General features: G+C 40.7%; 53 protein-coding genes and 1 pseudogene (1 of these 54 cut by a window edge). 26 read left to right on the top strand and 28 right to left on the bottom strand.

Features of this window, described 5'->3' with window-relative positions:
- Positions 1-28 precede the first annotated feature (28 nt).
- Together ENH88_RS19380 and ENH88_RS19375 are read right to left on the bottom strand one after the other, a co-directional pair.
- The gene (locus ENH88_RS19380) at positions 29-1,261 is read right to left on the bottom strand and encodes a hypothetical protein (protein ID WP_304184806.1); all 1,233 of its coding nucleotides are present in this window, start codon (positions 1,259-1,261) and stop codon (positions 29-31) included.
- A gap of 625 nt (positions 1,262-1,886) precedes the next feature.
- The gene (locus tag ENH88_RS19375) at positions 1,887-2,345 is read right to left on the bottom strand and encodes a phage integrase N-terminal SAM-like domain-containing protein (RefSeq protein ID WP_304184803.1); all 459 of its coding nucleotides are present in this window, start codon (positions 2,343-2,345) and stop codon (positions 1,887-1,889) included.
- 242 nt (positions 2,346-2,587) lie between these two features.
- On the opposite strand from ENH88_RS19375, the gene ENH88_RS19370 reads away from it, so the two are divergent.
- Positions 2,588-3,037, top strand: a complete 450-nt coding sequence (locus ENH88_RS19370; RefSeq protein WP_304184802.1) for a hypothetical protein — start codon at positions 2,588-2,590, stop codon at positions 3,035-3,037.
- Positions 3,038-3,105: 68 nt separating this feature from the next.
- Here ENH88_RS19370 and ltrA read toward each other — a convergent pair whose 3' ends face one another.
- Positions 3,106-4,461 carry a group II intron reverse transcriptase/maturase gene (gene ltrA / locus ENH88_RS19365; protein ID WP_304184801.1) on the bottom strand — a complete coding sequence of 452 codons (1,356 nt, stop codon included), beginning with the start codon at positions 4,459-4,461 and terminating at the stop codon, positions 3,106-3,108.
- Between the two features lie 802 nt (positions 4,462-5,263).
- Between ltrA and ENH88_RS19360 the strand changes: the two genes are divergently transcribed.
- From ENH88_RS19360 to ENH88_RS19325, 8 genes are all read left to right on the top strand, one after another.
- A complete protein-coding gene (locus ENH88_RS19360; protein ID WP_304184799.1) occupies positions 5,264-5,710 on the top strand; it encodes a hypothetical protein in 447 nt (148 codons plus the stop codon).
- A 98-nt stretch (positions 5,711-5,808) separates the two neighbouring features.
- Positions 5,809-6,414 carry a DUF998 domain-containing protein gene (locus ENH88_RS19355; RefSeq protein WP_304184797.1) on the top strand — a complete coding sequence of 202 codons (606 nt, stop codon included), beginning with the start codon at positions 5,809-5,811 and terminating at the stop codon, positions 6,412-6,414.
- Positions 6,415-6,460: 46 nt separating this feature from the next.
- Complete coding sequence (locus ENH88_RS19350; RefSeq protein WP_304184796.1) at positions 6,461-7,255, top strand: trypsin-like serine protease; 795 nt, start codon at positions 6,461-6,463, stop codon at positions 7,253-7,255.
- A 117-nt stretch (positions 7,256-7,372) separates the two neighbouring features.
- Entirely contained in the window at positions 7,373-7,900 is a 528-nt protein-coding gene (locus tag ENH88_RS19345) for a hypothetical protein (RefSeq protein ID WP_304184795.1), read from the top strand.
- Between the two features lie 107 nt (positions 7,901-8,007).
- Complete coding sequence (locus tag ENH88_RS19340; protein ID WP_304184794.1) at positions 8,008-8,466, top strand: nuclear transport factor 2 family protein; 459 nt, start codon at positions 8,008-8,010, stop codon at positions 8,464-8,466.
- A gap of 567 nt (positions 8,467-9,033) precedes the next feature.
- Entirely contained in the window at positions 9,034-9,804 is a 771-nt protein-coding gene (locus ENH88_RS19335; protein WP_304184793.1) for an alpha/beta fold hydrolase, read from the top strand.
- A 144-nt stretch (positions 9,805-9,948) separates the two neighbouring features.
- On the top strand, positions 9,949-10,347 hold the full coding sequence (locus ENH88_RS19330) for a PaaI family thioesterase (protein WP_304184792.1): 399 nt from the start codon (positions 9,949-9,951) through the stop codon (positions 10,345-10,347).
- Between the two features lie 257 nt (positions 10,348-10,604).
- On the top strand, positions 10,605-10,739 hold the full coding sequence (locus ENH88_RS19325) for a hypothetical protein (protein ID WP_257326201.1): 135 nt from the start codon (positions 10,605-10,607) through the stop codon (positions 10,737-10,739).
- 188 nt (positions 10,740-10,927) lie between these two features.
- Here ENH88_RS19325 and ENH88_RS19320 read toward each other — a convergent pair whose 3' ends face one another.
- Together ENH88_RS19320 and ENH88_RS23230 are read right to left on the bottom strand one after the other, a co-directional pair.
- Positions 10,928-11,119 carry a transposase gene (locus ENH88_RS19320; protein ID WP_304184789.1) on the bottom strand — a complete coding sequence of 64 codons (192 nt, stop codon included), beginning with the start codon at positions 11,117-11,119 and terminating at the stop codon, positions 10,928-10,930.
- A gap of 3 nt (positions 11,120-11,122) precedes the next feature.
- Positions 11,123-11,338: pseudogene (locus ENH88_RS23230) on the bottom strand (IS5/IS1182 family transposase); the annotation flags it as partial.
- 453 nt (positions 11,339-11,791) lie between these two features.
- Here ENH88_RS23230 and ampC point away from each other — a divergent pair.
- Positions 11,792-12,955 carry a class C beta-lactamase gene (ampC, locus tag ENH88_RS19315; RefSeq protein WP_304184787.1) on the top strand — a complete coding sequence of 388 codons (1,164 nt, stop codon included), beginning with the start codon at positions 11,792-11,794 and terminating at the stop codon, positions 12,953-12,955.
- Between the two features lie 110 nt (positions 12,956-13,065).
- On the opposite strand, the gene ENH88_RS19310 is transcribed toward ampC, so the two are convergent.
- Positions 13,066-13,869 carry a PRC-barrel domain-containing protein gene (locus ENH88_RS19310; protein WP_304184785.1) on the bottom strand — a complete coding sequence of 268 codons (804 nt, stop codon included), beginning with the start codon at positions 13,867-13,869 and terminating at the stop codon, positions 13,066-13,068.
- Positions 13,870-14,389: 520 nt separating this feature from the next.
- On the bottom strand, positions 14,390-15,277 hold the full coding sequence (locus ENH88_RS19305; protein ID WP_304184784.1) for a LysR substrate-binding domain-containing protein: 888 nt from the start codon (positions 15,275-15,277) through the stop codon (positions 14,390-14,392).
- A 116-nt stretch (positions 15,278-15,393) separates the two neighbouring features.
- On the opposite strand from ENH88_RS19305, the gene ENH88_RS19300 reads away from it, so the two are divergent.
- From ENH88_RS19300 to ENH88_RS19290, 3 genes are all read left to right on the top strand, one after another.
- Complete coding sequence (locus ENH88_RS19300) at positions 15,394-16,566, top strand: MFS transporter (protein WP_304184812.1); 1,173 nt, start codon at positions 15,394-15,396, stop codon at positions 16,564-16,566.
- Between the two features lie 146 nt (positions 16,567-16,712).
- Positions 16,713-17,531: a 2,5-didehydrogluconate reductase DkgB gene (gene dkgB, locus ENH88_RS19295; protein ID WP_304184782.1), complete on the top strand. Its 819-nt coding sequence runs from the start codon at positions 16,713-16,715 to the stop codon at positions 17,529-17,531.
- A gap of 585 nt (positions 17,532-18,116) precedes the next feature.
- The gene (locus ENH88_RS19290) at positions 18,117-18,824 is read left to right on the top strand and encodes a hypothetical protein (protein WP_304184781.1); all 708 of its coding nucleotides are present in this window, start codon (positions 18,117-18,119) and stop codon (positions 18,822-18,824) included.
- A 106-nt stretch (positions 18,825-18,930) separates the two neighbouring features.
- Here ENH88_RS19290 and lipA read toward each other — a convergent pair whose 3' ends face one another.
- The 13 genes from lipA to leuS all read right to left on the bottom strand — a co-directional run bounded on the left by lipA (position 18,931) and on the right by leuS (position 32,122).
- Complete coding sequence (lipA, locus tag ENH88_RS19285) at positions 18,931-19,896, bottom strand: lipoyl synthase (protein ID WP_304184780.1); 966 nt, start codon at positions 19,894-19,896, stop codon at positions 18,931-18,933.
- Complete coding sequence (lipB, locus tag ENH88_RS19280) at positions 19,893-20,546, bottom strand: lipoyl(octanoyl) transferase LipB (RefSeq protein WP_304184779.1); 654 nt, start codon at positions 20,544-20,546, stop codon at positions 19,893-19,895. The genes lipA and lipB overlap by 4 nt, the downstream gene beginning before the upstream one ends.
- Before the next feature lie 19 nt (positions 20,547-20,565).
- Positions 20,566-20,844, bottom strand: coding sequence for a DUF493 family protein YbeD (gene ybeD / locus ENH88_RS19275; protein ID WP_304184778.1), 279 nt, complete (start codon positions 20,842-20,844; stop codon positions 20,566-20,568).
- Between the two features lie 601 nt (positions 20,845-21,445).
- Complete coding sequence (locus tag ENH88_RS19270) at positions 21,446-22,606, bottom strand: serine hydrolase (protein ID WP_304184810.1); 1,161 nt, start codon at positions 22,604-22,606, stop codon at positions 21,446-21,448.
- 91 nt (positions 22,607-22,697) lie between these two features.
- Positions 22,698-23,477, bottom strand: coding sequence for a septal ring lytic transglycosylase RlpA family protein (locus ENH88_RS19265; protein WP_304184777.1), 780 nt, complete (start codon positions 23,475-23,477; stop codon positions 22,698-22,700).
- Entirely contained in the window at positions 23,477-24,580 is a 1,104-nt protein-coding gene (gene rodA, locus ENH88_RS19260) for a rod shape-determining protein RodA (protein ID WP_304184776.1), read from the bottom strand. The genes ENH88_RS19265 and rodA overlap by 1 nt, the downstream gene beginning before the upstream one ends.
- A complete protein-coding gene (mrdA, locus tag ENH88_RS19255) occupies positions 24,580-26,460 on the bottom strand; it encodes a penicillin-binding protein 2 (protein ID WP_304184775.1) in 1,881 nt (626 codons plus the stop codon). The genes rodA and mrdA overlap by 1 nt, the downstream gene beginning before the upstream one ends.
- A gap of 9 nt (positions 26,461-26,469) precedes the next feature.
- Positions 26,470-26,940: a 23S rRNA (pseudouridine(1915)-N(3))-methyltransferase RlmH gene (gene rlmH / locus ENH88_RS19250; protein ID WP_304184774.1), complete on the bottom strand. Its 471-nt coding sequence runs from the start codon at positions 26,938-26,940 to the stop codon at positions 26,470-26,472.
- A gap of 36 nt (positions 26,941-26,976) precedes the next feature.
- Positions 26,977-27,294, bottom strand: coding sequence for a ribosome silencing factor (rsfS, locus tag ENH88_RS19245; RefSeq protein WP_064667527.1), 318 nt, complete (start codon positions 27,292-27,294; stop codon positions 26,977-26,979).
- Positions 27,295-27,347: 53 nt separating this feature from the next.
- A complete protein-coding gene (gene nadD, locus ENH88_RS19240) occupies positions 27,348-27,983 on the bottom strand; it encodes a nicotinate-nucleotide adenylyltransferase (RefSeq protein WP_304184808.1) in 636 nt (211 codons plus the stop codon).
- A gap of 16 nt (positions 27,984-27,999) precedes the next feature.
- On the bottom strand, positions 28,000-29,037 hold the full coding sequence (gene holA, locus ENH88_RS19235; protein ID WP_304184772.1) for a DNA polymerase III subunit delta: 1,038 nt from the start codon (positions 29,035-29,037) through the stop codon (positions 28,000-28,002).
- Positions 29,037-29,531, bottom strand: a complete 495-nt coding sequence (lptE, locus tag ENH88_RS19230; protein ID WP_304184771.1) for an LPS assembly lipoprotein LptE — start codon at positions 29,529-29,531, stop codon at positions 29,037-29,039. The genes holA and lptE overlap by 1 nt, the downstream gene beginning before the upstream one ends.
- 2 nt (positions 29,532-29,533) lie before the next feature.
- Positions 29,534-32,122 (bottom strand): leucine--tRNA ligase, encoded by a 2,589-nt coding sequence (leuS, locus tag ENH88_RS19225; RefSeq protein WP_304184770.1) that lies wholly within the window; start codon positions 32,120-32,122, stop codon positions 29,534-29,536.
- Between the two features lie 175 nt (positions 32,123-32,297).
- Between leuS and ENH88_RS19220 the strand changes: the two genes are divergently transcribed.
- The 3 genes from ENH88_RS19220 to ENH88_RS19210 all read left to right on the top strand — a co-directional run bounded on the left by ENH88_RS19220 (position 32,298) and on the right by ENH88_RS19210 (position 35,725).
- Positions 32,298-32,756, top strand: a complete 459-nt coding sequence (locus ENH88_RS19220) for a zinc ribbon-containing protein (protein ID WP_304184769.1) — start codon at positions 32,298-32,300, stop codon at positions 32,754-32,756.
- 81 nt (positions 32,757-32,837) lie between these two features.
- Positions 32,838-35,246 (top strand): Lon protease family protein, encoded by a 2,409-nt coding sequence (locus ENH88_RS19215; RefSeq protein ID WP_304184768.1) that lies wholly within the window; start codon positions 32,838-32,840, stop codon positions 35,244-35,246.
- A gap of 2 nt (positions 35,247-35,248) precedes the next feature.
- The gene (locus tag ENH88_RS19210) at positions 35,249-35,725 is read left to right on the top strand and encodes an FKBP-type peptidyl-prolyl cis-trans isomerase (RefSeq protein ID WP_304184767.1); all 477 of its coding nucleotides are present in this window, start codon (positions 35,249-35,251) and stop codon (positions 35,723-35,725) included.
- Between the two features lie 46 nt (positions 35,726-35,771).
- Here the strand turns inward: ENH88_RS19210 and ENH88_RS19205 are convergent, their stop codons facing one another.
- Genes ENH88_RS19205 through ENH88_RS19195 form a run of 3 tightly spaced genes read right to left on the bottom strand, consistent with a single transcriptional unit; the run spans position 35,772 to position 38,916 of the window.
- Positions 35,772-37,211: a sugar porter family MFS transporter gene (locus ENH88_RS19205; RefSeq protein ID WP_304184766.1), complete on the bottom strand. Its 1,440-nt coding sequence runs from the start codon at positions 37,209-37,211 to the stop codon at positions 35,772-35,774.
- Positions 37,212-37,241: 30 nt separating this feature from the next.
- Entirely contained in the window at positions 37,242-38,351 is a 1,110-nt protein-coding gene (locus ENH88_RS19200) for a FecR family protein (protein ID WP_304184765.1), read from the bottom strand.
- Positions 38,344-38,916, bottom strand: coding sequence for an RNA polymerase sigma factor (locus tag ENH88_RS19195; RefSeq protein ID WP_304184764.1), 573 nt, complete (start codon positions 38,914-38,916; stop codon positions 38,344-38,346). The genes ENH88_RS19200 and ENH88_RS19195 overlap by 8 nt, the downstream gene beginning before the upstream one ends.
- A 485-nt stretch (positions 38,917-39,401) precedes the next feature.
- On the opposite strand from ENH88_RS19195, the gene ENH88_RS19190 reads away from it, so the two are divergent.
- The 5 genes from ENH88_RS19190 (at position 39,402) to ENH88_RS19170 (ending at position 46,440) form a co-directional block, all read left to right on the top strand.
- A complete protein-coding gene (locus ENH88_RS19190; protein ID WP_304184763.1) occupies positions 39,402-42,692 on the top strand; it encodes a TonB-dependent receptor in 3,291 nt (1,096 codons plus the stop codon).
- Between the two features lie 78 nt (positions 42,693-42,770).
- On the top strand, positions 42,771-44,327 hold the full coding sequence (locus tag ENH88_RS19185) for a tryptophan halogenase family protein (RefSeq protein WP_304184762.1): 1,557 nt from the start codon (positions 42,771-42,773) through the stop codon (positions 44,325-44,327).
- 35 nt (positions 44,328-44,362) lie between these two features.
- On the top strand, positions 44,363-45,109 hold the full coding sequence (locus ENH88_RS19180) for a SapC family protein (RefSeq protein WP_304184761.1): 747 nt from the start codon (positions 44,363-44,365) through the stop codon (positions 45,107-45,109).
- Positions 45,102-45,824, top strand: a complete 723-nt coding sequence (locus tag ENH88_RS19175; protein ID WP_304184759.1) for a DUF6445 family protein — start codon at positions 45,102-45,104, stop codon at positions 45,822-45,824. The genes ENH88_RS19180 and ENH88_RS19175 overlap by 8 nt, the downstream gene beginning before the upstream one ends.
- An 88-nt stretch (positions 45,825-45,912) precedes the next feature.
- Positions 45,913-46,440 carry a hypothetical protein gene (locus ENH88_RS19170; RefSeq protein WP_304184757.1) on the top strand — a complete coding sequence of 176 codons (528 nt, stop codon included), beginning with the start codon at positions 45,913-45,915 and terminating at the stop codon, positions 46,438-46,440.
- Between the two features lie 34 nt (positions 46,441-46,474).
- Here ENH88_RS19170 and ENH88_RS19165 read toward each other — a convergent pair whose 3' ends face one another.
- Entirely contained in the window at positions 46,475-46,987 is a 513-nt protein-coding gene (locus ENH88_RS19165) for a CIA30 family protein (protein WP_304184755.1), read from the bottom strand.
- 88 nt (positions 46,988-47,075) lie between these two features.
- Between ENH88_RS19165 and ENH88_RS19160 the strand changes: the two genes are divergently transcribed.
- Together ENH88_RS19160 and ENH88_RS19155 are read left to right on the top strand one after the other, a co-directional pair.
- Positions 47,076-47,792 carry a hypothetical protein gene (locus ENH88_RS19160; protein WP_304184754.1) on the top strand — a complete coding sequence of 239 codons (717 nt, stop codon included), beginning with the start codon at positions 47,076-47,078 and terminating at the stop codon, positions 47,790-47,792.
- 119 nt (positions 47,793-47,911) lie between these two features.
- Positions 47,912-51,154: a S41 family peptidase gene (locus ENH88_RS19155; RefSeq protein WP_304184753.1), complete on the top strand. Its 3,243-nt coding sequence runs from the start codon at positions 47,912-47,914 to the stop codon at positions 51,152-51,154.
- Positions 51,155-51,267: 113 nt separating this feature from the next.
- On the opposite strand, the gene ENH88_RS19150 is transcribed toward ENH88_RS19155, so the two are convergent.
- The 3 genes from ENH88_RS19150 to ENH88_RS19140 all read right to left on the bottom strand — a co-directional run bounded on the left by ENH88_RS19150 (position 51,268) and on the right by ENH88_RS19140 (position 53,263).
- Positions 51,268-51,816: a hypothetical protein gene (locus ENH88_RS19150; protein ID WP_304184752.1), complete on the bottom strand. Its 549-nt coding sequence runs from the start codon at positions 51,814-51,816 to the stop codon at positions 51,268-51,270.
- Between the two features lie 10 nt (positions 51,817-51,826).
- Positions 51,827-52,402 carry a hypothetical protein gene (locus ENH88_RS19145; protein WP_304184750.1) on the bottom strand — a complete coding sequence of 192 codons (576 nt, stop codon included), beginning with the start codon at positions 52,400-52,402 and terminating at the stop codon, positions 51,827-51,829.
- A 210-nt stretch (positions 52,403-52,612) separates the two neighbouring features.
- A complete protein-coding gene (locus tag ENH88_RS19140) occupies positions 52,613-53,263 on the bottom strand; it encodes an NAD(P)H-binding protein (RefSeq protein ID WP_304184748.1) in 651 nt (216 codons plus the stop codon).
- A 211-nt stretch (positions 53,264-53,474) separates the two neighbouring features.
- On the opposite strand from ENH88_RS19140, the gene ENH88_RS19135 reads away from it, so the two are divergent.
- The 3 genes from ENH88_RS19135 (at position 53,475) to ENH88_RS19125 (ending at position 56,007) form a co-directional block, all read left to right on the top strand.
- A complete protein-coding gene (locus ENH88_RS19135) occupies positions 53,475-54,191 on the top strand; it encodes an enoyl-CoA hydratase/isomerase family protein (protein WP_304184747.1) in 717 nt (238 codons plus the stop codon).
- Between the two features lie 64 nt (positions 54,192-54,255).
- Positions 54,256-55,245, top strand: a complete 990-nt coding sequence (locus ENH88_RS19130) for an RDD family protein (protein WP_304184746.1) — start codon at positions 54,256-54,258, stop codon at positions 55,243-55,245.
- A 186-nt stretch (positions 55,246-55,431) separates the two neighbouring features.
- A complete protein-coding gene (locus ENH88_RS19125) occupies positions 55,432-56,007 on the top strand; it encodes a hypothetical protein (RefSeq protein WP_304184745.1) in 576 nt (191 codons plus the stop codon).
- A 70-nt stretch (positions 56,008-56,077) separates the two neighbouring features.
- Here the strand turns inward: ENH88_RS19125 and ENH88_RS19120 are convergent, their stop codons facing one another.
- Positions 56,078-56,784 carry the 3' portion of a glutathione S-transferase family protein gene (locus ENH88_RS19120; protein ID WP_304184744.1) on the bottom strand. Its footprint extends 265 nt past the window's final position, so only the last 707 of its 972 coding nucleotides appear in the window; the start codon falls outside the window, past its right edge; it ends in the stop codon at positions 56,078-56,080.

Here is a 56,784-nt window from a genome sequence, read left to right as displayed (position 1 = left end):
GGATTACGTACTGGACACTAATAGCTTCTTACACTATAATCTCTACTATATCAACAATATTCATGTGCTCGTCAGAAGTAAAAGAGATTTCTGACGTGTAGTTAATTTGAAAATTAAACCTATTGGCTATTGTTTTACAACGATATACATAGTGTAAGAAGCTATTAGTGTCCAGTACGTAATCCCATGTAGAAACCTTCATTCCTTTGCTATTTAAAATATTGAGTCCGTCAATTTCTAAAGAAGTTGATAATGTCCATCCTTCTGCCATCTTATCGAAAAAGGAAAATATTTTATTGAAATAAGGCAGGTGTTGAATATCTAAACCTTCCCATGAGTCAGTTGACAAAGACATTGTGATCGTAACTTGTTTACCATCATTGACTTCTTTATTGTAGCTGAGGGAAAAAATCCCATCACATGCAGAACCATTAAATGTAAATGACTTTGTTCCCCAAGATATTTCTCCTCGGATATCGTCAAAGCTTTCAATTAAATTTGTATCATCCTGAACCAACCATAGCTTTTGAATGGCTTTCTTTTTAGGAGAAGAAATACTAAAAGTGCCGGCTTCTTTTATGATTTCTTCAAATAACTTTGATCCTTCTATAGTCAATCCGTTGGTACTTATTTCTACATCACTACCATGCTCTATTAGCATTTGATGTTGTTTCGCATATTCTTGAGTGTACTCAGCATCTACTTTTAGTGCTAAAGGCACATTTTCTTTAGCAAATATACCAATAGAGGTGCTTCCATCTATATATTGAGTTTTTATATGAAAGCGAGAGTCTAGCCGGCTTAAGCTAATTTCAGTGGCCTGATGAACATTAGATATTGCGTGGGTTATGATATTTTTTGGCATACCTGTTAAAGCCGCTGCGACTGTATCAATAGCGTCAGTATTACTAGGAAGTTTTTGACCTAACTCTGTTCTAGCTTGTGCTTCTGCATCAGCTTTCCATTTTTTCAAAAGTTCTGGAGGATACCTTTTTTCATCTCTATCGATATCAACAGAACAGTTGGAGCATAGCCAAATACCGTTATTAATTGATTTTCGTTCTTCACTAGAAATGGCATTGTTAGGGCGTGGTCCACCTTCAGAGGCTGCAAAAATATGTGCTGCGCTCCCTATGTTATTAACCTTATTATCTTCGGCTGGAGCGGAGGTAGGAACTCTGCAATTTGGGTTTGAGCATCTGTGCGCAACTCTAGCTTTTAAAGTTTCTATTGTTTTTTTAGTAAAGTTATCTCGGCTCAAAGTAGTTGCCCGTTGTATTTAGGATATTTTTAATAGTTATCTTTGGGGGTAAATATTAAGATTTCAAGTCGTAAAATGATAAGTCATTTTTTGATCACATTAATTCTAATGTACGTTCCTACACCGTCAGTTTAAAATCTAAGGGCATCGTCAAGCAGTATTGGCAGTGTACTTAAGACCATAACTATTTTTTCTTGTCGTTCTTAACTTTATGAGGAACATCCTATGACAGCTTTGAGTGCACAAAGTGGGGTCAAGTACAATCTAAAATTCGACTAACGATAATCGTTAGCTGATGCCTTTGGCAATGCGATTGGTATATACATCGAAAGTCCGCTACTGGCACATAGCAGCCAATTAAACTTGGCAGTATTTTTATGTGGTTGGCTTCATAAAGCCTGTATTTGGTAACTTTATGCCATTATAAGCTTCAATATTATGCCAACTTACATTTCACTTGCTACGCTGTAGCCCAGTAAAAAGGTATGTTCTTATGCCAGTTTATGCTTCAAACAACATTGGGTGTTGTAAATTTCCCTTTTTAATTATCTAAAAATTACCAATACTATGTTCTCACAATGCGCTTTTTGGTGAATCCTCATCAAAATTGTAATGGCATCATTTTTTAATCAAAATCAATATCTTTCACTCTTAATTGCACCGCTTCCATTACTCTTAAACCACTACTATATATAAGGCCTGCAATAAGATAATAGCGCTTATTTAAATGAGTCATAAGCAGCTTAACTTCTTCTGGCGTCATAACTACAGGTAGTTTTGCTTGTTTCTTACTGCGGGCAAAATTTAAGTTTAACGACAGTTCATTTTTTATTATGTGCTTGTATAAAAATGACAATGAATTGAGTGCTGTGGCTTGCGTTCGTGGTGCAACATTTTGCTCTAACACTAAGTGTTCTAGATAGCGTTCGACTTCATTGTCTCCCATTGAGGCGGGGTGGCGCTTATCATGAAAATGGATATAAGATGCAATCCATCTCAGGTAGGTGTCCACGGTACGTAATGAATACTGACGTACCAACATATAATCAGCGATATAATTTAAAAATGGGGAGCGCGTTTTCATGTCATTACCAATAGCCATACTGTATATGTATACAGTGTGGTTGTTTGGCTCCCATATTCAAGAAAATGAGCGACGAGCGCATTTTCTCTTTTCTGAATATCTTTAATACCAATAAAAAATTATAGTTGGTAATGAGTTAAGTTATTTGTTAATAATAGATTAATTGTATACATGAGCGTGACATCGGCAGAAAGATCCGCCCTTTGCGCACTATAAAATTGTTATGTATCTAAGGTGAAATATTGAAGTTCGGTATTTGGGTTCTGCTTGCAATACTTTTTTTGGGATTAGGTGTATTCAAGCTGACTCAGGATGAAGTCTCTAGAACAGATTTAATTCATAAAAATGGTGTCATTGAATCCGTAAGCTGTAATTCAGGAAGTAAGGATGGCTCACCAACAGTTGTGTTACAGAGTAATGGTAGTTCATCTTCTTATAAAGTCTTAGAAGAGTTTTCTACTAGAACTAATTGTGAAGATCAAAAGCAAAGTTTAATTGGTCGCTCCGTCACTATCTCTGTTTTACCAAACGATGATAGTTTTGCCATGGCGTATGACTTTTCTCTAGATGACACTCTAATTTACTCATTGGACGACGTTTTATCGTCCGACAAAGAAACAGCATATACGTTATTTATGGTTTCTATTGTAATGTTACTTTCATTGTTGTGGAATCGGAAAAAAGATACATAATCGGGTAGCCGGAGGTCTCTAACCTCCAGCCCCCACACCACCCATCATGCGGGTCCGCAATGGGCGGTTCATCTCCCGTAATGAATGTTGATCCAAATATCTCTCAATGACACTAAACCTTGTGAAACTAAGTAGTTATTGCCTAGCGCAATGTTAATTCCTTTTGTTTTTGAGCTTCTACAAGGGCCTTTACTGGTGATACCGCATGCTATGGCCAGTCGCTCACTGACCCCCAATTTCATTAAACTGCGTACTTTAGTGCGTGGTTTACGCCATTGCCGCCAGTAGCACATTCTTATCCTACGGCGGATCCAGTGATCTAAATCCACCGTTAGCTGATAAGCGTTAGCTATTAGGTAATAGTGTCCCCAGCCGCGCAAATACTGTGTGAGTTTATGAATTTGCAGGGTCATTGAGATCCCCCAGTTGCGGTTAGTGAGCTCCCTGACATTTGCTTTAAATTTCTTTAGCGCCTGTTCGTGGATCTGCACTTGACCGTAACGGAAGGTAAACCCGAGAAATTTCGAGCCTGATACAGGACCGACCCGACTTTTCGATTCATTCACTTTGAGTTTTAGTCGCTTAGTGATGAACGCAGTAATTTCCTGTTGGATTATTAGTCCTTCGCTTTTGGTTTTTACTAAAATGATTATGTCATCAGCGTAACGTGCAAACTTAAGTTGTTTGTAGGTTAGCTTCTTATCTAATTCATCGAGTAAAATATTGGAAAGTAAAGGGGATAATGGCCCGCCTTGAGGGACTCCTTTGGTTGACTCAAACCACAGACCTGTTTCGCGCTCTGCGATCCCCGCTCGTAAGTATTTACCGAGTAGGCGCATGAGTGCTTTGTCTTTGATTTTACGACCAACACGATTCATCAGCATGTCATGGTTTACTTCATCAAAGAACTTGGACAAGTCGATATCAACCGCTGTTTTATAACCTTGTTTAACACAAGATTGAACATAGTTCACTGCTTGACTGGCTCTTTTATGAGGGCGATAACCATAACTATGTGGTGAAAATTGAGGCTCAAAATAAGGGCTAATCACTTGAGCAATGGCTTGTTGGATCACTCTGTCGATAACAGCGGGGATCCCAAGCATTCGCTCACCGCCATCAGGTTTGGGTATCATCACACGTTTGACTGGCAAGGGTTGATAAGTGCCGTTAAGTAATTGTTGTTTAATACCCAGCCAATGTAACTTAGCGAAGTGATTAAATTCCTCAATACTCATATTATCAATACCCGCAGCCCCTTTATTGCGCTTAACATGTTGCCATGCTGCACCAATATTGTGGTTGCTTAGTACCATTGCCATCAGGTCATGATCTGTTTGGTTATATTCATTTGAGGTATTATTCACAGTAGAACGCTGTTCATCACTATCACAACACGGTGATCTATGTGAATTCAAGTTCATTTGTAGTATCTCCTCTGGTTAAGATGTTCAGGCCTTCACCGTGTCCCCTCCATTACGATGGGCGTTTGGCTACTATGCCGTCTGCTGACTTCTGATAAATCACTTTAGCGATTACTCGATAAAGCGCGTCTAAACTAACGCTTGTTTACTGCTATTTCGCTCGCTATAGGTCGCAGCAACCGAAGCGCCAAGGGTTGATCAACCAGGCCCTAACTGGTAATCTCCAAGCGTTAGCGCGGATGCGTGTTTATCAGATCTCCCCGAATAAGGTGCATCAACTTTCTCTGCACAACTGCATCATTTACGGTGGCCGTTAGATCACATGACTTCGCTATCTTGTGCTAGCTCGTCTCCAGCCTACGCCTCATATGATGTTTTTGTTCATCAGCTCGCAGATTTGCTAGCGGCTTCCTCCAGACTATCTCTCGCGATTTAGCCCTTGCCATTCGCTAGTAGTTATCGTTTAATAACAGTATGTTATTTAAACGGTGATCTCCCTACAGAGGACTTTCACCTCATAAGTCAATGCCCATGTCGGGCGTACACAAGCTGTTAAACAAGGACAAAAAACAGTTGGTTTTGCTCCTTCGTCGCTAATTTTAACCAACTATTTTTTGCCTGTTAACAGGGCGTTGAGGCTGTAGAATTTCTCTTTTTTAAGAAAAATAGCCCGTTTTATGGGTTCCAAATGCATTACCTAATGCTTTAAAAGTGCTTAGAGTTAATTACAGGAGCTCGTTTTTTAATTGAATTTGACTGTTAGAGTTATTCTACAGTCTCGTTAGGCATTCAAGGAGGAAAGATGCACACTTCAAGTAACAAGTATCTTCTGGCTGCGGCAATATGTTGTTTTGCTGCCGCACTTGCTCATCTGGGCTGTATTGTATTCGGGGGCGATTGGTATCGTTTCTTTGGTGCAGGCGAACAGATGGCTCGGATGGCAGAGCAAGGGTTTTGGTATCCGACAATTGTAACCTCTGTTATTGTCATGGTGCTTTTGGTTTGGGCGCTTTATGGCCTGTCGGGCGCGGGCGCAATTAAACGTTTACCTCTGACAAAATTAGCGCTAATCCTTATTACTGGTATATTTTTACTTCGTGGCGTTTCCTTCGTCGGGTTAATGCCAATGTTCCCAGAAAACAGTTTAACGTTTTGGTTAATTAGTTCTGGTATCTGTTTGTTTATTGGCGGCTTGTTTGCTTTAGGTTCTTGGCAGCAGTGGTCAGTTTTAGGTGGCAAAAATGCCTAACAATACGCATCACTCGCTCCCGTTGGTCGCTGGGACGCCAAACCCGCTGACGCGTTTTTGTCGCCCGTGTGCTTCGCGTTAGCCGAAAAGGATACCCAGTGAATTTTTTTACAAAAGCTTCAGTAAAGCAGGCGCACCTGATTTGGATCGCTTCGATTATCAACATTGGCCTTGGCTTTGTTATCCCTGGGTTTGATGTTTTTGCCAAGAGCATCAGTCATGTCGCACTTGAAGAGCCTGTATTTGCATATACTCACAGAATTGCTGATATCATGATCGGAATCTCCATGTGCTTTTTTGCCATTGGAATACAGCTGACCTCACCCAGTCGAATTTCTTTTTCCATGGCATCTGTTTTATTGCTTGGTCTTAGCATGATCAGTGCGGGAATTTGGACGTTAGAGACACCCCTGCACTTGCTCTACAACCTGTCAATCTTCATGATTATCGCACCTCTTTCGTTTTCACTTGAGTTCAAAAACATCATCAAGTCGCCTTCGTTTGAACTTTTTTCAGCAGCAGTGTCGTTTCTGCATGTGTTCATGTTTTGGCTGATTTATGCTGGCTTCATCCCGTCAGAAATTAATGGGTTGGTACAGCGTATGTGGGCCATCCCAACAATGGGTTGGTTCGGTATTGCTGCTTACATGCTAGGTTCGCGTCAGTTTTCGGCTAACAATTCAATGCACGCGACAAGCGCGTGATTGAGGCGTTAGTTACTCAATCAAATCTCGGAGTTTACGGATATATATGAAAAGAATAATTTTGTTTACGATTTTAGCTAGTCTAGCATTACCATGTTTTTCCATTGTTACTAAACATGATGTCAATAAAGATAAGTATTTGGCAAAAAATGTTCCAGAATTTTTAATAGATATGCCGGGTGAGGGACATGGCGTATTGATAAAGCCAAATTGGATTGTGACTGTTGCCCATTTGATTTTCTCTGATTACACGGGAAAGGAAATCGTAATTCATGGAAAAAAATTCACGATAGAGAAAGTTATCATTCACCACAATGCTAAAAAACCTAATAGTTCTTTATTCGAAGGGGATGCTAAACCACTTATGGACTTTATGAAAACAACAAGTGACGTAGCTCTTATTAAGTTGACTGAAGATGTATCGCATGTTCAGCCTATAGCATTGTATTCGGATAGTGATGAGTTAGGGAAGGAAATAACGGCGTTTGGCAGGGGCTCAACTGGCGACGGAAAGCAGGGGTCGATATTCGAAACTAAAAGACAAAAAGTACTTCGAACAATGACGAACAGAGTTGACCTAGCCGAGGGGAACTGGATATCAATAACATTAGATGACAATAAAAATGCACTTGAACTAGAGGGTATCGATGGTTCTGGTGATAGCGGTGGACCACTGATAATTGAAAAAAACGGAAAACAATACTTAACAGGTTTGTTTAGTTGGGATTATGTTGAAGGAGACTTGAAATCCTTTAAACATGGCTTATACGGCGGAAAATCATACCAAGTAAGAATATCTAACTATATCAATTGGTTAAATGAAACTATTAAGAGTAACTAACAAGTTGCTTAATTTCGTTCCGGCCACAAAAAGCATGGCCTCCACTGGACTGCCTACGCTGCGCTGCGGCAGCCAATTAGCAAAGCGTTATGCTCCCAAGCATTAAAGGAATATAAATTGGCTGAAATTACAACTATCGTATCAACTGCAGCATCAGTAATAAGTGCAATAGGAGGCGCTGCTGCTTGTATAGCTGCTTTCAGGTCTGCTGGCCATGCCCAGAAAGCCTTTGATCAAAATCAGAAAATGGAAAAGAGATTTGCTCTAAGGCAGCTATCAGTTACTGCACATCAAGTAGCAGTTGAGGTGGACCGAATTAAATGGTCAGCTCAGGGGCTAAAAGTTGCGTATAAAACACTAGCCGTATTTGCTGGCGCAGTAGACGGATCCCGTCAAAAACTTATGCTTCAAGAGGTTGAAGACAAAGTTAAGGCAGCTGATAGCATCAAAGAAAAAGCTTCTCCCTTCGTTGATCTTAATACATTGCTTCTAAATGGCCCGCTCGATGAGATAAACGATCGAGAAGTTCTAATGTCTCAGTTGTTGGTTGAAGCCACAGCACTACGAGAGAAGACAGAAATAGAGCTTTCTGAAATTCAGGCTCAAAATGCTATGTATCGTGAAAATGTGGTTCAGAAAGCATAACAAATCAATCAACTACGCGCCTACGGCGCCGGACAGCTTACACTCCGCTTCGCTTCGTTACAGCTGCCGGTTATTGAGGCGTTGGAATATTTTAATAAGGAGTTTTCGTGAAAAAATTATTTATCTGTTTGGCAGGCTTCGCGTTCTTCAGTGCAAGTACTTTGGCTGATGAATTTGATTACGATGCATTTGTGAAAGCTTACTTCAATGCTCAGGTCATGACTCAGCAGCCAAATGCAACTGAGGAAGACCTTGAACACTATTTATCCTTTCTTACCGATGACGTTGGTAATCAACATTTCCCAAATGCACCAGATGACTCTCGTGAACCCGATGGCAAAGACATGATGCGTAAAGGTATGGGGCGTTATCTCGGTGTTCATACAGAATATAAAGCGGAACTTATCGACTATCAGTATGGTTTTAATGCTGTCTCTATCAAGCACAAGTTCTCCGCCAAGGGTAAGCGAGCGGATGGTTCAGAGTTTAGCTACAGCAAAATTGCTCTGGATGTGCTTGAACTTGAAAATGGTAAAGTATCTGTTATCCGTCGTTACAGTGAATAATTCACCTAACACATATGAGCCTTAACTCTGTCAATAGGCACTAGTATTCTTTTTGACCGTTTTTGTTCAGTGACGGTCAATTCTAAATCAATAAACAAATTCGTTTACTTCGTCTGTCGATGTGACTGTTAAGCAAGTAGCTTACGGCAAATACAAAGGGCAGGGCTATGCAATAATCCTTACGTTTTTAGTACTGCATCTGCTTATATTCCTCTAAAGCGCAACGTCTCTAAACCATAATTCAATTGAAGATTTTTTCCACAAGGAGCAGTAAATGAGGATTAGCTTGAAGGCTAATATTAGCATGCGTAAACACATTACATTAATATAGGTAACCCTTCTCACCTTAAATAAGCCACTCAAGTACCTGTAATACCTTGCAAAACGCCTATTAAAACAACAGCAAATCTTCTTTTTATATTTTATGTGAAAGTCAGTTGTCGATTGAATCAAAATAGGAACTCGGCTATGGTTAATGCATCAATAAAAATAAAATAAAAACGAGTAATTCTACAGGCTCGTTAGTTTTTTTAGGTCAAATCAATAAAAACGCAGTTGGTCGACAAAATGAGAAATAAAAATGGTTATATAAGTGTTAGTGGCTCCGAGATTTATTACGAGCTTTCAGGTAATCATGATGGCAAGCCATTATTGATGCTTCATGGCGGCCTTGGTTCGCTGAATGAGTTAAGTCCCATTCACAAATATGTAGCTGCAGACTATCAGTTGATAAGCATAGATTTTCGTGGTCACGGCAAATCACTCTTAGGTGAACTCCCACTTAATTACATGCAGTATCAACAAGATGTCCAGCATGTCCTTAGTTATTTGGGTATTGAGAAATACTCAATTTTTGGTTTTAGTGACGGTGGCATTGTGGGTTATCGGTTAGCAGCACAAGAGCCAGAAAGAGTGTCTTGTTTGGTAACACTGGGCTCGCAGTGGCGATTGGAGGCAGATGACCCATCAATTGAATTGCTAAGTGGTTTGACGGCTGAGTTTTGGGTATCAAGGTTTGCAGATGATGTTGCATTTTATGAGGCATCAAATCCTAAACCAGATTTTCCTAAGCTTGTAGGCATGGTAAAAGCAGTTTGGCTGGATACAACAGAATCTGGCTATCCACATGAGTTAGTTGAAAAAATTCGTTGCCCAACGTTAGTAATGCGAGGTGATAATGACTTCTTATTTTCATTGGATGAGGCCGTGGCTTTAAAGTCGAAAATTGCAGGTTGTAGTTTTGCCAATATTCCATTGACGGCGCACTCATCGCATCAAGAATCACCGGAATTGGTGGGTGAAATGTTAGAGCGGTTCTTGTCGCAGCATAAAAACTAACAAGGCGTTCAAGAGGGGGTCGCAACGCGTAGCATTTTCATTATGCTTTGATTTTATTGATTTTTAGTGTAATGAAGAAGGTTAGTAGTCGCGTTGCTCACTCCTTAACGCGGCGTTGATATTTTCAAATAGGTTTGGAGTTTTATGCTTGATTACGGGAAGAAAATATTAAGAGAGCAGCCATTCAGTATGTTGCTGGGTGCTGAACTTACAGAATTCGATGAAGGTAAAGCTGAATTATCTCTAGTTATTCGTGACGAATTAACTCAAAACTTTGGTTTCGTGCACGGCGGTGTTTTAAGTTATTTAGCGGATAACTGTATTACCTTTTCAGCGGCTTCAGTTTTAGGTAAATGTGTAACCTCAGAATACAAAATTAATTATGTGCGCCCTGCGATAGGTAAATCATTAATTGCACGCTCTACTGTTTTATCATCAGGCAAAAGGCAAGCTACTTGTGAGTGTAAAGTTTATGCCTTGGGTGAAAAAGGTGAGAAATTGGTTGCCGTTGCACTAGGTACTATCAGTAAGGTTGACGTATAAAAACATAATCGGGTAGCCGGAGGTTTCTAACTTCCAACTCTCACACCATCGTTCATGCAGGTCGCGAGCACACTTGATTTATAAGGCGTGCTCACGACCTGTTACAGACATAGTAGTGATAAACCAGCGTCTATTGAGCATCCAGCGATAATAAAACATTTAAGTGTTGTAGCGCACAGAGCTGGGGAGCTTTATAAACTAGGCTTTAAATCTCGGCCTTTTACATTAACGTGAGGGGCGATAACTCCGAGGCAACTATGCAAAATCCAACTCATGATAAAAAAGTAGATGATAAAAAGTCTGCTGAAACACTAAAAAAAGAAGCGGCAAGCAAGCGCGCAGCTTTAGAACCTGACACGAAAAAATCATACAGAAAACCCCAGCAAAAATAATAGAGTCGTTAATTATCTAACCAGTTTTCGCAAAGCATTATTTGAGCTTAATTAAGGACAGAGTGGCATTATCGACAGATAGATTCGATAAATATTCAAGGAGCTAGATAATAGATGTTCTCTACTATTTGTGGTTCTTCGCTCGTTGGTGAGGGATCATATTTTGTTGTTTAAGGCTACTGAGAGCGCTATGTCATTAGGGACTGTTGATCTTTGTGGTACATATATTGATCAGCCCGCATTGGTAGCCACATCATCGTAAATGCTAAAGCGAGCATTGAATGATAATTTCGTTCAAGCTTTTCATACTGTGTGGCTATCTTTCTATATTGCTTAATACGGCCAAATGCATTTTCAACCAAGTGCCGATATTTGTACATGCATCAGTCAATATCTTCATTACCTATTAAACTGTTATCCTTGCGTAGAATAACGGGTGTCGTGTTGTTATCACGAACCAACTCTCTCAGTTTTTTACAATCGTAGCCTTTGTTAGCAACAACGACTTTATTTGTTGAGCAATTTGCTACGAGTGACTCTGTGTGAACTATATCATGTGTATTTCCGCAGGATAATTCATAGAAAACAGGCGACTCTCTGCTATAACCTAAGTGTTAGTTTGTTAATTTATGCTGCATACAACATTGGCTGTATTAATTTCACATTTGTATAAATCATTCAGCAAAACATAGCCATATTCTTCGTCTTTAATTATTTGAGCTTTGGGAGTAGTGAGCTCAAATCAAGACGATTTGTGCATTTCATTTTTTTATGAGCATAGAATTTAATACCAACACCGTATTTTAATTCAGTAAAAATTAATAGCCGTACTCACAAAATAGCGGCGGCTTTGCTGACTTTTGCATTTAGAACGAGTAGCTCTTGAATATGCTCATCTCTACCATTTGCAAAACGAGGCTAAGCTAAATATTAATATACTCCATTTACAATATTTGAATGAACTCAGGCGCCAGAATTCAATCCGAGTGTTGAGTTTTTATTGCAATATGCTTGCACTGACGTGGCTATTTTATTCATTAACGAGAGATACAATGAAAATAATTTTAAACAAGCTTGTTATTACTACTTTAGCTGCAACTATAGTGATGTTTAATGATGCTCGGGCTGAAAATAATAATCAAATGTTGAGAAAAGCAGTCGATAAGCAAGCCGAGCGCTTAATGCAGCAGTACCAAATTCCTGGTTTAGCGGTGGGTATAATTGTTGATGGTAAGTCACAGTTTTATAATTATGGTGTTGCGAATAAACAAAAGAACCAAGCAGTAACACAGAATACACTGTTTGAGTTAGGATCGGTCAGTAAAACCTTTGCTGCAACCTTCGCGAGTTATGCTCAAGGCAATGGTACTTTATCATTTGATGATACTGTTGATAAATATCTACCTGAGTTGAAAAATAGCGTTATTGGCAGCACAAAACTTACACAGTTAGCTACCTATACAGCAGGTGGTCTGCCTTTACAGTTCCCTGATAATGTTAAGACTGACGAGGATATGATGCAATATTATAAATCTTGGCAGCCAACTTTTGCTGAAAATTCACAACGACTCTATTCAAATCCAAGTATAGGTTTATTTGGTTATGTTTCGGCATTAAGTATGAAAGTTGATTATGCACAGTTTCTGGAAATTAAAATATTACCGTCGTTAGGTATGTCAAATACGTTTGTTAATGTTCCAGCGAATAAAATGGATGATTATGCATTTGGATATAATTCTTCAGGCGATGCTGTGAGAGTAAATCCCGGTATGCTGGATGCACAAGCATATGGCATTAAGTCTACTAGTGCAGATATGGTGCAATTTATTAAAGCGAATTTAGGGTTAGTCTCTCTCGATGATAAAATCAATACGGCCTTGAAAAGTACTAGGAAGGGCTATTATCAAGCGAGCACTTTCACGCAAGGACTAGCATGGGAAATGTATCCTTTACCAACTAACTTGACTGCTCTGTTAGCTGGAAATTCAGTTGAAACCATTACACAACCCCAACCAATCGATATTAATAATCCTCCTCAAGTAGCTTTGCATAATGGCTGGATCAATAAAACAGGTTCAACGAACGGGTTTGGCGCATATATTGTATTTATTCCGGCAAAAAATGCTGGAATTGTTATGTTAGCAAACAAATATTACCCCAACGTAGAACGGGTCAAAGCCGCCTATGCGATTTTAGATTCAGTTATCAGCAAATAACGAAGAATAAAAAGCCACTCATTAGTTTAGTGAGTGGTGTTTTTTTTATTTATTGAATATGCTCTTTGGCCAAATGTTTTTCGCTAGGCGTTACTTGAAAGCCGATCATTTCAGCAATCCTTTTTCGCTTTTGCTAGTTTGTCCCAGTAACCCGCTAGTTCGTAATGTTGATATATGGCTGTTTCAAACTCGGGGGTTATTTGCTGGTTATCATCATACTGTGGTGCATCTTTTATTACTTTGCGGTTGAGATCAACACTGATGGTATTGTCGAGCCAGCATACTTCGCTGATCCACTCTGGTGGCACGAGCACTTTATGTCCACCCCACCAATTACTGGTATCGATGATCAGGTAACGAACCGCCCACGTTGTTTCTTCTACTAATAACCCAGAGACATGACCAATATCACCATCATTAGCGTTAATATGATAGCCAATAATCTCTTTGCAACTTCGCAAATTTGGGTCAGCTTTTTTATTATCTTCACTTTTAACATTATGGTGAGTCAGTTGTGCGCTGCGTGCACCTGCTTCTGTATGTGGGAGGTGTTGGTGATCACGGTACAATAAGTATGGGTAAATACCGCCGCCCCAAAATCCTTCGCCCACCCAATAATAAGGGTAACCATAATAATCGAGTAAGCTGGCCTCATTTTGCCGTGATACGGGTTTATCGTTATCGATAGTTGGGCTGTTCTTAACTTGTTCTTTACTGATCAACACGGGTAGAATTTTTTCTATCCAATTTGGTTTTTGCACCGCAATTGGTGAGATCAAAACTTGACGGCTGGATAGCCAAGAACCTGTTTCAACAACGAAGTAGCGGATCACCCATGCTAAATCATCGAATAGAAAATCTTTTTCTTTACCGATCACACCATCGGTAGCAGCGATAGCGCAATTTTCTAGCATTTTCATGCTACATAACATAATAGTTATCCTTTTTAATGGGGTCGACAATATTAAATGTTGGCGTGTTTTAGAGCTGATATTGAGGTTGCCAACTAGGCGATGATTTGAATGAACCGCTTTAGTTTTAGCTTATTTGCCACAGTTGTCTGTGCGCTGCAGTACATAGTCAAGTTTAGCGAGTTTTAATTACTAAATTTGTGGGGAAGTGCGGTATTGACCCGATGGAATGCTGCTTTTTATTATGGGCACGCAGTTGTTTTGAGTTCGATAACGAACAGCACGTCAGCCTCTTAGATAATAAAATGATGGAACACAGTAGAAATAAAAGTCTTACCAAAACATAGAGATAAGTAACCAACGCGCAGGATAGTAAATCAATTTAAGCCACTATTTTAAGCGCTAACAGTATTGAAATAGCGGCTTGAGAAGTGCACTTGCAATTTGTATAAAAGTAGTCACTTATAAATCTAATTATGAGGTTTTAGTAGCAAAAAGTGTTTTGTCAGCCCAATTTAAACTATTACAGACTCAGCCGTGGTTGTATAAAGTCTAAAAAAGCGGTGATGCGTGAAGACACTGCGCCGCTTTTATAATACACGCCATGGATTGGCTCGCGATTATTTGGTGTGCTGAGCGACTCGGGCAGTAGCTCGATTAAGTGATTTTCTTTTATATCCTCGGCTATCATAAAGTTTGAAAGTAGGGCAATGCCTTGGTTTGCAATGCACAGTTGCCTGATTGTTTCGCCGCTGCTGGCACTGAGATCAAAGGTCAATTTTACAGGCTCTTTTAATGGCCATTGATTAAGCTTTGTGGCATCGGTAAAGCCGAGGAGTGTGTGGTTTTTTAAATCGTTGACAGTGCGAATAGGCGGCGTGTTTTTTAAATAATTAGTGCCAGCAACTATTCGCAGCTTACTATTTCCTAGTTTACGGGCATGCAGGTTTGAGTCTTTTAACTCGCCAATACGAATGGCTAAGTCGGTTTTACGCTCTAATAAATCAATAATATTATCGTGCGAAGTGATATCAAGAGTTATCTGCGGGTATTGTTTTCTAAACTCTGCAATTAATGGCATGAGTTGATGCAGTACAAATGGGCTTGCGGCATCTATTCGCAGGCGGCCACTTGGTGCATGTTTTAAAAGCTTAATTGCTTCTTCGCCACAATAAAGTGTGTTTAGTCCTTCGCGAGCGTATTTTATGAAGGTGTGACCTTCTTCAGTAAGTTCTAAGCGGCGTGTTGTTCTATTTAATAACGTGCATTGTAAGGTGCCTTCTAGTCGAGAGACGGCTCGTGATACTTTCGCAACTTGCTGATCCAGTAAATTAGCGGCGGCCGAAAAACTCCCACAATCAACCACGGTTATAAACGTTTCTAGATCTTCTGTTTTCGCATGAACAGCCATCAGAATTACCACACTATATTTTCATAATTAACAAAAGTATTTTGTCATTTACGCTGTTTTTTGCAAATGTTTTTTTAGCCACACTAGACATCTACTTTAACTATGAGGATGTAATGATGCCATTGGCTTTATGGGCGCTTACTTTAAGCGCATTTGCGATAGGAACCACAGAGTTTGTAATCGTCGGTTTAGTGCCTACTATTGCGGGAGATTTGGGCGTTAGTTTGCCCTCAGCAGGGCTATTAGTGAGCTTATACGCTGTAGGTGTTGCTATCGGTGCGCCGGTATTAACGGCGCTAACTGGGCGTTGGAATCGTAAAATTGTATTAATAAGTTTAATGGCGCTGTTTGTGATCGGTAATTTACTTGCCTGGCAAGCGCCGAGCTACGAAACCCTGATAATAGCGCGCATATTAACTGGGCTTGCCCATGGGGTGTTTTTCTCTATTGGCGCTATGATTGCAACCAGTTTGGTTAGTAAAGATAAAGAGGCAAGCGCCATTGCAATTATGTTTACTGGCCTTACCGTTGCACTGGTAACAGGTGTGCCATTGGGTACGTGGATTGGTCAACATTTTGGTTGGCGGGCAACATTTTTAGTGGTGTCGGTGCTTGGCTTAATTGCATTAATTGGCAGCGTAATGTTAGTGCCTAAAAACCTAAAGCAGTCAGCGCCTGCAACGTTTAAAGAGCAATTACAAGTGATGGTTAAACCACGTTTATTGCTGGTATATTTAATGACGATACTCGGTTATGGCGGCACGTTCACAGCGTTTACTTATTTAGCACCTATTCTAGAGCAACAAACGGGTTTTGCTCCCTCGGTTATTGGTTTAATTATGTTGGTATACGGGGCCTCTGTGGCAGTGGGTAATATTTGGGGTGGAAAATTAGCAGATAAGCGTGGGCCTATAAGTGCGCTTACTATTATTTTTAGCGCGCTGAGTATTATTTTACTGTTATTTACTTTCACGATGGGTTCAAAAGTAGCCGCGGTGCTGACCATTTTAGTTTGGGGCGCATTTGCATTTGGTAACGTACCTGGGCTGCAACTGTATGTTGTTAAACAGGCACAAAAACACACACCTAACGCGGTTGATGTGGCATCAGGGTTAAACATCGCTGCGTTTAATATTGGTATCGCATTGGGTTCAATTATTGGCGGCAGTGTTGTTGAGAATATGAGCCTGCAAGACACCGCGTGGATTGGCGCTGTTATTTCAGTGTTGGCACTTATGGCTACGCGTTACAGTGGGTTGTTGGATAAGCGTGACATTCAGCCCAGATAATGGGCATATATATCAGCCCTTGAAACTAACGTTTATGGCCTCATACCTTACATGAGGTCAAAATTTTAAATGAACAAAGTAACAGGTGTATTTCGAAGCTTAACAAAGTTTGTATTTTAAACCGATCATCTTATAAGGATAAATTCATGACACAACGCGTAATAGAAATGCCAAACTTAGGCATGGGGACATTTCGTCTCGAAGGGAAAACCGCTTATGACTCTGTAAAAATGGCATTAGAGGTTGGCTTTCGCCATATTGATACCGCACAAATTTATGGCAATGAACAGCAAGTTGGCCAAGCGATAAAAGACAGTAATATTCCCAGAGACGAGCTATTTATTACCACCAAAGTGTGGAATAACAAACTCAATAAAAGCGATTTTATCGCCAGTGTGAAAGAGTCTCTTAACAAGCTGCAACTCGATTCTGTCGATTTATTGTTGATCCATTGGCCTGCGCCATCAAACGATGAACCAATGAGCGAGTATTTAACTGAGTTATTAACGGCAAAGCAGCTTGGATTAACTAAGCATATTGGGGTATCGAACTTCACTATTGCTAATTTAAAAGCAGCCATGCAAACACTTGACGCACGAGAAATATTTACCAATCAAATAGAAGTGCACCCTTATTTAACTAATACTAAGCTGCGTGCGTTTTGTCAGCAACACGACATTCATGTTACTGCTTATATGCCATTTGTAGTCGGTAAAGTATTAAGCGATGAAACCATTATCGATATTGCTAATAAACACGGGGCAAGCCCTGCGCAAGTGGTGATTGCATGGGAAAATGCTAATGGTATGACAACCATTCCGTCATCAACTAAGCGTAAAAACTTAGAAGATAACTTTAATGATAAAGCGGTAAAACTGGATGAGGAAGACATTGCCCGTATTGATGCTCTCGATTGCGGAGACCGCCAAGCAACCCCTGATTTTGCCCCGCAGTGGGATCAATAAGCCACTTTAAGTACGTTTAATTAAAAGTGCAGCACGTCTGCACTTTTAATTCAGCTTGAGTTGCTAATTACCATTTTTAACGGGTATTTTCTGCTGCTAACGAATTTTACCTATCTGACAAACTCACTTTTTTAGCAGCAGAGCTTCGCCAGTAATATTATTGAAGGCTGTAAACAGCAAGCTCTCTCGATGCTTGAGCCACAGCAACTTTTTCGGCAAATGTAAGCGCTTCTTCTTTTAATTCGTCAGAATAATGTTTACGTTGTTTGTTCTATATCACCTCCGTGAGTTTAGTTTACTCACTTAACGAGGTGTCCAAAACTATTGGGCCAGATCGCTTGGTTTGAGCGGTATTATATTTTAGAACTCACATGGTGATTAATTGAAAAATACCCGAGGAAGATAAATAAAGCTATAAGATACAAAAACTATACCTCATTACCGCTATAAAGATTTGCCGAACCTAACATTTAAGTAGTGTTTATTATTTATACACAACAAGGTAAGTTTTCTTATTAGAAACAGCTAAAGGAAAAGAGTAATTTGTCGATAACAAGTTGATAAGTAACGAACAAGGAAAGTGATATGCAAGTTAACCCACACAATAGCAGTTCAGCATCGCAGCTTATATCGAATAGTTCAGCAGCAAAAATAAATGAACCAGTAACTGGTAAAGCGCAATTAAAGAGTGAAATGGAGCGCTTAGCTAAGGATATCTATCACAAAGATATGCCTAAAGAGCCTGAAGCGACTTATTATAAGCCTATAAATAAAGATGCCAATATATTAAGACCTATTGAAGAGGTTATGTATGATATTGGAGTCGCAATGGCTCATTTGTATATGCCAGGCGGCGATGTACCTAAAACGGTTGAGAGAATGCTTTCACCCTATGATAGTGTCATGGCTGAATTAAGAAGTGAGCAGCCCGCTTTAGCAAATAAAAGTTGGGGGATTTCTATCAATGAGTCGGGTGAGCTTACAGTAACTGGCTCTGTTAATGATGATGAAAAGGCACTCATTGCAGAAAAGCTAAATAGTAATGAAGAGCTAGTCACTGCTGTTAATGACTTTAAGTCTAATTATTTAAAGTTTATTAAGATGGAGCCTAGGGGCTGGGGTAATTACCGCGTAAATGAAAGTAATTTTGCTGAAGTTTTTGATTTTAGAGAAATGTTAGAAACCTCAAGAAGTAATGAAGATTTTAAGGGAACATGGGATTATGAAACCAATTGGCTTAAGCTAAACGATAATATTTCAGCACAATTGAGAAGTAATGCTTCGAAACGTTAGTTGTATTAGTCTCGGGTAGCAAAGGTGAAAATGTGATTTGTTTGTTAACCGTTAGCTATGCTGTGAAAAGTACATAGCTAACGATTTTTCAATGCTATAAAAGTGATTATTTCACTTCTTTACCGGCGGCTTGTTGATCAGCATGATAGCTTGAACGAACAAATGGGCCTGAGGCTGCATGAGTAAAGCCAATTTCATCTGCATAGGCTTTTAAGCCATCAAACTCTGCTGGTGGTACGTAGCGTTTTACTGGTAAGTGATGCTTAGAAGGTTGTAGGTATTGGCCTACAGTTAGCATGTCGACGTTGTGGGCACGTAAATCACGTAATACTGCTTCGATTTCACTGATCTCTTCACCAAGGCCAACCATTAAGCCTGATTTAGTTTTAACTTCTGGGTGTGCTTCTTTAAAGCGACGCAGTAATTCTAGTGACCATTTGTAATCGGCACCTGGGCGCGCAAGCTTGTATAAACGCGGTGCGGTTTCAAGGTTATGATTGAAAACGTCTGGTGGCGTTGCAATTAAAATCTCGAGTGCACGATCCATACGGCCACGAAAATCTGGCACTAAAATCTCTATGGTGATTTTAGGGTTATGTTTGCGAATTTCACGAATACAATCTGCAAAATGTTGTGCGCCGCCGTCACGTAAATCATCACGATCTACTGAGGTGATCACCACATAGCTCAGCTTCATGTCTTTAATTGTTAATGCGAGTTTTTCCGGCTCTGCGGCATCAGGTGTCAGTGGACGACCATGCGCAACATCACAAAATGGGCAACGACGAGTACAAATTGCCCCTAAAATCATAAAGGTTGCCGTACCGTGGTTAAAACACTCAGATAGGTTAGGGCATGAAGCTTCTTCACACACTGAATGCAAGCCGTGTTTACGCATCGCTTGTTTAATGCCATCGATACGCTCGGTTGATTTAGGTAAGCGAATTTTTAGCCATTCTGGCTTACGCAACATTTCGTTTTTTTCAGTCGGTAATACTTTTACTGGGATCAACGCCATTTTTTCAGCGTCGCGCAGTTTTACCCCTGGTTCCATCTTGACTGGTTTATTCATTCGTTTTCAAACCCTTCAGTATACTTAACCGCAGTTGCATTAAGTTTTTTGATCATGTGTTTTACGAGTCCAGCACCTGCTTGTGTAAGGTTTTCTGGGCCGTTTAAATCGGTTGTTTGCACCATGTTCATACCCGCATACCCACAAGGGTTAATGCGCAGAAATGGGCTCATATCCATGTTTACATTCAGTGCTAGACCATGAAAAGAACAACCGCGACGTACGCGAAGCCCTAATGATGCTATTTTGCTGTCATTAACATACACCCCAGGTGCGTCTGCTTTGGCGTAGGCTGCAATGCCATAATCATTCAGAGTATCGATAATACACTCTTCAAGCCATGTGACCAGTTCTCTTACGCCAATTTTTAAGCGACGTAAGTTAAATAATACGTACATCATTTGCTGACCAGGTCCGTGATAGGTTACTTGACCACCACGATCAACCTTGATCACTTCTATGTCGCCTGGGGCAAGTAGATGTTCATCTTTACCGGCTTGGCCTTGTGTGAATACTGGCTCATGTTCAACGAGCCATATTTCATCTGCATCATGCTCTGTACGTACGTCGGTATAGTCTTGCATTTTTTGCCAAATTGGCATGTAACGCTGTCTACCGAGTTGACGGACGATTAAGGTATTTTCGCTCACAGCTTACTCCGCTTAGCGCTTAAAGCATGTGTCGTACGTCATCAATCGCACTGATCACGTTGTAAATTTCTTCAATATGAGCGCCACTGGTAACGGTGACTACTAGGCTAACTGACTCGTAATTGCCTTTGCTACTTGGTTTTACTTTTGGCGCATAGTCGCCAGGTGCAATCGGTTGTAACTTAGTTAGAATTTGCTCAGTTAAGTTGACGTTTGCCAACCCCATTACGCGAAATGTAAATGGGCAAGGATACTCTAAATATTCATCAAATTTAGTATTTTCTACCGGTGTAGCCACGACGTTGACTCCTCATACTTAATGTGTGCTTAGTATTATTTTACTAAACAATAAACCGTTTCGATAATCTGTTCTTAAGCTTGATCACAATTGTATTAATAACGCATTGCTTTAAGAGCATTAAATCGCTGCCAATCACGTTAAAATTTGCAATGTAAAACAGTTATATAGATAAATTCTTTGCTGCGCTGAGCGAAGTTTTTGTCGCTATTACTGCCTACATAAGCAATGTAATTGCTATGCAGATTATTTGTCGGTTAGATATGGGGCGCATTCTACCATTTTTAAAGCAAAAAAAAACGCCTTGCAGTGCAAGGCGCTTATATTCTTTAACTATGAATACCCAAGCCACCTCAAGATACAGAATTCAGCGTTTCACAGGTGCTTAATATCAAGGCGTTACTTTGCAAGAATGGCAATCCCTTTTAAGAAGTAACAACGATGAGAGTAAGTGCCTGTGAAACGCCCAACGGGTTGGTTTAAAAGCGATTTATACTGCGTTATTGATTTTAACAATAGAACCACTATTATTTGCAATCAATGCCTTGCCTAAATCGCTTTTAATTCCAACTGAAACTCGGATCTTGAGGTTGTTTGGGTATTACATTATTTGTAAACGTAGGTAATCATAAATTTTACTAAAGAAGCTACCTTCTTCAACTTCTTCAAGCGTTACCAGTGGATACTGCGCAATTACTTCGCCTTCCAGCTGTAAAGATAAAGTGCCTACAGTAGAGCCTTTAGCGAGTGGTGCTTCTAACACTTTATCAAGTTTGAAGTCTGCTTTTAAATTTTTACGCTGACCACGTGGAATAGTGATTGGTGTGTCTTCTAAAATACCTAGCGATACGTTTTCTTTATTACCCATCCAAATACGTTGTTCAGCAAAGCTGTCGCCCGCATTGTATGGTGTGATTGTTTCAAAGAAACGAAAACCATAGTTAAGTAGTTTTTTGCTTTCTACTTTACGGGCCCGTTCACTTGAAGTGACCATTACAACAGCAATTAAACGCATGTCGTCTTTTGTTGCTGAGCTTACTAGGCTGTAACCCGCTTCAGAGGTATGACCGGTTTTAATACCGTCAACATTTAGGCTTTCATCCCATAATAATGAATTACGGTTGTATTGTTTAATACCATTAAAAGTAAATGACTTTTGTGCATAGACTTCATATTCATTTGGCACGTCACGAATTAACGCGGCACTTAAAATGGCCATGTCACGTGGTGTTGTGAAGTGCTCATCGGTATCTAGGCCGTGGCTATTAATAAAATGAGTATTGCTCATTCCTAACTTTTCAGCGTGGGCATTCATTAAATCTGCGAAGGCGCTTTCGCTGCCGGCGATATGTTCAGCCATTGCAACACACGCATCATTACCAGATTGAATGATAATGCCGTGGTTCAAATCATCAACACTAATTTGTTTACCCACTTCGATAAACATTTTTGATGATTCAGGAAAGTTTTTAGCCCACGCTTTTTCGCTAACCGTTACCATATCAGTAGGCGCAATATTACCCGCTTTGATTTCTGTACCAATCACATAGCTGGTCATCATTTTTGTTAAACTAGCAGGCGCTATTTTGGTATCTGGCTCACCTTCGGCGATCACTTTGCCAGTGGTAAAATCAACAAGAAAATAACCTTTTGCATTAACTTGAGGCGGGGCAGGGATGATTTGGGCGGTAGCTGAGAAAATGGCAGCAGAGCATACTAAGCCGCACACACCGTTGAGAATTTTGTATTTAATAGATTTCATCATACTCATTAATGGTTAAAGTTAAAGATTCGCGTTACCCTATTCTATACCCAAACTACCCCGAGATGCGAGCGTAGTTTGGGTATTAGTCTTATTGACTGTAAAGCAAGAACGCGTTTTGAAATTGGTTCAGTTTTAATTTTTCAAGTACTTGCTGAGCTTGTTCAGCGTCTTTAATTGGCCCTAAACGCAGCCGATAAATGGCATCTTTTTCCACAATGTTTGTGGGTAACTGGTACTGCTGACGTAGGGTGTACGCGAGCGCTTCAATATTTTTTAAGGTACTTCCTGCCGCGACTTGGATATAACTCAAACGCACAGTCGAATCCGCCATGGTAATCGCTTCAAGCTTAACCTTGGCTGTACCATGATGATAGTAGCCCAGTTTATATGCAGCTGCGTAAGATAAATCGATTACACGATCATCATGAAATGGGCCACGGTCGTTGACACGTACAATGGCTGACTTGCCGTTACTGGTATTGGTTACTTTTACAAAGCTAGGCAAAGGTAATGTTTTATGCGCTGCGGTCATCGCAAACATATCATACACCTCACCATTAGAGGTGTGATAACCATGGAATTTACGGCCATACCAAGAGGCAGTGCCTTCTTCGGTATAACCTGTTTCATCTAGCATTGGGATGTAGTTTTTGCCAAGTACCGTATATGGACGTCCTGCGCTGGCACTTTTGGTAACCGGCACAACCACCGCATCTTGCATTTCTAATTCGGTCGGCACGCGTAGCGGTGCTGCGTCATGGCGCATACTATAACGGCTACTGTGATCAGTTTTACTACCAGAACTACTACACGCGGCTAACAATAGTGTTAAAACAGTGAGCGCGATTAATTTTACTAAGTACTGCATTATTTTAGTAACATCCTTTTATCCGTAGCGATAGACATAATAATGCCAAACCCAGCCATTAGCGTAACCATTGAAGTGCCGCCATAACTTATCAGCGGTAGCGGTACACCAACAACAGGCAGTAGCCCTGAAACCATGCCGATATTTACGAACACATAAACAAAAAAAGTGAGGGTAAGAGCGCCGGCTAATAGCTTACCAAAAGCGTCTTGCGCATTTACCGCAATATATAAGCCACGGCCAACAATAAATAAATACATGCACAATAATAAGCACACGCCAAATAAGCCAAACTCTTCGCTTAATACTGAAAAGATAAAATCGGTATGGCGCTCAGGTAAAAACTCTAACTGCGATTGAGTGCCTTGCAACCAACCTTTTCCTTCAATACCACCCGAGCCAATGGCAATTTTTGATTGAATAATATGGTAACCAGAGCCAAGCGGATCACTTTCAGGATTAAATAAGGTTAACACCCGTTGCTTTTGATAGTCATGCATTCCGTAGTGCCAAAAAGGCCACGCTGCAAGTGCAACTAAAGCGCTCAAAAAACCAATTAACCGCCAACTTAATCCAGATAAAAACAATACAAATACACCTGAGCTGGCAATCAATATTGAGGTGCCTAAGTCGGGTTGCTCTTTAATAAGCAGGGTTGGGATCATCACAATAGCAAAACCAACCACTAAATGCAGGGCTCTAGGCGGTAAGTTATTACGGCCAATATACCAAGCGACCATCATCGGCACGGCTATTTTCATTAACTCTGATGGCTGAAAACGGGTAATACCTAAATCAAGCCAACGCTGAGCACCTTTTGAACTTACGCCAAAGATTAAGACGCCTACCAGCATTAATAAACCAACACAGTACAGTGGGAACACTAAGCGCTTTAGTGTGGCCGGTGAAAACTGTGCCAACACAAACATTCCAATAATTGCCCCTGCCATACGCGTGGCATGGCGGATCATCATGGCGCTATCTTGGCCGCTGGCACTGTATACAATGGCTAAACTGGCAACCATTAAGGTTAACAATGCCAGTAATAATGGCAGATCTAAATGTAATTTATCCCAAATAGAGCGCTTATCATCTAGCTGCATTACGGCTCCTCATTGCGTGCAATATTAACGGGATTAGCAGAGAAATAATAATCCATTAATTGACGAGCGATTGGTGCACCTACGGTACTACCACCACCGGTGTTTTCTACAACGATAGATACGACAATTTGTGGATCATCATAAGGAGCAAAACCGACATAAATGGCGTTGTCGCGGTGACGCTCTTTTAGCGATTTCGCATCATAACGCTCACCTTGGGCAATGCTAACTAATTGCGCGGTGCCTGTTTTACCAGCGGGGTCATAATTCACGCCTCGAAATGCTTTATGGGCAGTACCCGTTGCTTTACTTACGGTATTATGCATCGCGTCTAATGCTATTTGCCAATGCTTTGGATCTTTGAGGATCACCGGTGGTTTTTCGTCATTATTAATTTGTACCACTTGATTTTCTTGCTTGGCAACTTGAACTAAGTGCGGAGGGCGGTTGACCCCTTTATTGACTAATATATTCAGTGCATTGGCAATTTGCATCGGTGTGGCAGTCCAGTAACCTTGGCCAATACCAACGGAAATTGTATCACCGCGCCACCATGATTCTTTAAAGCGCGCTTCTTTCCATTCCTTTGAAGGTAAAATGGCGGTAGTTTCTTCGTGAATATCAATGCCAGTTAAATCACCAAAACCAAATTGCGCCATAAAATCACTAATTTTAGTGATACCTAAGCGATAGGCTGCATCATAAAAGTAGGTATCACACGATTCTTCAATGGCTTTGTAAACATCAACATGGCCGTGGCCCCAGCGCTTCCAGTCACGCCATTTATGATCAACATTGGGGATTTGGAAAAAGCCCGGATCCCAGATAGTTGTATTCTCGGTGACTAACCCTTCTTCCAGTGCCAGAATCGCCATGTGTGGTTTGACTGTTGATGCGGGTGCATAGCGCCCTTGCGTGGTGCGATTGATCAGAGGTCGGTCTGGGTTTAATAAGGCTTTGTAATTTTTGCTGCTAATACCATGGACAAATAAATTTGGGTCGTAGCTGGGATTTGAATATAACGCTAATACACCACCGTCTTTAGCATCCATTACAACCACAGCACCACGCATATCTTTAAAAGCATGTTGGGCTATTTGTTGCAGCCCGATATCTAAAGTTAGCACTAAATCGTGGCCGGGTTGTGGTGGCGTCATACTTAAAGTGCGAATAACACGGCCACGATTGTTTACTTCAACCCGTTGTGAGCCAACTTGGCCATGCAGTAACTGCTCATAGTATTTTTCAATACCCAGTTTGCCAATATCATGGGTGGCGCGATAGTTAGTACCTTGTTCTTGTGATTCGAGTTTTGCGAGTTCTTTTTTATTGAGTTTAGCAACGTAGCCTAAGGCGTGGGTTAGGGTGTCTGCGAACGGGTAATAGCGTGCTAAACGTGCTTCAATGCTAAAACCTGGGAATTTATGTTGATTGACCGAGAAACGCGCCACTTCTAGTTCAGTTAAACGGGCTTTTAATACTTGACTTTTAAAGCGCCGATTGTGCTTGATATCGTCAATAAAGTCGCTTTTTTGCTGCTCTGAAATATCAATAAATTGCGTTAATGTAGACAGTGATGCATCAAGATCATCAACTTCTTCAGGAATAACCTCTAGGTTATAAACGGGTTTATTTTCAGCGAGCAATACGCCATTACGATCGTAAATAAGGCCGCGATTAGGGGCAATCGGGATCACTTTAATGCGGTTGTCGTTAGAGCGGGTTTGATAATCTTGGTGATCATCAACTTGAATGGTATATAAATTGGACAGTAAAACCGCGACTAAAATAGTAACAAACACAAACCCCACAAAAGCACGACGAGCAAACAGGTTCGCTTCTGCTGAGTGATCTCTTATTGTGGGTCTGTGTTTTCGCATGAGTAATGGTTACTCGCGATGATACGGGTGGTTAGTGTTTAAGCTCCAGCCTCTATATAGACTTTCTGCAACAATAATACGCACCAATGGATGGGGTAAGGTCAAATTTGATAGTGACCATTTTTGCTCTGAGGCAGCAATACACTCTGGTGCTAGACCTTCAGGGCCGCCAATTAGCAAGCTGACATCGCGGCCATCCAGTTGCCACTTTAGCATGTCTTTTGCTAATTGGTGAGTATCAAGCGCTTTGCCTGTTACCTCAAGCGTAACAATACGATTGCCTTTAGGGATAGCGGCTAAGGTTTTTTCACCTTCAATATGCAAAATACGTTTAATATCTGCATTTTTGCCACGTTTGCCTGCGGGAATTTCTATTAACTCCAGCGCCATATCTTTTGGAAAGCGACGCTGATACTCAGCAAAACCCGTTTCTACCCACGCTGGCATTTTGGTGCCAACGGCAATCATCTGTATTTTCACGTATTACATCCAAGCTCTAATAAAATTAGTGAGCAATTAGCTCCATAGTTTTTCGAGGTCGTAATAGCTACGTGCTTGATCTTGCATTACGTGTACGATCACATCGCCTAAATCAACCAGTGCCCATTCACCATCTGTTTGGCCTTCATAACCAAGCGGTTCTTGACCTGCGTGACGAGCTTCTTTTGCTAAATGGTCTGCAATTGATAATACATGACGTTTTGACGTGCCAGAGCATACCACCATAAAGTCGGTGATGTCTGAGCTTGCAGTTACATCAATATTAACCACATCACGTGCTTTCATATCGTCAATTTTGTCTATTGCAAAGGCAAGTAGTTGTTTCGTATCCAAGGTGTTATCTCATTTAAAAGTGAATAGCTGTTATTTTATCACGCAACCAGTATTTATTCATCACTTAGATAAAGTTGCTGTGATTGAATATACTGACTCACGCCAGTAGGAAGAAGTTCATTGTAATTTATACCCTTTTTTATCGCATCACGAATATCGCTAGAGGCAATGGCGAGTTCTTCGCCAGTTAAAAAGTATAATTTTCCGCCAGTATGTGCTGCAAGCTCTGTGCTATCGTTACATTCGGCTGCTTGTTGATAGGCTTTTAATTCACCACGGGCACTGCACTTAAGACCAGGACGCTGAAATACCACAATATGGCACAGCTGGGTAATCGTTTGCCACTCATACCACTTATCTAGGTTATTAAATGAATCCATACCGATTAAAAACAAGATTGGCTGTCGAGGGTATTGCACACGTAGTTCTTGCAAACTTAGCAGTGAATAAGAAGGGCCGCTGCGGTTTAACTCACGCAAATCAAGCTGAAAATAGGGATAAGGTGCGATAGCGGCATTAAGCATTGCAACTCGGTGCTGGGTGCTGACTCCAGGGGCTGCTTTGTGGGCAGGGATTGCACAGGGCATAAAGTATAAGGTTGTTAAATTAAAATGCTCGACACAATGCTTTGCCATATTGATATGGCCTAAATGAACGGGATCGAAAGTACCACCAAACAATGCAATCATCATAAACGCCTAATAATTAGTTGAGCGGATGCGCAGGCAAAGGGAACACCAATGGTTGGCAAAATACTAAACAAATATGTGCCAAGGCTTGATAGGGTTTGACTAAATTACCTTGCTTATAACTGGCATCAAATTGCGCCAAAAGCTGAGTGATTTGCTCAAGCGTGGCAATTGATAAACGTTTAAGTGCTTGCTGGATTGGCCCTTGTTGGTTTTTCCAGATGGCTTTTTGTTTAAATAGCGTTGCCAGCTGTTCACCTTGTTGCAAGCCTAATTGCAGGCTGAGTAAGGTATTTGCCTCTTTCGTGATGGTCCATAAGATACTCACAGCTTCGGTGTTATCGCCAGCGAGTTTATTTAATACTTTAATTGCTTGATGACTATTGCCTTGTAGCAGTGCATCACTTAAATCAAAAATATCAAACTTGGCTTGATTAAGTAGGCCTTGCAACACCTGCTGTTGATCGATCAGCGCAGTGCCATGCAATAATGACAGTTTTTCGAGCTCTTGAAAGCAGGCTAATAAGTTACCTTCAGTGGCATCTATTAAAGTGCGTTTCGCATCGTTTGGCATATTTATCTGCAAGCGTTGACATTGCTCGTCTAACCAGCGGCTTAAATGGTTGCCAGTGAGTGGGTAGCAGGGCACAAAAATGCCGAGTTTATCCAGAGACTTGAACCAAGCACTGCGTTGAATATCTTGGCTCGCTTTGGCGCCTTTGACGATCAATACGGTATCAGGATTATTTAGATCCAGTAATTGCTTGAATGTTTGACTACCAGCAATCCCAGGCTTTTGGAAATTAAGATCCAGCTCTATTAAAGTACGCGCACTGAATAATGACATACTCTGATATTGCGCTAGCAGTTCTTGCCAATCAAAGCCTGGCATTAAAGTAAATTTAACGACTTCATCAAAGCCTTGCTGTTTAGCCGCTTGACGAATTTGCTGGGCGCATTGTGCAACTTGAAAGGGTTCTTCACCAAACACTAAATAAAAAGGCTGTAAGCCTTTTTTTAATTCATTAGGTAATTGATTCGCATAACAGCGCATTACAGTTGCGACAGCTCTCGAGTGATACGACGACTGGCTTGCATACGAATTTCATTAAGCAATAGCTCTAACTCTTTCGCTTTGGCAAGTGCGTTATCAGGGTCGTCTTGGTAATTACGATACAGCTCAAAATTTTGCTCAATCGCATCTTTACCCGGGCGTTTGAGTAAGTAACGGACACTGTAAGCCAGCTCGTACTCAGCAACTTGGCCATTTTTAAATAATGACAATGTTTGACGCTCTAACCGATCTTTAAATAAATACAGTTGCGCTACGTTTTTCTTAGGCGCGCTGAGTAACTCAACTTTGCTCAACGTCAGTTCTTTTTCAAGCATCGCGAATAACGCTGAGTTCTCATCATCGCCGCTTAATGTCAGGGTGGTTAAATCATCCGGTAGGCTCGATGCTTTTTTAAGATGAAAGCCACAGCTTGATAACAAAAAACAGACTAGCGCTAAGGCTAGTCCGTTTTTAATGGCATGAATAGCAGCCATAATTAGTTAGCAACCACGTTAAGTAGTTTACCTGGTACGTAAATAACCTTGCGGATAGTAACGCCATCGGTGAACTTAGTAACATTTGCTTCAGCAAAGGCAAGTAGCTCAACTTGCTCTTTGCTGGCATCGGCTGGCACGGTTAATTTTGCGCGCAGTTTGCCGTTAACTTGTACGATGATTAGTTTTTCATCTTCAACAAGCGCTGACTCATCAACCACAGGCCAAGACGCATCTAGAATATCGCCTTCTTTGCCCAGTTCTTGCCATAATTGATGTGACAAATGCGGGGTGATTGGGGCAAGCATAATGAGTAATGCTTCAAGTGCTTCGTTAGCAATCGCTACATCTTGTTTGTCAGCCAGTGGTGCTTTTAACAATTTGTTAGAAATTTCCATGATTGCCGCAATAGCCGTATTAAATGTTTGACGACGTGCAACATCATCAGTCACTTTTGCAATCGCTTTGTGCAGCTCACGACGGAGCACTTTTTGCTCATTGTTCAAGGCTGATTTATCAAGCGCTTGAAAACCAACCATGTCAACATCGACTGCGTATTTCCAAATACGTTTAATGAAACGATGCGCGCCTTCTACCCCTGAGTCAGACCATTCAAGCGTTTGCTCTGGCGGTGCGGTAAACATCATAAATAAACGTACCGTATCAGCGCCGTATTGAGCGATAACTTGTTGCGGGTCGATACCGTTATTTTTTGATTTAGACATTTTGCTCATGCCCGATGAGAATACTGGCTCGCCGTCAACTTTATGCCATGCTTTCGTTACGCGGCCTTTGTCGTCGGTTTCAGTATTTACATCACTAGGGGAGATCCAAATATCGCCGCCTTTTTCATCTTTACGATAGAAGGTTTCAGCAAGCACCATGCCTTGGCATAGTAAGCGATCAAATGGCTCATCTGAGTTTACTAAGCCAAAGTCACGTAATAATTTATGGAAAAAACGCGAATACAATAAGTGTAAAATTGCGTGCTCAATACCACCAATGTATTGGTTTACTGGTAACCAGTAGTTTGCTGCTGCTGGATCTAGCATGCCTTCGTCATGGCGCGGGCTACAGTAACGCGCGTAATACCAAGATGACTCCATAAAGGTGTCAAAGGTGTCTGTTTCATGAAACGCAGGAGCACCGTTTACAGTGGTTTTAGCCCACTGTGGGTCGGCTTTAATTGGTGAGGTTACTCCGTTCATTACCACGTCTTCTGGTAAGCGCACTGGTAGCATATCTTCAGTTGCTGCAAGTTCGTTACCGTTTTCGTCGCTTAGCATTGGGATTGGTGAACCCCAATAACGCTGGCGGCTTACACCCCAGTCACGTAGACGGAAGTTTACTTTACGCTCACCCACGCCAAGTGCTTCAAGCTTATCTGCAACTGCGTTAAAGGCAGCGTCGAAGTCAAGGCCATCAAACTCACCAGAATTAACTAATACGCCTTTTTCGGTAAACGCTTCGTCTTTTAAGTTTACTTCAAGTTCTGAGCCTGCAGCTGGTGCAATCACTTGTTTGATATCTAAACCATAAGCGGTGGCAAATTCATAGTCACGTTGGTCATGGGCAGGTACTGCCATAACCGCGCCTGAGCCGTAATGCATTAATACAAAGTTGGCGACCCAAATTGGCACTTGCTCACCGGTGAGTGGGTGAGTAGCAAAAAAGCCCGTTGCGATGCCTTTTTTCTCCATCGTTGCCATGTCTGCTTCGGCCACTTTGGTGTTTTTACATTCTTCAACAAAGCGTGCCACAGCGTCGCTATTTTTAGCGGCTTCTTGTGCAATTGGATGCGCGCCTGCAACAGCAAGGTAGGTCACACCCATGAAGGTATCAGGACGAGTGGTATAAACGCTGAATGTTTCGTTGTTATCGGTGCGTTTAAACTCAATATCCAACCCTTCAGAGCGGCCAATCCAGTTGCGCTGCATGGTTTTAACTTGCTCTGGCCAATCTTCTAACTTGTCTAAGTCGTCAAGCAGCTCTTGCGCGTAGTCAGTAATTTTAATAAACCACTGTGGAATTTCTTTTTGCTCAACTACTGCACCAGAGCGCCAACCGCGACCATCAATTACTTGCTCGTTAGCCAGTACTGTTTGGTCTACTGGATCCCAGTTTACCGTTGACATTTTTTTGTACACTAGGCCTTTTTCATAAAGCTTAGTGAAAAACCATTGCTCCCATTTGTAATATTCTGGGTGGCAGGTGGCGATTTCACGATCCCAGTCATAACCAAAACCTAATTGCTTAAGTTGGGTACGCATGTAATCGATGTTCTCGTAGGTCCATTTTGCTGGCGCAGTTTTATTTTTAATTGCCGCATTTTCAGCCGGTAGACCAAACGCATCCCAACCCATAGGTTGCATTACGTTTTTGCCTTGCAAGCGTTGGAAACGAGAAACAACATCACCAATCGTGTAGTTACGCACATGACCCATGTGGAGTCGGCCGCTTGGGTAAGGGAACATAGAAAGGCAATAATACTTTTCTTTGCTCTCGTCTTCAGTGGCTTTAAATACTTGGTTTTCTTCCCAGTAGGCTTGGACTTTTGACTCTATGTCTTGCGGGTTATATTGCTCTTGCATCTACGATTCCAGACTTCTTGCAAACTAATAAAAAATTGCCGTTAGGATACCCCAAAAAAAGCACTAATCACAGCGTCAAATCAGTGGATTTTATATGAAATTAGTTTTCAGAGCAGGTTAACCTATACTTGTGTAAGGTATAGGTTCGCTAAACACAGTTCTGAAGGAGTAAACAATGGCTGATTATAAGACGTGGTTAACAGATTTGAGCGCATGGTTAAAAGATGTCAAAGACCATGAGTTAAAAGATGCAATGGATAAGTTTATTGAATCTGAACAAGCGCTAAAAGATTTAGGGCAAGAAAAACTAACTTTATACCGCGAATATTTAAAGCGCGATATTGATCATATTCAAGAGCACGATCAACACTATGGTTCCCTTGCATGGCAAGAGCTTAAAGAGTCTTTATGGTTTGAACTTTCACATATCGAAGACAAAACTCAGCTGGAGTGGCACGCATTAGATCAAGATTTTAAGCACAATGGGGTATATCACCAAGGCGAATGGATAGCCATGGGCACATTAGTATGTAAGAATTGTCAGTATAGTTATGATATTTACCACGCTACGCAAATTACAGCGTGTTCGCAATGTGATGGTATCTACTTTAGCCGCAAGGCACTACAACCTTAAATAGTTAGTGATCAGTGCCTTTTACTGCACTGATGCCACCTTAAAAAATCAACGAATATGTTGGTATAAAAAGAAGTTAGAATGACGAAGAAACTGCTGCCTTTATCTGTGTCGGCCCTTGCGCCGACAATTTCACTTAATCATGTACAAACGTGCATGAATAATCCATACCCTGAAACCTTGACTTTCATTGGTCAACAACGGGCGCAAAGTGCGCTTGATTTCTCGTTAGGAATGGAATTACCTGGTTACAATGTGTATGTAATGGGGGAGGCTGCGCATGGCCGATTTACCTTAGTAAAAGACAAACTTGAAGCGCACAGCAAAGGCCGACCAACGCCAAACGAATGGTTATACGTTAATAATTATGATGATCACCGTGAGCCTATCGCGTTGTTTATGCAAGCTGGGCAAAGTAAACAATTGGCAGATGATATTGATTCATTTATCGACGAAGTGCTGGATACCTTTCCGGCAGCGTTTGATAACCCAGCATATCAACGGAAAAAGAAAAAAATCGATCGTGAATTTAACGACGCCTACGATAGTGCAATTACCGAAGTTGAAATAGCTGCACTTGAACAAAGCGTTGCCCTAATTGAAGAAAAAAGCGTGGTTGGGTTTGCCCCGCTGATTGATGGCAAACAACTCAGCGATGCTGAATTTGCTGAGCTTGATGATGAATTGCGTGAACAATTTTATGAAGTCATTGAAAAACTAGAAGATGCACTCATTGAGGCACTGATTGAGTTGCCACGTTGGAAACGTGAATCATCTGAAAAGCTCCGTAATTTAAAAAAATCCACCGCAGAGCTGGCCACTAAACCATTACTAAAAGATCTTGAACATAAATATGCTGCGCATATTGGCGTATTACGCTATTTAAAAGACATCCGCGTGGAAATTATTGATGCGGTACTTGAGTGGCTCGATGACGAAGATGTCAGCGACGAAAACAAAGAAGATTTTGACCGTAAAGGCATGCTTACCGACTTTTTTGCACCTAATATTTTGGTTGAATTTAAAGAAGGTGACGCCGCACCTGTGGTGTATGAGCCAAATCCGACCTTTGGTAATATTTTTGGCAAAATTGAATATGCGACATCGCAAGGCTCGTTGATCACCAGTTACCGCTCGATTCAGCCTGGGGCACTGCACCGCGCTAACGGCGGTTACTTGATCATGGATGCCGAAAAAGTGATGGCTAATCCACAAGTGTGGGATGGTCTCAAGCTATCACTGAAAACTCATCAAATTAAAAATGATTTACCGTATCAAGACAGCGCCGTTGGCAGCAGTTTTACCTTGCGCCCGCAGTTAATTCCGCTTGATGTAAAAATTATTTTACTCGGCTCCCGTGAGTTGTATTACACCATTGGCGAGTACGACGAAGAATTTGCTGAGCTGTTTAGAGTGCTCGCCGATTTTGATTATTACTTGCCAAGCAGTGATAAATTACAGTATCAATTTATCACCAAAGTGATTGAGTACTGTGAGCAGACACTAAAGTGTAGCTTAACTGAATCAGCGATGGCACGATTACTGAAATTTAGTTACCGCCAAGCAGAGCACCACAATAAGCTTTCAGCCCGTTTTGCCGATGTCTTAGAGCTGGTGGCAGAAGCCAGCTTTTATACCAAGCAAGATAACTTAACTTTAATTGATGCCCATCATATTGATGAAGCGATTGAAGGCAAGCAATATCGCACTGGGCAAATTAGCGAAAACATGCTCAGCGATATCAAAGAAGGGCACACTTTAATCGCCACCGAGGGTCATGCGGTAGGTAAAGTAAATGGTTTAACGGTACTGCATATTGGCGATACTTCTTTTGGTACGCCGGCACGCATTACGGCAACGGTTTACGCTGGGGCGGATGGGGTTATTGACGTTGAGCGTGAAGCTGAGCTGGGTAAAGCTATTCACTCCAAAGGTGTCATGCTACTGACCGGTTATTTAGGTAATAAATATGCACAGCAATTTAGTTTAACCCTCAGTGCTAATATCGCCATTGAACAAAGTTATGGCTACATTGATGGCGACAGTGCGTCATTAGCTGAGTTGTGCGCACTGATCTCTGCTATTACAAGCTTGCCTATCAGCCAGTCAATTGCATTGACCGGCTCAATTAACCAACACGGTGACGTACAAGCCATTGGCGGTGTGAACGAGAAAATTGAAGGGTTTTTCAAGCTTTGCAAAATGCGTGGTCTAACCTCTGCGCAAGGAGTGATAATTCCTAAATCGAATCAAGTAAACTTAGTACTTGATGATGAAATTCTTAATGCGGTAGAGCTGGGTAAATTCCATATCTATGCAGTTGAAACCGTTGACCAAGCGCTTAATTTACTGATGGATATTGCAGCAGGCGAGCTGAGCGACGGGCAATATCCTGAAAACTCAGTTAACGGCATTGCCTTAGCCCGTTTAAGTGAAATTGCTGATATCGTTAATGGCGATAACGACGAAAAAGAACACGAGAAAGAGTAACTATGATTAATATTATTTTGGCGGTGATCATCGCCATTTTATGCTTTTTTATTTTTCAAAATAGCAAAAAAGTAAAGCAACAAGCACTCGCTAACGCGCAAATAGAAGCCGACTTTTTAGTGGCAAACAGCAAGGTTGAAGGGGTTATTGAGACCGACTCAGGTCTGCAATATAAAGTTGTTAGCAGCAGTGGTAGTGAGACAAAACCAAGCCCAACTAGTATGGTGAATGTGCATTATCACGGTACTTTGCTAGATGGTAGTGTATTTGACAGTTCAGTTGAGCGTAATAGCCCAATCAGTTTTGGTTTAAATCAGGTAATAAAAGGCTGGACTGAAGGCTTGCAACTGATGAGTGAAGGGGATAAATACACCTTTTATATCCCTCACCAATTAGCTTACGGGGGAAAACGTGTTGGCAGTATTCCTCCAGCCTCTTTACTTATATTTGAAGTTGAATTACTTAAAGTAGAGTCTTAGGCAAAAAAATGGCGAAATAAATACATTCGCCATTTTTAAACACCGTTTACATTGCTTCTAGCTTGATACCGCGTGTTTCTTTTATATATTTAACAATAAAAAATACGCTAATAAAGGCCGATAGAGCATAAAATCCATAGGCACCCGCTAATCCAATACTACCGAGCATAATCGGGAAGGTCATGGTAATGGTAAAGTTGGCAAGCCATTGTGCACTTGCTGCAACCGCTAAAGCAGCCCCTCGGATACGGTTATTGAACATTTCGCCTAATAGTACCCACACAACAGGTCCCCAACTTAAGCCAAAAAATACCACAAAGAGATTCGCCATGATAAGTGCGAATGTGCCCATAGTTTCAGTTAATGCAAGTTTACCCGCCTCATCAAGTCCTGCACTACCAAAGGTATAAGTTAATGCGCTTAAGCTAATAAACATCCCAATGCTGCCGACCAGTAATAATGGTTTTCTGCCGACTTTATCGATAAGCGCAATTGCTATAAATGTAGATAAAATATTGGTAGTACCCGCTAATACATTGATAAATAAAGATTGTGATTCATCAAAACCCGCTGCTTGCCACAGCTCAGAGCCGTAATAAAAAACCACATTAATGCCCACAAATTGCTGAAAAACAGACAAGGCGATACCGACCCACACGATTGGGTGTATTTTCTTTTTACCATCAATAAATAAGTCACGAATACTCGGTTTTTTATCGCCATGCAGTGACTGTTTAACATCGTTTATTTGTGATTGAGCATCCTCATTGGATATTTTTCTAAATACAGCTTTGGCTTTTTCTAATTGGCCTTGGGCCACTAAATAACGCGGCGACTCAGGTATAAATAATACCCCCAACAGGAATAATCCCGCCGGTACTAGTTCAGCCCAAAACATCCAGCGCCAAGCCGCCAACTCAAGAATAAAAATACCTTCCGCGCCATTTGCCGCCGAAGCGATCAGGTAATTACTTAAAAAAGCAGCAAATAAGCCAAGTACAATCGCTAATTGTTGCAGCGTTGCTAACCGGCCACGTAAAGCCGCTGGTGCGACTTCAGCGATGTAAGCGGGCGCTAACACCGATGCTGCGCCAATGCCTAAGCCACCAAATAGACGATAAAAAATAAACTCAGCGGAACTGTCTGCAATGCCTGAGCCAAACGCGCTAATGGCAAATATTACAGCGGTGACAATCATGATTGAACGGCGGCCAAATTTATCAGCAAGTGGCCCCGCAATAAGCGCACCAAGCGCACAACCCAGTAATACCGATGCAACATTAAACCCTGTGGCAACGCTGCTTGAGTTAAAGGTTTTCCCCAGCGCCGACACCGTTCCGTTGATAACCCCGGAGTCAAAGCCAAATAAAAAGCCACCAATTGCTGCAACGCCAGAGATGAATATAACGTAAAGTAGTGAATGGCTGCTGGTTGCTAAAGTGTGATTCGGGCTAGTAATATTGCCCGACGATAAAGGTGTTGTCATGGTGATATACCTGATTATTGTTGTTGCGAATTATATAGTCGTGTGAGGCGAAGCGTATTTTAAAATGATTTTATCAGAGCTGACCCTTTCATAACTAATATTAAAGTTATTATTAAGCACTTCGAGCAAACCTTTAACGTCGCCAGTTTTGAACATCCCTGCAACGTGTACTTGCTTCAAACGTTCGTCATCAGCAAGCTCAAAGTTTATATTGGTATAGCGGCTAATTTCGGTCATTGCGTCGCTAAGAGATTCTCCTCTGAAAATGATACTCCCTTGACGCCACGATAAGTTTGCTGCCAGATCAATCGCGTCAATTTTTTCAACCTTTTTGGTGATTTTACCTTTAAAGTCTAAATTGAGTTTCTCACCTTTTGCTACCGGCGTGGAATGCAGTGATGCATCTTTTGCGACTCTTGAAGTACCATGATTTGAGAGGTTAGGTACAGCGGTGGTATACTGCTGAGCAACTAATACTTTTCCATCGGTGACAATAAGTTCTATTTGTTCGTTGTTTACTTCTACATTAAACGCAGTGCCAACGGCTTGGATAATTTTATTGCCAGTGACAACACTCAAAGGCCGTGAAGTATCATGCGCGACATCGATATGGATCTCACCACGAATAAGGTTGATGACTCGGGCCGATGGAGTGTATTTAATATGGACAAAACTATTTGTATTGAGTGTGATTTTACTTTGATCAGGCAAAATAATATCTTTGCTTTCTCCCACCGCGGTTTGAAAGTTTAATTGTTTTGCTACAACCGCAGATTTATTGACTTGGTTAAACAGCGAAAAATTAAATGTTTCTTGAAAAAAGCTAAGCGCAACAGCCAATAAAATGGATGCTGCTATTGCGCCTAACCAGACAGGGAGCTTTTTTTGTTGTCTCGATGCTTGTGGAAATAAGTCAGATAACCGACTCAATTCACTCATTTTATCCCACAATTGTGCAACTTCTAGCAGCACCTCAACATTTTTGTAAGACTCTGCAAGCCAAGCTTGAAGTGCTTTTTTTTCAGCGCCGCTAAGGTTTCGATCAAGTTTTGCTAGCCACTCACTCGCTTGGTCTAAGCGTTCATCTTCGATTTGATTACTATCATGGGAAGATTGATGGATCGGATGAACGTTACTCATATTTACCTCCTGCACTGAGGTTTGCTGAAGGGGCTGGCTCATTATAGGTGCTTTTATTTGATTGACGCATAAACAGCGTACATTTTTTCATGCCTGTTGCAATATGCTTTTCCACGGTACTTTCACTAAGCTCCAATTGTGCTGCTATTTCACGCTGTGAATAGCCATACACTTTTTTTAATACAAATACTTTTCGACACTGTATCGGCAGTAATCTGACTGCTTCACAAAAATTCGAAAATTCATTATCGGTCAGTGTGCTCTCATACATCTCATCTTTGTGGTGTTCACACAGCAGTTGCTCTAGCGCTTCCATATTTTCAATACCATCGACCAAACGTATATTGGCCTGTTTTTGATAATCTAATGCTAAGTTGCGCGCAGTTTTATAGATAAATGATTTGGGTGAATTAATATTATCGCTATTTTCAATTTTGCATATCCGCACATACGTTTCTTGCACAATATCTTCAATTTCATGAGGTGGCACAATTCTAGCCACAATGCGTGAAATGCTTTTTATTGAGACTAAATAGGCCTTATGAAGTAGTGTGTGTGTCGTCATTAACGTTTTCTCATGAGGTTTAGCTCTGCTGTTTTTTATTTTTATGCCAATACTTAGTAAGACGATTGAGATAAAAAAATCCCCTAGGCAAAACTCATTTAACCAGCACTTTTTTAATATAACGTTATGCATAGTCTTTTATCGGCCTATGCTCGCTTTGCTTAAAGCTTGTAATTACAGTGTTAATTGTACTACAGTTTTTAGCAATCAAGAGTTCTGGTCTAGGCTTGCAGTGATTTTGCACCGTGTGTTACCTGTTAGATTGTTACAAAATAGCGGATAAATCATCTCAATTTACATCGCTAAATACTTGGTCGTTACACGGAATAATTACTTGTTCTAATTGACGATCTGCAGCAATTTTAGAAATGGCTTTAGCGGATAAAAATAGCAATTACTTTGCAAGCGTAAAATTATTCAAAATTGAATAATTCGCCGCTGTATTTTAGTAACAATAAAAACAAAAAGGCTTAGCAATTTTCAGTATGACTAGTCAAAAATATATATTATTTGTAAATAATCGAAAATATTTATGGGGGAAAATAAAAAGTCACTCGTCTTTGTTTTGTGTATGGCGAAAAACTATACACATGAAATATCAAACATCTCAGCTGCATTCTTATGTATTGGTTTTGGTTTTTACTTTGTTTAATACCGAGGCCCAAGCAAGTACTAAAAATGACAAGATTATGTTTGATATTCCAAGACAAAGGGCTGATCTTTCGCTGATTAACTTTGCCGAGCAAGCTGATATTACCTTATTGTTTCCGTTGGATAAAATTCAAAAGTTACAGACGAATAATATTACTGGTGAGTATTCAATAATAACTGCATTAAATAGTTTACTCGCAGGCACAGGCTTACTATCACAGGTCAGCGAAGATGGGCAAATATCTATTTCGATAGATCCACGCTTCGAGAGAAATGACAACATGACTAATTATAAAAAAAACGGGGTGGCGAGTGCCGTACTCGCAGTGCTTAGTAGCGTTGCACTGCCTACAGTAGCCGATACCGCAGAGCAAGGACCTGAAATAATTGAAGTAAGAGGGATAAGAGGATCACTTGGACGCGCAATGGATGCCAAACGCGAAGCGGGTGGAGTCGTCGATTCTATTTCAGCAGAAGATATTGGTAAATTCCCCGATACTAACTTGGCGGAATCATTGCAACGTATCACCGGTGTTTCGATTGACCGTTCCGGTGGAGAAGGGCAATTAATTACGGTACGAGGATTCGGCCCGCAATTTAATACCGTGCTGGTAAATGGCCGCCAAATGGCATCTGAAAACCAAAGCCGAGCATTTAGTTTTGATACTATCGCGTCGGAGCTGGTTAAGAGTTTAGATGTATTTAAAACATCAACCGCAACAAAGCAGTCAGGTGGTATAGGCTCAACAATCAATGTAAATACCGCTCGTCCATTTGCTATTAATGGCTTTAAAGTAGCCGGTAGCATAAAAGGTATTTATGACGACAATAGTGAAGAAACAACGCCAGAGGTATCAGGATTAATTAGTAATACATTTAATGACGATACCCTAGGTTTGTTATTCGCTGTGTCACGTCAAGAACGAAGAACCCGGTTAAATCAAGCACAAGTAGATGGCTGGTTAGAAAATGTTGGCGTGCCTAAGCCGCAAACACAAAGCGGACAAGCCTATACTGGCAATATATTTTCTCCCCGTAATTATGACCATAAAGTAACCACCGAGACGCGTACTCGCACCAATGCTAATTTAGTTATTCAATATGCGCCGTCAGATGATTTAGTGATCACTGCAGACGCACTTTATTCTGATTTTGATGTAGAAGCCGATACCACGTCTTACGGGCATTGGTTTACTGCACCCAATTTAGCAGGGTTTGGTGATGCTGATGGTCCGACAGTTGACGAAAATGGCACTGTGGTTGACCTTTATCAAGAAGTGGGTCTAGCAACAGACATGCATGCTAAAAAATTCGACCGCTTAACAAACTCCAGTGCGCTTGGCTTTAATGTAGAGTGGCACGTAAACGATAATTTAAAAATGAATTTTGATTTAAGTCATTCAAAGGCTGAGCGGGAAGCAAATAATGGCCGCGGTGATCAGTTATCTTTGATTGGTTATGCAAACCGTGTGCGCTTTCAAGTTGATCAAGGGATCTTACCTTATGCCAGTGAGTTTGCAGCGGCTGATGACAGTATTTACAGTGGTCAACAGGAACTAGATGGCAGCGCATATAATCCGGCAGTTAGCCCTGATGGGGTCTCAAATCATTTAGATCCGGCAAATAGCCGAGCTCATGTTATGTTGCGTCGTGGTTGGGCGGTCGAAGATACCGTTGATCAATTTCGTTGGGATAGTACCTGGTACAACGATGGTTATACGGGTCTTGTAGCCGTAAAATTTGGTGCAATGTATTCATCCGAAACTAAAAGTCTTGAACGTTGGGATAATGAAGGGGTGGGTATCCATTGTACTTTCTGTGGTTACCCAGATATGCCTAGTATGGACGGATTTGCACAGTTTGTATTTGATGCTGGCGATGACTTTTTAGATAACGTCAGTGGTAGTGGTCGTATGCCGACATCTTGGCTTGCGCATGATGGTGAAGCAAACTTTGCTTATCTAGAGCAATATGCCGCAGCAAATGGGCAGCCAATTAGCTTTGATGCAGTAAAGCGTAATAAGTCATTTGAAATAACCGAAGACACAATTGCTTTGTATAGCGAATTTGATTTTGAATCAGAGCTTGCGGGTATGCCTTTGTTTGCCTCAGCTGGGTTTAGGTATGAAACGACTGATGTTGAAGTAAAAGGCAGCGATGAACCCGTTAACTCATTGTCAATTTTAGATAAAACAGAAATGTTAGCTAATTATGGCAGTGTTCAATCTATTTCAGCTAATGCTGACTATGAAGCCATTTTACCTAATTTTAGTCTTAAGCTCGAAATCAATGATGACTTAATTGCCCGTGCTGCGGTATCACAAACAATCACTCGGCCGACGCTCGATAGTATGTCACCGGTCACAGTGATAGAAACAACGCGGCAAGGTGGCAATTTAACATCCAGCTCTGGTAATCCAGCGTTAGCTCCTTTTACTTCTGATAACTTAGACTTATCTCTAGAATGGTACTACGGTAATGCGAGTTATGTATCGGCAGGTTATTTTAGAAAGAATGTTGCTAATTTCATTATCAATACCACTGAAGACTTAACCTTTGCACTGCCCGGTGGCGGTCTACTTACTGATCCTTCCACAGGCAATGATGTTGATAGCCCAGACTCAGCAGACACCACCGCGGTGTTTACCAATACAATACCAAATAACAGTGAATCAGCCATTGTTGATGGCTGGGAAGTCGCTCTACAGCATACCTTCGACAGTGGCTTTGGTTTTATGGTTAATGCCACTATTGTAGATAGTAACAAAGAGTTAGACGCAGCAGATATTACTCAAGTGTTTGCTCTTACAGGCTTAAGTGATTCATATAATGTGGTCGGTTTTTATGAAAATGATGCCTTTCAAGCTCGCTTAGCTTACAACTGGCGAGACAGCTTTGTGCAATCGTTAAGTCAACTTAATGGTGATGGTGTAACTATTGTCGAAGATTATGCACAGCTTGATGCGAACATTAGTTATGATCTAACCGAACAGGTCACAGTCTTCATTGAAGGTATTAATCTAACCCAAGAGTATGTTCACAAACGAGGTCGTTTTGCTAATCACATGCTACAAATTGAAGACAGCGGTCGCCGTTTCATGTTCGGTATTCGTGGTAACTTCTAAGCATTAATCTGCTAAATAAAGTGACTTTTATGTATTGATTAAAAGTCACTTTTAATTGCAATCCACGCGAGTATTAAAATGAAACAACAAAAAAACAGCATAAACACAGTGGTTGTAGTGGGTGGTGGTATTGCCGGTTGGTTAACCGCGGGGCGGTTGGCGGCAGAGCATAAGAGTAATACAGACGTTGGCGTCAAGGTCACCTTAGTCGAATCGCCAAACGTACCAATTATTGGGGTTGGTGAAGGTACTTGGCCAACAATGCGCAGCACTTTAATCGCTTTGGGGATCAGTGAAACCGACTTTATCCGTGAGTGTGACGCTAGTTTTAAACAAGGTGCTAAGTTTGCACAATGGGTGGATGGTGGCGAAGATGATTATTATTATCACCCATTGGTTTTACCGCAAGGGTTCACTAAAGCAGATATGGCAGGATATTGGTTAAACGATGGTGAGCAATCGTCATCGTTTTCTAATGCGGTCTGTTTTCAAGAAGCACTTTGCGAGCAAGGTCTTGCGCCAAAAACGATTAGAACGCCTGAATATGGCGCTGTCGCCAATTACGCTTATCATCTAGATTCAGCTAAATTTGCGGTGTTTTTACAAAAACACTGTATCGAAAAGTTAGGGGTAGCGCATATTTTAGCTGATGTTATTCAAGTTAACAGCATCGACAACGGTGATATTGGCAGTTTAACAACAAAGCAGGCCGGAAATATAAGTGGCGATTTATTTGTTGATTGCAGTGGTTTTTCATCGTTATTGCTCGGAGGTCATTATCAAGTGCCGTTTAAATCTTATCGTGATGTTTTATTCATAGATACGGCTTTAGCAGTACAGGTACCCTATGAAAATGACAGTAGTCCGATCGCTTCACATACGATCTCGACGGCGCAAGAAGCAGGTTGGATCTGGGATATAGGTTTACAACATCGCCGTGGTGTTGGTTATGTGTATTCCAGTAAATACAGTACTGAATCGCAAGCAAGGGCAAGGCTTGCCGAGTATATAGGCGATAAGATTGATTCACTAACAATCAGAAAAATTCCGATAGAAAGTGGCCATCGCAGTCACTTTTGGCAAAATAATTGTGTTGCTGTTGGATTATCTGCTGGCTTTTTAGAGCCACTTGAAGCGTCCGCACTTGTGCTAGTTGAGATGTCAGCGCAAATGATTAGCGAACAATTGCCACCGACTCGCGAGGTGATGGACATTACAGCGAAACGCTTTAACGATACATTTCTCTACCGCTGGGGGAAAATAATCGACTTTTTAAAGCTGCACTATATTTTGAGTAAGCGCACCGATAATGCGTTTTGGATAGATAATCGCGATCCTCAAACGATCCCACAAAGCTTGCAAGATTTAATGCAACTTTGGCAATATCGCGCGCCTGCTGATTATGATTTTGCCAGTAATAATGAAGTGTTTCCTGCTGCAAGCTATCAGTATGTCTTGTATGGAATGGGCTTTAAAAGTGATTACAGCAACTCGCCTTACTTATTAAATGATAAAACATTTGCACAGAGCCAATTTGCTAAAAATAAACATATGATCCAGCAGGCTGTTACAACATTACCGAGTAACAGAGAGTTACTTGATAAAATTAAGCTGCATGGGTTTAGTGCAATTTAATTGTGCTGTGAAATATACAGAATAAAGAGAACAATATGACTAATTTAGTTGCAATTAATTACAGTGCTCACAAACATTTAAAAATTGATACCGTGAAAACTCAAGAACACAGTGCTGCACAACATATGCTTCCCGTGGTGGTTGCTGAATTTAGCCAAGTATCTGTGCAACATCCGATCGTACTGGCTAAAAGTGGTGAAACAGGCGAATTTACCTTAACGGCATTATTAGGTTTTGAGCAACATGAAAATTTATTTTCGAAAGACGGTCAATGGCAAGGAGTATACATACCATTACAGCTTCAAAGACAGCCATTTTTTGTCGGTGATATAGACACTGAAGTAGCGGGAGATTATGCGGTTTGTATAAACTTAGACAGCCCATCAATAGTGCGTGACTCAGCGCAAAATAACGCTAGTGACATCCAGTTATTATTTACTGACAGCGGGGATGAGAGTGATTATTTTGTTAAAATGAAACAATGTTTAGGGTATTTATTACAAGGCGAAATAGAAAATAAAGCCCTGATCGACACATTATTAGCGCTTAATTTAGTGCAGCCTCTTTCCCTTGACGTTACCTTTAGCAATAAGCAAAGCTCACGTCTAAACGGTCTATATACGGTAAGTGAAGAGAAAGTAGCAGCACTCGATGCTGAACAAATAGGGCGTTTGCATAAAGCACAACAGCTTAAACCAATCTACACGATGATCAATTCATTGGGTCAACTGTATCCACTTATTGAACGTAAAAACCAGCAGTTAGTTAGTGTACATGACTAGTGCTACTTTTTTAAATCCGGCAATGAAAGTTACACGCTTAGTTGTTGGGAATGAGCGCATACCTGTTTTAGTGATTGATGATTTAAGTTTAAATTATAATGAACTTATCGCCTGTGCTTGCGAAAACATTGAGCATAACTCGGCCTTTACTGCATGCACTGGGGATTTATATCCAGGGGTTCGCAAACCATCACCGGCTAACTATAGTGAGCAACTTAAAGAGTTATTTCCTATCCTACAGTCGTCGTTCAATTTTATCGATAGCCATGACATGAAGGTGATTTTTTCTGCTTTTTCAATTGCCACAACACCGGTTACAAAATTAAGGCCGATTCAAATGCTGCCTCACTTTGATACTCCTAGCGTTAACCAGCTTGCCGCTGTGCACTTTTTATGTGCCAAAGCATATGGTGGAACGTCCTTGTATCGGCATAAAGCATCGGGCTTTGAACGTATAACGCAGCAGCGACTCGCACCGTATCGTGCAATGATCAAACAGCAAGCCATTGCTCAAAGGCTCCACGAGCGTCCACGTTATATTACCAGCGATACAACACTGTTTGAGCAAATAGCCTCACTAGAGGCGAAACCGAATAGGCTTATTGTATATCCAAGTAATGCCTTGCATTCTGGTAATATTAACCCTGATTTAGGGCTATCTAGTAACCCATCAACAGGCCGTTTAACCATTAGTAGCTTCCTAACCTTTGGGTAATAACAAAGGGTAATGTTTTTGCAAAAGAAAGCTAAAGTCTTATTATTTTGTGCCGATATTATTACCAGGATAATTTTAAGGATGAAATATGAAGATCTTACCTGTTATTACTGTTCCTGAAGCTCATGGGTTGCAAAGTAAATACGAAAAACGACTTGAAGAACAAGCAGCGCAAACAGAGCAGCCTGAATATATTTTGTCTGAGTTTTTAGATGCTAAAGCGCAAGAGTACAGCGAAGAGGATGTGAATTTTGCTGAACAGTATAACAATTTACAAAAAGTGTATGAAGATTTAGCGCAAAAAATCACCGTGCTACAAGAACAAATTAATAAATTAAAACAAGATCCAATTCAGCGAAATCTCAAGCTTGAAAGCCACACTAGCAATTTTATACAGCTGGAAAAAAACACCGAAGCGCAAAATTTAAAAATAGAGCCGGAGCATACAGGTGCGAAAAAATACCGAGATTCTCAACAGCAAGAGCAAATTGATATATTAGTTCAGCAACTTAACGAGCTAAAGTCCAACCACGCAGAAATAAAGAAACAGATGATAGAAATGGTTATCACAGAGCTTAAAAAGCGAGATAACGAAGAATATGATTTCAAAAAATAATTTTAATACTACCAATACAACAGCTTAATTTACGCTATTTATGCTCAAAGTTTATCTGCGCTAATTCGAGTTGAAAATTACCTTGCTGTTTTTTGGCGATCATAAGGCCCAATTGTTGTACATCTTTAAACGTTAACTCTGGTTGCTGCTCTAAGGTTTTACCACGGTAAGTGAGACTAAAGTCAGTTGGTGAGAATGTAACGACTTGCCATTGATCTTTTAATGTTGCAAATGAGGTTGTATACGCTGGTCCGTTTAGGTACTGACTCGTTCTTAAGCGAAGTTGATACGTTTTACCATCTCCTTTGAACCGTAAAGATATGAGATTGGCGTTTTCTTTATTGGTGTTTATTGTTGTGCGTATTGAAGCAAAGCCCCCATTATTTTCAAGAGAAACGTGGCCTGTAAAAATTAAGCTATTATCCTTCTCATAAGCTTGGCTGGTCGATAAACCGCCCATTACTGAGTCATTAACTATTTGCCAGTGCAGAGTTAAATCGCCGGAACCTGATAGTAACAGCAAACTAGTTGTAGGGTTTTTTGTCATTTTTTATCGCAAAGCTTTGTGTTATAGATAAGCTCAATAATACGTATGTTCAGATAAATTGATCACTTTTTTTAAAAATAGGGAAAGCATGAATTCAGATAAATTTTTTAAATGGGTATGGAACTTAAATGGAATTATTTTATTAGTCGGGGTTTTAATTGCTACTGCGTTAATTTCAGTCCAACTTGTTACAACAGTATTTAATGATAACGACGTTGAGCCACCGGCATTAAATTTAGCAGATGACAAGAACGAAGAAGAAAAGTGGCGTTTGGGCTACCCGCGAAGAGTAGGAGAAACGGACTTTTATTATATAGAGCTAGAGTCTGAAAAGTTAACGGTTGAAGCAAGCATTCAAGCTGAAGCGGAGGTTCGTGCAATGTTCTCTTCGAAATACAAGCCAACACGGTCAAAAAATGTGATGTTTATCAATGGTAAAACAAACTATGCAAATTGGCTTTTTGATACGACAGATCAGTTGATCACTGATATTTCTCCATTGTATTTATCTGAATTTGATTCGCAGTCAAAAGCGGCGGGTATTGCCTATCATGTTATTAAAAACGACACAAATAACGACGGCCTTTTAAGCAACGAAGATAAAAGCACTTTTGCATTAAGTAAAATTGATGGCAGTGGTTATAGCGAGGTTCTTACAGGCTACGACCGCATTCTTGAGTACGCTGTTAATGAACAAGGCGATCTGTTTATGTTGTTTATCGATAATGCTGACGTGTTTTCAATGCTCGTTGATTTAACTACATTTAAAGTCATTGATAAAAGGCAGCTACCTAAAGTAGGCTAAATAGAGCGGCTAACTGTTATTGCTCATGAACGTTATTTACACTCTGTTACAGTAATTTGTCGAACAAAGCTGCAATCCATTTTTATGTTGTTATGATGATATAAAATAACAACATAAGGATGGTTAAGTTGAAATTACGTACTTTTTTAACCGCAATAGCAGTAGCAGTGTCACCGGCAATCTCATCGGTGGCTCTAGCTTACGAAACACACGACACGCGCTTATTGCGTTTCCCTGATATTCATAAAGAATCAGTCACCTTTGTGTATGCCGGTGATATTTATATAGCAAATATCAAAACGGGTAACAGCACGCGCTTAACTGATCATATTGGTTTTGAAACCTTCCCTAAGTTTTCACCTGATGGCAGCAAAATTGCTTTTTCAGCGCAATACAATGGCAGCCGCCAAGTGTATGTAATGAACCGCGACGGCTCACAGCTAAAACAGTTAACTTACTACAATGATGTGGGTGTGATGCCACCGCGTGGCGGGTTTGATTATCGCGTACTTGATTGGACGCCAGACGGTAAGCATATTGTATTCAGAGCTAATCGCACACCATATGGTAAGCGTGTCGGACGTCCTTACATGGTGCCTGCTGATGGTGGCTTAGAGCGGCCATTGGCCATACCTGAAACGGGCGGCGGCATGCTATCGCCTGATGGCAAGCAGTATTTATATACCCCCATTGACCGCGAGTTTCGTACTTGGAAGCGTAGTCGTGGTGGTCGTGCGCAAGATGTCTGGATTTATAACTTAGAAAATAATACCTCAAAACAACTAACCAGTGATCCTGCTACTGAGCAGCAACCGACCTGGGTGCACGACAACATTTACTATGTTTCTGATAAAGAATACACCTTAAACTTATATAAACACCAAGACGGTAAAGCGCCTGTAAAAGTCACTAACCACAGCGAGTTTGATGTACTTTGGCCATCAGCAGGGCCTGATGCCATAGTGTATGAAAATGGCGGTTATTTATATCGCTTTGATGATGCCACTGGACAAACACAAAAACTGACTATTAATGTGCAGGGTAACCGTGAATACACTATGCCTTATAGTAAAAATGTAGCCGGTTTTATTGATTCAATGGATGTATCTCACGATGGCAAACGCGTGTTATTTAGTGCCCGTGGTGAATTGTTTTCAGTGCCTGTTAAAAATGGCCCAACCCGTAATTTAAGCCAGACGCCAAAAGGGCGAGAGATAGCAGCATCTTGGTCACCAAATGGTCGTTATGTGGCGTATATGAGCGATGAAAGTGGCGAGTACGAAATTTATATCCAAGACCGAGCCAATAACAACAAGGTTAAACAACTGACGAGTAATGGCACTATTTGGCGTTTTGAGCCAGTTTGGTCTCCAGATAATAAAAAATTAATGTTTGCCGATCTAAATCACAGCTTATGGTGGCTTGATATAAAAACCGGCAAGCAGCATAAAATTGATACCGCAAAGTATGAAGAAGACGGTTTAACCACCTATATTTGGTCACCAAATAGTGAAGATATTGTGTTTGTTAAAAATAACGAAAACCGTTATGCATCACTGTGGCATTACAATATCAAAGAAAAAGACCTGACTCGCTTGACTGACGATATGAGCAGTGAGAGAAACCCAACGTTTTCGCCTGATGGTCAACAATTGTATTTTACCTCTGAGCGCGACTTTAACTTAACTTTTAGTAGTTATGAATTTGATTATATGTTTAATAATGCCACGCGAATTTACGCGGTTGCAGTAAACAATAAAATCAAACCGCTAAATGCCCCGTTGACTGATGAAACCAGTATTGTGGAGGACAAGCAAGACGACGCCTCATCTAAAGCGCCGAGTAATCATATTGATGGTAAAGGTTTTATGCAGCGTGCGGTGGCACTCAATGCGCCTGCAGGCAACTACGGCGCATTAAGCGGTGTTAAAGATGGAGTTTTAACTTTATCTGGCGGTGAACTAAAGCTTATCCCAAATGCTGTTGATGGTGAGATTGCCACTGTGGCCGCGGGTGTTAGTAGCTATAAAGTATCAACAAGTAGCGAGCATATAATTGCTCGTGCTGGCGATAACTACAGTGTTATTGCGCCTGCCGCAAAGCAAGATTTAAAAGCCACGCAACTAAACCTTGACGACATGGTGCTAAAAATTGATCCGCAAACCGAGTGGGCACAAATGTATCGCGAAGGCTGGCGGACATTACGTGATTGGTTTTATGATGAAAATCATCATGGTCAAGATTGGCATGCTATTTTAAAACGTTATCAGCCAATGGCGGATGCAATCGCACATCGCGCCGACCTTGACTACGTGTTAAGTGAAATTGCCGGCGAGATTAACTCTGGGCATATTTATGTCAATTCTGGCGATATGCCAACGGCAACACGTTTACAGCATGGTTTATTAGGCGCTGAAATTAGCGCGCATAAATCAGGCTTTGTGAAAATTGAGAACATCTTTAAAGGCGAAAATTGGCACGAGAACTTCCGCTCACCACTTAATGAGCCGGGCGTTAACGCAAGCGTTGGCGACTATATTATTGCGGTTAATGGTCGCTCAGTAAAAGAGGTGGTTAACTTTTATGAGTTACTTGAAAACACTCAGGGCAAACCTGTTGAGTTATTACTAAGTAAGTCAGCAAGTGTTAAAAATAGCTGGAAAGTGTCAGTTAAACCTGTGGCAAGTGAAACAGGCTTACGTTATTTACAATGGACGCAAAGCCGTGCTGAATACGTCGATAAACTATCCGACGGTCGTATAGGGTATGTTCACTTACCTAATACCCACTACGAAGGTAACCGTGCATTGTTTAAAAACTTCTTACCGCAAACAACGAAAGAAGCGATGATCATTGATGATCGTTACAACGGCGGCGGTTTTATTCCTGAGCATATGATCACTTGGCTGGCACGTAAGCCGCTTAATTATTGGAAACGTCGTGGTGTTGAACCCACTAAAACGCCACAGTTTGCCCATGATGGACCAAAAGCCATGCTGATCAACGGCTACTCAAGTTCAGGTGGTGACGCACTGCCGTATTACTTCCGCCAAGCAGGCTTAGGTAAACTAATTGGCACTCGCACTTGGGGTGGTTTAATTGGTATCTCAGGCAACCCAGGGCTTGTGGATGGTGGCTCTGTGATCGCTGCTACCTTTAGAATACTCGACAACGACGGTAACTGGATCATCGAAAATGAAGGCGTAAGCCCTGATATTGAAGTGATAGACCGCCCAGAACTTATCCAAGCTGGGCAAGATCCCTCGGTTGAGCGTGCTGTACAAGAGCTGTTAAAAGAGCTTAAAACAAATCCGAAAAAACCATTGGTTGTGCCGCCAGCGCCAACAGAGTTTGGTAAATAATTAAATAAGCGTTAATCAAAAAGCCAGCATTTGCTGGCTTTTTGTGTAGAAGCTGTTAATTCAATTACAGTGATAGAATAACTTGTCTTAAAACGTATAAAATAAGAGATATTCTATTTTATTGCCTCTATAAAATCTTTATCAGAATATAAATTTTTAAGTAGCTTTTGCACCAATTCTACATAGCTCTGTTGTCCATTCGGGATTGCAATTGCGCCCATAAAAGATGAGTCGAAAGTGTGCTCCGCTGATATTGTTTTTTCAAATAAATTAACATTACCTTCTGAAACAACAAAATTGACTTTTATAAATGCATCACCTTCTGAGAAACCTGTTACGTCAATATCGTGATCAACTAGACTGCCTGAAACCTGCTTTTTGGCAACACCTGACCATAATTTGGCTAGCTTCAGTTCTTGTAGTAAGGCATTTTCGATATACTCGCCATAACTATCGCCAACAGATGAAACCAGAGGAGAGCTTCGTAGTGATATTTTATTTAGGTTTTTTTCTGATTTAATTTTACCTACAGATACAGATTCGTTTGGAATCTCTTTTAATTTTGATACATTACTAATATCTGCGCGATACGGGGGAACCTGAATTGTACATGCGCTCAAAGCAAGAACTGTAATTAGAGTTAATAAACTTTTATATTTCATTGTTATTCGCTTATAAATTTGATTTGTCTAGTTCTGCAACTAGCCCATTAAATGCTTCTTCAGTTGCGCGCTTTGCTGATAAGGAAAAGTCATTTTTAAATTCATCAAATTCAGCTTTGCCAAGACCATTAACTTCACTTTTCCATGCAACATTCCCTTCGCTATCGAGTGTTTTGCAATTTAATGTGAATGTAAACTCTGTTGGAGGCCATGTGAATACACTATCAGAACTAGAATTTGTTGTTATGGTTGGAACAAATATATATTTTATATTTTTGTTTTTTAAAAACTCACTATCAGTCAATGATTCAAGACGATAGACGTTATCAAATTTATTTGATAGTACTGTATATAAAGCTGCTTCTGTATCTTTATAAGGTTTATAGCTCACTTTATCACCGCCACCACCCGGTGTTTTCACTTGTTTTTTAATATTATCTTCAGAGATGTAATATCCTACAACTGATGTAGACTTACGCTCTGTAACTTTAAGATTCTCTGTATCAGGGTTTAGGCTTATCTGATGGGCGCAGCCACTTAAAGCAAGCACTGAAAATAAGAAAAGCAAATTTGTTAGTAATTTCAAAATAAACTCCATGTATATAATTTTTAGGGGTAGTTTGACGGATACTAAATATATGTTTAATAATTACAGATGTAAATATTGTTAATCCTTGGTTTGTAAATATTTGTAAAGCTTGGTTTTTGCTTTAGTGGTTTGAAAGATAACAGTGACATCCATGTTTTTCATATAAACGCTAACTTAGCTTGAAATTATCACATGCGACAATGTACTTTATGTATAAAACAGCTCATCTAATTTAAAATACTCAACTCCCACACTCGGTTTAGTACTAAGCGCGCACATTTTTGCTGCAACTTGTTTGCCTGTGATAGGACGATACTTTCTCAACCTAGGTAACCAACATAAAATAGGTAACAATACACTGCCTAGTTTTTCAGCGAGGCGAAATTCGTTATTACGCTCGCCAACTAATAACGATGGCTGAATAATGCTAATACGCTTAAATGGCAGTTCTTTGACAGTATTTTCAAGTTCACCTTTCATTTGTAAATATGCGTTACCACTATTGGCATTTGCACCACTGGAGGATACTAGCAAGTAATGGTGTACTTCGTGTTTTGCAGCAAGTTCAGCGACTTTTAACTGATAATAAAAATCCACCTTACGTTGAGCGGCAATAGAGCCAGCTGCTTTTTTGGTGGTGCCCAAACATGAAAATAATATATCCGCTTTAAACAGTGATGCATGCTGGGCTAAGTGATCAAAATCAACCACATGATTAATCACTTTTTCATTTTTGTATGGTGCAGGGCGACGAGTGAGGGTAATTACTTGGCTGATATGTGCTTGGCCAACGAGTTGCTTAACTAATTGGCTGCCTACTAAGCCTGTTGCGCCAATTACGATTGCGGTTTTGCCCATACGTCTTCACCCGTGTTTGATTAAATAGTTGAGTAAGCATTGTTATGGATATTTACCTTTAAAACAATCTATTAGTTTTCCACGACAGCAATTTTTTAAATAGCAAAGCTAGTAACTTAAACATTAATCATGGCATTATAAGTTAATCTTCCTCAGTAGATTAAAGAGGAGCCTTATCAAATAATGACAATAAAAATATCAAGGTACTTGCATGAGCATTATGACATTAACGACTCAAGACAGCGTTGCAGTTATTACCCTAACAAACGGCGAAAATCGCCAAAATCCACAGTTTGCTAAACAACTAAAACAAACACTTGCAGAAGTTGCTGCAAACCAAAACCACAGAGCGCTAGTGATCACTTCAAACGATGAAAAGTGTTGGAGTTTAGGCATCGACACCGATTGGTTGTTACCTGCCATGCAAGCAAAAAAGGCCGATGAAATACGTGGTTTTATGTACGACATGGACGATGTATTTAAAACCTTACTGCTTTTTCCTATGCCAGTGATAGCCGCTATTAATGGTCATGCTTTTGGTAATGGGGCTATTTTAGCCTGCGCCTGTGACTTTAGATTTATGCGCGGCGATCGCGGCTTTTTTTGCTTCCCTGAAGTGGATTTATCAATCCCATTTTTACCTGGCATGATAGCTTTTGTAAAAAAAGCCATGCCTTACTACCGCTTTAACGAAATGAAACTAACAGGGCGTCGCGTATCTGGAGCAGAGCTGGCAATTGATCACGTTATTGAAAAAGCCTCAACAGATCAGCAAAGCTTACTTATTGATGCGATAACATTTGCCGCTACGTTTGATAAAAAACGCGCCATTTTTGCTGAGCATAAAAAACGCTTACACAAACAGATAATTCAAATCATTGATGAAGAAAATAAACCCTTTATAGATAATTTGGCTTTAATGGTTTGATAAAAAAGTAATTTGTTAAAGCTGCTGTAACAGCGCGGAATAATGTTTAAGGACGAGAGCATAAATGAAAGTCGAACAAATAGAAGAGTTAGGGTTAACGCGTGCTGAAAGCAGGGAAGTTATTACCCCTTATGCGTTTGAGCTTGATCAAGCGTTATTGGGGTTGCCACTTGCTTCACCGACTCGCCGTGCGCTCGCGATGGTAATCGATGTTATGTTGATTTTTGTAGCAGCAAAACTCAGCGCTGCGTTAATCGCCTTTGTGGCTGCAATGGCTTTTTATAAAGGCACAGCGCAAAAGCATCTACCGAAAATGTCGATGTTTTGGCGTAGAGTACTAAAAGTGACCGCGGCCAGTATATTATTTGTAAGTTCGTTGGCAGTACTTTCACTCGCCATTGATTTTTTTGAGGACGATAGCGCAATTCAAGGGATAAAAATCAACCAAGAAATGCCATTAACTACAGACGAAAAGCAGCTGATCCAGACGTATTTAGCTAACACAGCGCAAAATCAACATTGTGACCAATCATGCCAAAGTAATGCATTGGCTAATTTACTGACGCAAGTACCGACACTTTCCCAAATTGAGGGGCTTGAAAATCAGCAGGTCACTCGCGTGTTATTGCAAGTAATGGTTGAAGCTGATGGTGCTAAGCCTGCTCTTGAAGACGAAAACGCGCAAACAGAACCCGTAAATAGCGTGCTGCAGTGGGGCAAGGGCATCATTCAAGATTTAGGCCTTGGTTTTGGTTGGGCTGCCGTGTACTTCACGTTATTTTCGCTGCTTTGGCAAGGCCAAACACCGGGCAAAAAAATATGCGATATTCGCGTTGTCGCACTCAGTGGTGAATATTTAAGTTTATGGGATGCGTTTGGCCGCTACGGTGGTTATGGAGCAGGGTTTGCGACTGGCTTATTAGGATTTTTACAAGTTTATTGGGATCCAAACCGCCAAGCAATTCAAGACAAAATAGCTGCAACCGTTGTGATAAAAGGCAATGTAAATCAGCTGGTAAATACGCACACAATTGAAGAAGCGATTAAGGATTAAGCTCGTTTTCTTTAGTATGTTGTACTGAAGGTGGCAGGTTATCTTGGCTTACCAGAGCTTTAGATGAAAAATACTATTTTTTGCTTACCTTCGGTACAGTGTTGTTTAAATTACACTGCAATAGCTTGTATAATAAGCGCATGTTACGCCATCTCAAGTCATAATTTATAAGGATTTTAAATTTTTATGGCAAAACCTCAGCTTTTTTGGATGATTTTAATCTTATTACTTACCTGCTTCATGCCTTGCGGTTTTATCATCTGGCATGAAAGTGTTGATCCCGCATTTATCCCTAACGCTAATTACAATTTTATTCTCAAGTGGGTTTTGCCCACGCTGACAGTGCTAACGATCGGTTATCTTTTTAGTCGCTATAAAAATTTTGCTCAAGTGAAGGAAAGTTTAGATGAACATTTTATTTATGAGGGACGCTTAGTTAAGTATTTTACGCTGCTTTTTACGCCGGTATTTATTTACTTTTACTTTTGGACGTTCATTAACATCCCAATACAGTTATGGGCACAGTACCGTTTAGCGGAGTATTGGTCGCAAGAATACCTGTTAGTTGAGGCAACTACATGTAGTAGTGATTATGAGTCGCACTGTGTAGAACTCACATTTGCCGATTTAGCAAATGAAGAAACACATTCAATACGATGGTATTTAGATAAAGCAGAATTATTAACGCTTAAGGATAAAAAAGTAAACCTAGTCGGAGAGCAAAGCTATTTTGGTTATATTATCAATGAAATACAGTGGTAAGCTGTTTTAAAAAAAGCGATTAAGTAAAATTAACCCCAGCTATTGTGCTGGGGTAGTTTTGTGAGTTAAGTTAGCCACGCTTATGCGGGCGAGAAAAATTAATACTAGGCCCTTTAGGCACCACCTGGGTGGGGTTTATCATAGTATGGCTAAAATAGTAATGCCGTTTGATATGATAAAAATCAACGGTTTCTTTTACGCCAGCGACCTGATAAAGCTCACGTAAATATTCACTTAAGGCAGGGTAACTTTCGATAGTGCGCTGGTTGCATTTAAAATGCCCTACATACACGCTGTCAAAACGGATCAAGGTAGTAAACAGTCGCCAATCTGCCTCTGTTAATGTGTCACCCACTAAGTAACGCTGCTTGAGTAAAATACTTTCGACTTTGTCTAATGCACTGAACAAGTCATTAAATGCCTCTTCATAGGCTTTTTGCGTGGTTGCAAACCCTGTACGGTATACACCGTTATTAATGTTGTTGTACACCAGCTCATTAATTGCATCGATTTGCGCCTGCAAGTGAGCAGGGTAAAAGTCTCGTTTATTGCCCGTTAAATCATTGAAGGCGCTGTTAAACATGCGAATGATTTCTGCGGATTCATTACTAACGATTTTATTTTGCTGTTTATCCCACAGCACAGGCACTGTTACTCGCCCAGAATAATTCGCTTTATTTTCGGTGTAAATTTGATGCATAAATTGCTTAGCAAATAGCGCATCACCAGTACTGTGATTGCTTTTATCAAATGTCCAGCCGTTATCTAACATATCTG

The organism is Pseudoalteromonas prydzensis (assembly GCF_011050055.1).
Taxonomy (GTDB): domain Bacteria; phylum Pseudomonadota; class Gammaproteobacteria; order Enterobacterales; family Alteromonadaceae; genus Pseudoalteromonas; species Pseudoalteromonas prydzensis_A.
The sequence above is the reverse complement of the archived record's forward strand: the minus strand, read 5'-3'. Positions and strand labels throughout refer to the sequence as shown.

What these genes read in the sequence shown, in the direction of transcription:
- ENH88_RS19330 (WP_304184792.1), top strand. Translation starts at nt 9,949, where the DNA reads ATGCTTGATTACGGGAAGAAAATATTAAGAGAGCAGCCATTCAGTATG.
- ENH88_RS19320 (WP_304184789.1), bottom strand. Translation starts at nt 11,119, where the DNA reads ATGTACAAATATCGGCACTTGGTTGAAAATGCATTTGGCCGTATTAAG.
- ENH88_RS19135 (WP_304184747.1), top strand. Translation starts at nt 53,475, where the DNA reads ATGAGCATTATGACATTAACGACTCAAGACAGCGTTGCAGTTATTACC.
- mrdA (WP_304184775.1), bottom strand. Translation starts at nt 26,460, where the DNA reads ATGCGAAAACACAGACCCACAATAAGAGATCACTCAGCAGAAGCGAAC.
- nadD (WP_304184808.1), bottom strand. Translation starts at nt 27,983, where the DNA reads ATGATTGCATTGTTTGGTGGTACTTTCGATCCCGTTCATTTAGGCCAT.
- ENH88_RS19180 (WP_304184761.1), top strand. Translation starts at nt 44,363, where the DNA reads ATGACTAATTTAGTTGCAATTAATTACAGTGCTCACAAACATTTAAAA.
- ENH88_RS19375 (WP_304184803.1), bottom strand. Translation starts at nt 2,345, where the DNA reads ATGAAAACGCGCTCCCCATTTTTAAATTATATCGCTGATTATATGTTG.
- ENH88_RS19185 (WP_304184762.1), top strand. Translation starts at nt 42,771, where the DNA reads ATGAAACAACAAAAAAACAGCATAAACACAGTGGTTGTAGTGGGTGGT.
- ENH88_RS19310 (WP_304184785.1), bottom strand. Translation starts at nt 13,869, where the DNA reads ATGCTAGAAAATTGCGCTATCGCTGCTACCGATGGTGTGATCGGTAAA.
- ENH88_RS19190 (WP_304184763.1), top strand. Translation starts at nt 39,402, where the DNA reads ATGACTAGTCAAAAATATATATTATTTGTAAATAATCGAAAATATTTA.
- ENH88_RS19175 (WP_304184759.1), top strand. Translation starts at nt 45,102, where the DNA reads ATGACTAGTGCTACTTTTTTAAATCCGGCAATGAAAGTTACACGCTTA.
- ENH88_RS19300 (WP_304184812.1), top strand. Translation starts at nt 15,394, where the DNA reads ATGCCATTGGCTTTATGGGCGCTTACTTTAAGCGCATTTGCGATAGGA.
- ENH88_RS19165 (WP_304184755.1), bottom strand. Translation starts at nt 46,987, where the DNA reads ATGACAAAAAACCCTACAACTAGTTTGCTGTTACTATCAGGTTCCGGC.
- ENH88_RS19335 (WP_304184793.1), top strand. Translation starts at nt 9,034, where the DNA reads ATGAGAAATAAAAATGGTTATATAAGTGTTAGTGGCTCCGAGATTTAT.
- ENH88_RS19170 (WP_304184757.1), top strand. Translation starts at nt 45,913, where the DNA reads ATGAAGATCTTACCTGTTATTACTGTTCCTGAAGCTCATGGGTTGCAA.
- ENH88_RS19195 (WP_304184764.1), bottom strand. Translation starts at nt 38,916, where the DNA reads ATGACGACACACACACTACTTCATAAGGCCTATTTAGTCTCAATAAAA.
- lptE (WP_304184771.1), bottom strand. Translation starts at nt 29,531, where the DNA reads ATGGCTGCTATTCATGCCATTAAAAACGGACTAGCCTTAGCGCTAGTC.
- ENH88_RS19160 (WP_304184754.1), top strand. Translation starts at nt 47,076, where the DNA reads ATGAATTCAGATAAATTTTTTAAATGGGTATGGAACTTAAATGGAATT.
- dkgB (WP_304184782.1), top strand. Translation starts at nt 16,713, where the DNA reads ATGACACAACGCGTAATAGAAATGCCAAACTTAGGCATGGGGACATTT.
- ENH88_RS19130 (WP_304184746.1), top strand. Translation starts at nt 54,256, where the DNA reads ATGAAAGTCGAACAAATAGAAGAGTTAGGGTTAACGCGTGCTGAAAGC.
- ENH88_RS19210 (WP_304184767.1), top strand. Translation starts at nt 35,249, where the DNA reads ATGATTAATATTATTTTGGCGGTGATCATCGCCATTTTATGCTTTTTT.
- ENH88_RS19200 (WP_304184765.1), bottom strand. Translation starts at nt 38,351, where the DNA reads ATGAGTAACGTTCATCCGATCCATCAATCTTCCCATGATAGTAATCAA.
- ENH88_RS19305 (WP_304184784.1), bottom strand. Translation starts at nt 15,277, where the DNA reads ATGGCTGTTCATGCGAAAACAGAAGATCTAGAAACGTTTATAACCGTG.
- ampC (WP_304184787.1), top strand. Translation starts at nt 11,792, where the DNA reads ATGAAAATAATTTTAAACAAGCTTGTTATTACTACTTTAGCTGCAACT.
- ENH88_RS19360 (WP_304184799.1), top strand. Translation starts at nt 5,264, where the DNA reads ATGCACACTTCAAGTAACAAGTATCTTCTGGCTGCGGCAATATGTTGT.
- ENH88_RS19270 (WP_304184810.1), bottom strand. Translation starts at nt 22,606, where the DNA reads ATGAAATCTATTAAATACAAAATTCTCAACGGTGTGTGCGGCTTAGTA.
- lipA (WP_304184780.1), bottom strand. Translation starts at nt 19,896, where the DNA reads ATGAATAAACCAGTCAAGATGGAACCAGGGGTAAAACTGCGCGACGCT.
- ENH88_RS19125 (WP_304184745.1), top strand. Translation starts at nt 55,432, where the DNA reads ATGGCAAAACCTCAGCTTTTTTGGATGATTTTAATCTTATTACTTACC.
- ltrA (WP_304184801.1), bottom strand. Translation starts at nt 4,461, where the DNA reads ATGAACTTGAATTCACATAGATCACCGTGTTGTGATAGTGATGAACAG.
- ENH88_RS19155 (WP_304184753.1), top strand. Translation starts at nt 47,912, where the DNA reads ATGGTTAAGTTGAAATTACGTACTTTTTTAACCGCAATAGCAGTAGCA.
- ENH88_RS19150 (WP_304184752.1), bottom strand. Translation starts at nt 51,816, where the DNA reads ATGAAATATAAAAGTTTATTAACTCTAATTACAGTTCTTGCTTTGAGC.
- ENH88_RS19265 (WP_304184777.1), bottom strand. Translation starts at nt 23,477, where the DNA reads ATGCAGTACTTAGTAAAATTAATCGCGCTCACTGTTTTAACACTATTG.
- ENH88_RS19140 (WP_304184748.1), bottom strand. Translation starts at nt 53,263, where the DNA reads ATGGGCAAAACCGCAATCGTAATTGGCGCAACAGGCTTAGTAGGCAGC.
- holA (WP_304184772.1), bottom strand. Translation starts at nt 29,037, where the DNA reads ATGCGCTGTTATGCGAATCAATTACCTAATGAATTAAAAAAAGGCTTA.
- ENH88_RS19350 (WP_304184796.1), top strand. Translation starts at nt 6,461, where the DNA reads ATGAAAAGAATAATTTTGTTTACGATTTTAGCTAGTCTAGCATTACCA.
- ENH88_RS19220 (WP_304184769.1), top strand. Translation starts at nt 32,298, where the DNA reads ATGGCTGATTATAAGACGTGGTTAACAGATTTGAGCGCATGGTTAAAA.
- rodA (WP_304184776.1), bottom strand. Translation starts at nt 24,580, where the DNA reads ATGCAGCTAGATGATAAGCGCTCTATTTGGGATAAATTACATTTAGAT.
- ENH88_RS19205 (WP_304184766.1), bottom strand. Translation starts at nt 37,211, where the DNA reads ATGACAACACCTTTATCGTCGGGCAATATTACTAGCCCGAATCACACT.
- ENH88_RS19325 (WP_257326201.1), top strand. Translation starts at nt 10,605, where the DNA reads ATGCAAAATCCAACTCATGATAAAAAAGTAGATGATAAAAAGTCTGCT.
- leuS (WP_304184770.1), bottom strand. Translation starts at nt 32,122, where the DNA reads ATGCAAGAGCAATATAACCCGCAAGACATAGAGTCAAAAGTCCAAGCC.
- ENH88_RS19290 (WP_304184781.1), top strand. Translation starts at nt 18,117, where the DNA reads ATGCAAGTTAACCCACACAATAGCAGTTCAGCATCGCAGCTTATATCG.
- ENH88_RS19215 (WP_304184768.1), top strand. Translation starts at nt 32,838, where the DNA reads ATGACGAAGAAACTGCTGCCTTTATCTGTGTCGGCCCTTGCGCCGACA.